At 60.9% G+C, this 56,270-nt stretch carries 55 protein-coding genes and 1 pseudogene (1 of these 56 running past the window's edge); 24 read left to right on the top strand and 32 right to left on the bottom strand.

Going from position 1 to position 56,270, the window contains the following annotated elements; translation table 11 throughout:
- Positions 1–85: 85 nt before the first annotated feature.
- Positions 86–1,282, bottom strand: coding sequence for a winged helix-turn-helix domain-containing protein (locus N5D22_RS25540; protein ID WP_279658938.1), 1,197 nt, complete (start codon positions 1,280–1,282; stop codon positions 86–88).
- Between the two features lie 114 nt (positions 1,283–1,396).
- On the opposite strand from N5D22_RS25540, the gene N5D22_RS25545 reads away from it, so the two are divergent.
- The 7 genes from N5D22_RS25545 (at position 1,397) to dxs (ending at position 7,734) form a co-directional block, all read left to right on the top strand.
- Entirely contained in the window at positions 1,397–2,077 is a 681-nt protein-coding gene (locus N5D22_RS25545) for an ABC transporter ATP-binding protein (RefSeq protein WP_279658937.1), read from the top strand.
- Complete coding sequence (locus N5D22_RS25550) at positions 2,074–2,679, top strand: energy-coupling factor transporter transmembrane protein EcfT (protein WP_279658936.1); 606 nt, start codon at positions 2,074–2,076, stop codon at positions 2,677–2,679. Before N5D22_RS25545 ends, N5D22_RS25550 begins: the two co-directional genes overlap by 4 nt.
- 31 nt (positions 2,680–2,710) lie before the next feature.
- Positions 2,711–3,274 carry a biotin transporter BioY gene (locus tag N5D22_RS25555; RefSeq protein WP_020010590.1) on the top strand — a complete coding sequence of 188 codons (564 nt, stop codon included), beginning with the start codon at positions 2,711–2,713 and terminating at the stop codon, positions 3,272–3,274.
- Positions 3,275–3,299: 25 nt separating this feature from the next.
- A complete protein-coding gene (locus tag N5D22_RS25560) occupies positions 3,300–4,235 on the top strand; it encodes a histone deacetylase family protein (protein ID WP_080852568.1) in 936 nt (311 codons plus the stop codon).
- Between the two features lie 2 nt (positions 4,236–4,237).
- A complete protein-coding gene (locus N5D22_RS25565) occupies positions 4,238–4,492 on the top strand; it encodes an exodeoxyribonuclease VII small subunit (protein WP_003503059.1) in 255 nt (84 codons plus the stop codon).
- A 299-nt stretch (positions 4,493–4,791) separates the two neighbouring features.
- The gene (locus N5D22_RS25570) at positions 4,792–5,715 is read left to right on the top strand and encodes a pirin family protein (RefSeq protein WP_279658935.1); all 924 of its coding nucleotides are present in this window, start codon (positions 4,792–4,794) and stop codon (positions 5,713–5,715) included.
- Between the two features lie 99 nt (positions 5,716–5,814).
- Positions 5,815–7,734, top strand: a complete 1,920-nt coding sequence (dxs, locus tag N5D22_RS25575) for a 1-deoxy-D-xylulose-5-phosphate synthase (protein ID WP_279658934.1) — start codon at positions 5,815–5,817, stop codon at positions 7,732–7,734.
- 42 nt (positions 7,735–7,776) lie between these two features.
- Here dxs and N5D22_RS25580 read toward each other — a convergent pair whose 3' ends face one another.
- Positions 7,777–8,139, bottom strand: coding sequence for a nuclear transport factor 2 family protein (locus N5D22_RS25580; RefSeq protein ID WP_080852571.1), 363 nt, complete (start codon positions 8,137–8,139; stop codon positions 7,777–7,779).
- A 106-nt stretch (positions 8,140–8,245) separates the two neighbouring features.
- Here N5D22_RS25580 and N5D22_RS25585 point away from each other — a divergent pair, with 106 nt between their 5' ends.
- Positions 8,246–9,040 (top strand): helix-turn-helix transcriptional regulator, encoded by a 795-nt coding sequence (locus N5D22_RS25585; RefSeq protein WP_279658933.1) that lies wholly within the window; start codon positions 8,246–8,248, stop codon positions 9,038–9,040.
- A gap of 5 nt (positions 9,041–9,045) precedes the next feature.
- A complete protein-coding gene (locus N5D22_RS25590) occupies positions 9,046–9,354 on the top strand; it encodes a putative quinol monooxygenase (RefSeq protein ID WP_080833665.1) in 309 nt (102 codons plus the stop codon).
- Between the two features lie 44 nt (positions 9,355–9,398).
- Here the strand turns inward: N5D22_RS25590 and N5D22_RS25595 are convergent, their stop codons facing one another.
- The 3 genes from N5D22_RS25595 to N5D22_RS25605 all read right to left on the bottom strand — a co-directional run bounded on the left by N5D22_RS25595 (position 9,399) and on the right by N5D22_RS25605 (position 12,370).
- Positions 9,399–9,770 carry a nuclear transport factor 2 family protein gene (locus N5D22_RS25595; RefSeq protein WP_279658932.1) on the bottom strand — a complete coding sequence of 124 codons (372 nt, stop codon included), beginning with the start codon at positions 9,768–9,770 and terminating at the stop codon, positions 9,399–9,401.
- Between the two features lie 29 nt (positions 9,771–9,799).
- On the bottom strand, positions 9,800–10,195 hold the full coding sequence (locus tag N5D22_RS25600) for an ACT domain-containing protein (RefSeq protein WP_279658931.1): 396 nt from the start codon (positions 10,193–10,195) through the stop codon (positions 9,800–9,802).
- A 153-nt stretch (positions 10,196–10,348) separates the two neighbouring features.
- Positions 10,349–12,370 carry a methyl-accepting chemotaxis protein gene (locus N5D22_RS25605; protein WP_279658930.1) on the bottom strand — a complete coding sequence of 674 codons (2,022 nt, stop codon included), beginning with the start codon at positions 12,368–12,370 and terminating at the stop codon, positions 10,349–10,351.
- A gap of 271 nt (positions 12,371–12,641) precedes the next feature.
- Between N5D22_RS25605 and N5D22_RS25610 the strand changes: the two genes are divergently transcribed.
- Together N5D22_RS25610 and N5D22_RS25615 are read left to right on the top strand one after the other, a co-directional pair.
- A complete protein-coding gene (locus tag N5D22_RS25610) occupies positions 12,642–13,394 on the top strand; it encodes a TlyA family RNA methyltransferase (RefSeq protein WP_279658929.1) in 753 nt (250 codons plus the stop codon).
- Positions 13,391–14,641: a class I SAM-dependent RNA methyltransferase gene (locus N5D22_RS25615; protein ID WP_279658928.1), complete on the top strand. Its 1,251-nt coding sequence runs from the start codon at positions 13,391–13,393 to the stop codon at positions 14,639–14,641. The genes N5D22_RS25610 and N5D22_RS25615 overlap by 4 nt, the downstream gene beginning before the upstream one ends.
- On the opposite strand, the gene N5D22_RS25620 is transcribed toward N5D22_RS25615, so the two are convergent.
- The 3 genes from N5D22_RS25620 to N5D22_RS25630 form a co-directional block, all read right to left on the bottom strand.
- Positions 14,642–14,965, bottom strand: coding sequence for a hypothetical protein (locus tag N5D22_RS25620; protein ID WP_279658927.1), 324 nt, complete (start codon positions 14,963–14,965; stop codon positions 14,642–14,644).
- 274 nt (positions 14,966–15,239) lie between these two features.
- Positions 15,240–15,998 carry a crotonase/enoyl-CoA hydratase family protein gene (locus N5D22_RS25625; protein WP_279658926.1) on the bottom strand — a complete coding sequence of 253 codons (759 nt, stop codon included), beginning with the start codon at positions 15,996–15,998 and terminating at the stop codon, positions 15,240–15,242.
- 10 nt (positions 15,999–16,008) lie between these two features.
- Positions 16,009–17,793 carry an acyl-CoA dehydrogenase gene (locus tag N5D22_RS25630; protein WP_279658925.1) on the bottom strand — a complete coding sequence of 595 codons (1,785 nt, stop codon included), beginning with the start codon at positions 17,791–17,793 and terminating at the stop codon, positions 16,009–16,011.
- Positions 17,794–18,013: 220 nt separating this feature from the next.
- Here N5D22_RS25630 and N5D22_RS25635 point away from each other — a divergent pair, with 220 nt between their 5' ends.
- Positions 18,014–19,009, top strand: a complete 996-nt coding sequence (locus N5D22_RS25635) for a transporter (protein ID WP_279658924.1) — start codon at positions 18,014–18,016, stop codon at positions 19,007–19,009.
- Positions 19,010–19,227: 218 nt separating this feature from the next.
- Here the strand turns inward: N5D22_RS25635 and N5D22_RS25640 are convergent, their stop codons facing one another.
- The 4 genes from N5D22_RS25640 to N5D22_RS25655 form a co-directional block, all read right to left on the bottom strand.
- Positions 19,228–19,743: a BA14K family protein gene (locus N5D22_RS25640; RefSeq protein WP_279658923.1), complete on the bottom strand. Its 516-nt coding sequence runs from the start codon at positions 19,741–19,743 to the stop codon at positions 19,228–19,230.
- 224 nt (positions 19,744–19,967) lie between these two features.
- A complete protein-coding gene (locus N5D22_RS25645) occupies positions 19,968–20,432 on the bottom strand; it encodes a BA14K family protein (protein WP_279658922.1) in 465 nt (154 codons plus the stop codon).
- A 186-nt stretch (positions 20,433–20,618) separates the two neighbouring features.
- On the bottom strand, positions 20,619–21,701 hold the full coding sequence (locus N5D22_RS25650) for a hybrid-cluster NAD(P)-dependent oxidoreductase (protein ID WP_020808792.1): 1,083 nt from the start codon (positions 21,699–21,701) through the stop codon (positions 20,619–20,621).
- 7 nt (positions 21,702–21,708) lie between these two features.
- Complete coding sequence (locus N5D22_RS25655) at positions 21,709–22,953, bottom strand: aromatic ring-hydroxylating dioxygenase subunit alpha (protein WP_059760874.1); 1,245 nt, start codon at positions 22,951–22,953, stop codon at positions 21,709–21,711.
- Positions 22,954–23,285: 332 nt separating this feature from the next.
- Between N5D22_RS25655 and N5D22_RS25660 the strand changes: the two genes are divergently transcribed.
- The 3 genes from N5D22_RS25660 to N5D22_RS25670 all read left to right on the top strand — a co-directional run bounded on the left by N5D22_RS25660 (position 23,286) and on the right by N5D22_RS25670 (position 26,468).
- Complete coding sequence (locus N5D22_RS25660) at positions 23,286–23,894, top strand: DUF6656 family protein (RefSeq protein WP_279658921.1); 609 nt, start codon at positions 23,286–23,288, stop codon at positions 23,892–23,894.
- A 112-nt stretch (positions 23,895–24,006) separates the two neighbouring features.
- Positions 24,007–24,984: an L-threonylcarbamoyladenylate synthase gene (locus N5D22_RS25665; RefSeq protein WP_279658920.1), complete on the top strand. Its 978-nt coding sequence runs from the start codon at positions 24,007–24,009 to the stop codon at positions 24,982–24,984.
- A gap of 50 nt (positions 24,985–25,034) precedes the next feature.
- Entirely contained in the window at positions 25,035–26,468 is a 1,434-nt protein-coding gene (locus tag N5D22_RS25670; protein WP_279658919.1) for an FAD-binding oxidoreductase, read from the top strand.
- 14 nt (positions 26,469–26,482) lie between these two features.
- On the opposite strand, the gene N5D22_RS25675 is transcribed toward N5D22_RS25670, so the two are convergent.
- A complete protein-coding gene (locus N5D22_RS25675) occupies positions 26,483–27,001 on the bottom strand; it encodes a hypothetical protein (RefSeq protein ID WP_003521054.1) in 519 nt (172 codons plus the stop codon).
- A 288-nt stretch (positions 27,002–27,289) separates the two neighbouring features.
- Between N5D22_RS25675 and N5D22_RS25680 the strand changes: the two genes are divergently transcribed.
- From N5D22_RS25680 to N5D22_RS25690, 3 genes are all read left to right on the top strand, one after another.
- The gene (locus N5D22_RS25680) at positions 27,290–28,447 is read left to right on the top strand and encodes a PA0069 family radical SAM protein (protein WP_020810756.1); all 1,158 of its coding nucleotides are present in this window, start codon (positions 27,290–27,292) and stop codon (positions 28,445–28,447) included.
- Between the two features lie 450 nt (positions 28,448–28,897).
- A complete protein-coding gene (locus tag N5D22_RS25685; RefSeq protein ID WP_279658917.1) occupies positions 28,898–29,551 on the top strand; it encodes a ribonuclease HII in 654 nt (217 codons plus the stop codon).
- Positions 29,552–29,709: 158 nt separating this feature from the next.
- Positions 29,710–31,080, top strand: a complete 1,371-nt coding sequence (locus N5D22_RS25690) for a hypothetical protein (RefSeq protein WP_279658916.1) — start codon at positions 29,710–29,712, stop codon at positions 31,078–31,080.
- 273 nt (positions 31,081–31,353) lie between these two features.
- On the opposite strand, the gene N5D22_RS25695 is transcribed toward N5D22_RS25690, so the two are convergent.
- The 12 genes and pseudogenes from N5D22_RS25695 to N5D22_RS25750 form a co-directional block, all read right to left on the bottom strand.
- On the bottom strand, positions 31,354–31,839 hold the full coding sequence (locus tag N5D22_RS25695; RefSeq protein ID WP_279658915.1) for a F0F1 ATP synthase subunit B: 486 nt from the start codon (positions 31,837–31,839) through the stop codon (positions 31,354–31,356).
- A gap of 1 nt (position 31,840) precedes the next feature.
- Complete coding sequence (locus N5D22_RS25700; RefSeq protein WP_279658914.1) at positions 31,841–32,479, bottom strand: F0F1 ATP synthase subunit B; 639 nt, start codon at positions 32,477–32,479, stop codon at positions 31,841–31,843.
- 80 nt (positions 32,480–32,559) lie between these two features.
- Positions 32,560–32,787, bottom strand: coding sequence for a F0F1 ATP synthase subunit C (locus N5D22_RS25705; protein ID WP_003494147.1), 228 nt, complete (start codon positions 32,785–32,787; stop codon positions 32,560–32,562).
- 72 nt (positions 32,788–32,859) lie between these two features.
- Complete coding sequence (locus N5D22_RS25710) at positions 32,860–33,609, bottom strand: F0F1 ATP synthase subunit A (RefSeq protein ID WP_004440258.1); 750 nt, start codon at positions 33,607–33,609, stop codon at positions 32,860–32,862.
- Positions 33,610–33,669: 60 nt separating this feature from the next.
- The gene (locus N5D22_RS25715; protein WP_279658913.1) at positions 33,670–34,035 is read right to left on the bottom strand and encodes an AtpZ/AtpI family protein; all 366 of its coding nucleotides are present in this window, start codon (positions 34,033–34,035) and stop codon (positions 33,670–33,672) included.
- A gap of 270 nt (positions 34,036–34,305) precedes the next feature.
- The gene (locus N5D22_RS25720; RefSeq protein ID WP_279658912.1) at positions 34,306–35,472 is read right to left on the bottom strand and encodes a cell wall hydrolase; all 1,167 of its coding nucleotides are present in this window, start codon (positions 35,470–35,472) and stop codon (positions 34,306–34,308) included.
- A gap of 146 nt (positions 35,473–35,618) precedes the next feature.
- Positions 35,619–37,454, bottom strand: a pseudogene (locus N5D22_RS25725) (potassium transporter Kup); the annotation flags it as partial.
- A 99-nt stretch (positions 37,455–37,553) separates the two neighbouring features.
- Complete coding sequence (locus N5D22_RS25730; protein ID WP_279658910.1) at positions 37,554–38,531, bottom strand: magnesium transporter CorA family protein; 978 nt, start codon at positions 38,529–38,531, stop codon at positions 37,554–37,556.
- A gap of 337 nt (positions 38,532–38,868) precedes the next feature.
- The gene (locus N5D22_RS25735; protein WP_279658909.1) at positions 38,869–39,999 is read right to left on the bottom strand and encodes an Mrp/NBP35 family ATP-binding protein; all 1,131 of its coding nucleotides are present in this window, start codon (positions 39,997–39,999) and stop codon (positions 38,869–38,871) included.
- A gap of 127 nt (positions 40,000–40,126) precedes the next feature.
- Entirely contained in the window at positions 40,127–41,350 is a 1,224-nt protein-coding gene (locus tag N5D22_RS25740; protein WP_279658908.1) for a CmpA/NrtA family ABC transporter substrate-binding protein, read from the bottom strand.
- Positions 41,351–41,428: 78 nt separating this feature from the next.
- Positions 41,429–42,169: an autoinducer binding domain-containing protein gene (locus N5D22_RS25745; protein WP_279658907.1), complete on the bottom strand. Its 741-nt coding sequence runs from the start codon at positions 42,167–42,169 to the stop codon at positions 41,429–41,431.
- A 213-nt stretch (positions 42,170–42,382) separates the two neighbouring features.
- Positions 42,383–43,252, bottom strand: coding sequence for an IclR family transcriptional regulator (locus N5D22_RS25750; RefSeq protein ID WP_279658906.1), 870 nt, complete (start codon positions 43,250–43,252; stop codon positions 42,383–42,385).
- A 71-nt stretch (positions 43,253–43,323) separates the two neighbouring features.
- On the opposite strand from N5D22_RS25750, the gene N5D22_RS25755 reads away from it, so the two are divergent.
- Genes N5D22_RS25755 through N5D22_RS25770 form a run of 4 tightly spaced genes read left to right on the top strand, consistent with a single transcriptional unit; the run spans position 43,324 to position 46,557 of the window.
- Entirely contained in the window at positions 43,324–44,106 is a 783-nt protein-coding gene (locus tag N5D22_RS25755) for an SDR family NAD(P)-dependent oxidoreductase (RefSeq protein WP_279658905.1), read from the top strand.
- Positions 44,106–45,020, top strand: a complete 915-nt coding sequence (locus N5D22_RS25760; protein ID WP_279658904.1) for a 2-dehydro-3-deoxygalactonokinase — start codon at positions 44,106–44,108, stop codon at positions 45,018–45,020. Before N5D22_RS25755 ends, N5D22_RS25760 begins: the two co-directional genes overlap by 1 nt.
- 15 nt (positions 45,021–45,035) lie before the next feature.
- Positions 45,036–45,665 carry a 2-dehydro-3-deoxy-6-phosphogalactonate aldolase gene (locus N5D22_RS25765; RefSeq protein WP_262534866.1) on the top strand — a complete coding sequence of 210 codons (630 nt, stop codon included), beginning with the start codon at positions 45,036–45,038 and terminating at the stop codon, positions 45,663–45,665.
- Positions 45,666–45,669: 4 nt separating this feature from the next.
- The gene (locus N5D22_RS25770; RefSeq protein WP_279658903.1) at positions 45,670–46,557 is read left to right on the top strand and encodes an SMP-30/gluconolactonase/LRE family protein; all 888 of its coding nucleotides are present in this window, start codon (positions 45,670–45,672) and stop codon (positions 46,555–46,557) included.
- An 80-nt stretch (positions 46,558–46,637) separates the two neighbouring features.
- Here the strand turns inward: N5D22_RS25770 and N5D22_RS25775 are convergent, their stop codons facing one another.
- Together N5D22_RS25775 and N5D22_RS25780 are read right to left on the bottom strand one after the other, a co-directional pair.
- Positions 46,638–47,990 (bottom strand): EAL domain-containing protein, encoded by a 1,353-nt coding sequence (locus N5D22_RS25775; protein ID WP_279658902.1) that lies wholly within the window; start codon positions 47,988–47,990, stop codon positions 46,638–46,640.
- Positions 47,991–48,076: 86 nt separating this feature from the next.
- On the bottom strand, positions 48,077–49,696 hold the full coding sequence (locus tag N5D22_RS25780; RefSeq protein ID WP_347881163.1) for a response regulator: 1,620 nt from the start codon (positions 49,694–49,696) through the stop codon (positions 48,077–48,079).
- A 410-nt stretch (positions 49,697–50,106) separates the two neighbouring features.
- On the opposite strand from N5D22_RS25780, the gene mutL reads away from it, so the two are divergent.
- Both mutL and N5D22_RS25790 read left to right on the top strand, forming a co-directional pair.
- Entirely contained in the window at positions 50,107–51,939 is a 1,833-nt protein-coding gene (gene mutL / locus N5D22_RS25785; protein ID WP_279658918.1) for a DNA mismatch repair endonuclease MutL, read from the top strand.
- Between the two features lie 139 nt (positions 51,940–52,078).
- Positions 52,079–52,300, top strand: a complete 222-nt coding sequence (locus N5D22_RS25790; RefSeq protein WP_279658900.1) for a DUF2093 domain-containing protein — start codon at positions 52,079–52,081, stop codon at positions 52,298–52,300.
- A 192-nt stretch (positions 52,301–52,492) separates the two neighbouring features.
- Here N5D22_RS25790 and lpxK read toward each other — a convergent pair whose 3' ends face one another.
- From lpxK to N5D22_RS25815, 5 genes are all read right to left on the bottom strand, one after another.
- Complete coding sequence (gene lpxK, locus N5D22_RS25795; protein ID WP_279658899.1) at positions 52,493–53,539, bottom strand: tetraacyldisaccharide 4'-kinase; 1,047 nt, start codon at positions 53,537–53,539, stop codon at positions 52,493–52,495.
- A 149-nt stretch (positions 53,540–53,688) separates the two neighbouring features.
- Positions 53,689–54,426 (bottom strand): HAD family hydrolase, encoded by a 738-nt coding sequence (locus tag N5D22_RS25800; RefSeq protein ID WP_279658898.1) that lies wholly within the window; start codon positions 54,424–54,426, stop codon positions 53,689–53,691.
- The gene (waaA, locus tag N5D22_RS25805; protein WP_279658897.1) at positions 54,420–55,742 is read right to left on the bottom strand and encodes a lipid IV(A) 3-deoxy-D-manno-octulosonic acid transferase; all 1,323 of its coding nucleotides are present in this window, start codon (positions 55,740–55,742) and stop codon (positions 54,420–54,422) included. The genes N5D22_RS25800 and waaA overlap by 7 nt, the downstream gene beginning before the upstream one ends.
- Positions 55,743–55,958: 216 nt before the next feature.
- On the bottom strand, positions 55,959–56,198 hold the full coding sequence (locus N5D22_RS25810) for a DUF4170 domain-containing protein (RefSeq protein ID WP_279658896.1): 240 nt from the start codon (positions 56,196–56,198) through the stop codon (positions 55,959–55,961).
- A 61-nt stretch (positions 56,199–56,259) separates the two neighbouring features.
- Positions 56,260–56,270, bottom strand: the final stretch of a protein-coding gene (locus N5D22_RS25815) for a 3'(2'),5'-bisphosphate nucleotidase CysQ (protein ID WP_279658895.1). The gene runs 796 nt beyond the window's last position; only the last 11 of its 807 coding nucleotides appear in the window; the start codon falls outside the window, past its right edge; the stop codon is at positions 56,260–56,262.

The raw sequence follows: 56,270 nt of genomic DNA on the forward strand, positions 1-56,270 counted from the left end.
TGGGTGGCGACGCCGTGCTACCTCAGAGGCGAAGATGGCGTCGCGTGGTGGGATGTCACTCTCACTGTGTCCCGAGCGAAAAACCTCAGTTTTCCTCCCGCCAGCCCTCCAGATAATTCACGCTCTCAACACCCGTAAATTTCGCAAGCCGCACCAGTTCCGCGTCGAGCTTCTCCAGCCGACCGGCCGAAGCACGCACGCCCGGCTCCAGCCACAGGCGGCGCACATCCAGCGTGCTGCGCTTGCGATCCGCCTTCATGTCGATGCGGCCGATCAGCCTGTCGCCCTCCAGAAGCGGGAAGACGTAATAGCCATATTGCCGTTTCGGCTCGGGCACGAAGACCTCGATGCGATAATAGAAGCCAAACAGCCGCTCCGTGCGGTTTCGGTCACGCAACAGCGGGTCGAAGGGGCTGAGGACGCGGACGCGGGTGGAGGGCTCCGGCACGTCGGTCAGGTCGGCGGTGAAATCGGCAAAGGCATAGGACGGACGGGCAGTGTCGCCATCGCTTGCAAGAAGCGAAACCTCGCAGAGTTCATCGCGATGGCTTTTGACCCAGTCCCTCGCCTCCTGCGGGGTGACGAGATCGAAAAAGGCGGCGATTTCGCCATGGGTGGCGAAACCAAGCCGTTTCAGCGCTTCGCGGCAGGCCCAGTCGACAAATTCGGCGTGCTCCACCTCGGTTTCGTGATGTTCGCCGGGAATGACCCGTTCGGCGAGATCATAGACCTTCTGGAAATTCACGCGGCCGGCAATCGCCAGCTTGCCGGTGTGCCAGAGATATTCGAGCGCGGTCTTGGAGGGATGCCAGTTCCACCAGCCGCCGGACTGGTGCCCCTCCTCCTTCAGCTCCCGCGCCAGAACCGGCCCGGTGGCGGCAATCCGCTCCAGCGTTTCACCGAAGGCGGCATCGAAGCCCTCGCCGTGCCATTTGCGCCAGCGCTCCTGAATGATCGGCTCGCGGCGGCGAAAACGGTGCTTCCAATAAGGATAAAATTCCGTCGGCAGGATGGAGGCGTCATGTGTCCAGTGCTCAAACAACGCCCGGTCCTTTTCCAGCAACGTGGTCAGATGATCACGCCTGTAGGTCTGGTTGCGGGAGAAAATAATCTGGTGGTGGGCGCGCTCCACCGTGCCAATGCTGTCCACCTGCACAAAACCGATATCGGTGATGAGCTGCAGCAGGTCGCTCTTGGAAAGCGCCTTGCCGGGCGGAGAGGAAAGCCCCTGCCGCGCCAAAAAAATCCGCCTTGCCGCTTCGTTTGAAACCTTGATCACCATGCAGCAGAAGGTATGACGGCTTTTTCAGGATTGCAATGTTCTTTTTTTGTTCCTTGTTTCACTTCTGTTGATGACGGGGTATAGAACCGGAAAAAGAGCGCGAGGATGTAAAGCTTGGAAATCCGTTTTAACGCCGCCGGTGTTGCTTTCGAGGGCCGGCAGGCCCTGCAGCCGCTGTCTGTGACATTGACGGAACGGCGCATCGGCGTGATCGGCCTCAATGGTTCCGGCAAGACCACCTTTGCCCGGCTGATCAACGGGCTGAACAAACCGAGCGAAGGCAAGGTTTCGGTGAACGGCCTCGACACGGTGAGCGACGCCAAGGCGGTGTTGCAGGCGGTCGGCTTCATTTTCCAGAATCCGCAGAACCAGATCATCCTGCCGATCGTGCGCGACGATGTTGCCTTCGGTCTCAAGCGGCTCGGTCTCGGCAAGGCGGAAATCGACGCCAGAGTCAAAGCCGTCCTTGCCCGGCTCGGCATCGCTCACCTGGAAGAGCGACGCGCGCACGAAATCTCGGGCGGCGAATTACAGCTTGCGGCGCTGGCGGCGCTTCTGGTCACCGAACCGCAAATCCTTATTCTCGATGAGCCGACCAACCAGCTCGATCTCAAAAACCGCGCCATCGTGGAAAAAACCATGGCGGCGCTGTCGCAGGCGCTTGTTGTCATCACCCACGATCTGCCGCTGGTTGCGGGTTTCGACCGGGTGCTGGTTTTCCATGAAGGCGCGCTGGTGGCCGACGCCGCACCCGAAGAAGCGGTGGCGCGCTATCTGGAGGTGGCATCGCGATGAAATCGCTGCATGTCGAAGGCACCGGCTGGCTCTATCGCGTCTCGCCGCGCCTCAAACTCCTGACGCTCATGGGTTTCAGCATCGCATTGTTCCTCACCCGCGATTTGCTGGTTCTCGCAGGCGCGACGGTTCTGGCCGCCCTTATTCTGGGCGCCACGCGGCTACCCTTCAAGGACATCGGCCTGCGGCTGCGGCCGGTGATGCTGACCATCTTCCTCGTAGCCGCCTTCAGCTATCTCCTGCTTCCGACCCATGATGCAACAGTCAATCTTTTACGGCTGACGGCGCTGGCGCTGTTTGCCACCGCCGTCACCATCACCGTCAGCATCTCGCAATTCATTGATGAGATCACGCTTGCCGCCGCCCCTCTCGAAAGGCTGGGGCTGGTCAAGGCTGCCGATATCGGGCTTGCGGTCGGGCTCGTCGTGCGTTTCGTGCCTGAAATCGTCAACCGGTATCATGCGGTGCGCGATGCCCACAGGGCGCGTGGCCTGCCCGTGCGCATGGCGACCATTATCGTGCCGCTCGTCATTATGACGTTGAAGGATGCCGATGCCATTGCCGACGCCATTGACGCGCGCGGTTTCAGAGGCCAAAGCTGACGGCCAGATAACCATCCGGAGTTTCCGAGCCATGACGACCCGCGACCTTGTGCTGATTTCGCTGTTTTCCGCCATCATCATCGCACTCGGGCTTCTGCCGCCGATCACGCTCGGTTTCATTCCCGTGCCTATCACCGCGCAGTCGCTCGGCGTCATGCTGGCCGGTGTCGTGCTGGGCGCAAAGCGCGGTACGCTCGCGGTTCTCCTGACGATCCTGATTGCCGCCATCGGCCTGCCGGTCCTGTCGGGCGGACGCGGTGGCCTTTCCATATTCACCACGCCGACCACGGGCTTCCTGATCGGCTGGATCGCGGCGGTTTTCGTCACCGGCACGCTCTCGGAAAAACTCGTCAATCGCGGCCAGTCCGCTCTGACACAGGGCATCGGTTTCTTCGTCGCCAGCCTGATCGGCGGCGTGGTGGTGCTTTATGCTTTCGGCATCACCTATCTGGCGCTGGTCGTCGGGCTCGGTTTCGAAAAGGCCTTCATGGGTTCGCTCGCCTTCATTCCGGGCGATGCGCTGAAGGCCGTGCTTGCCGCTCTTGCCGGCCGCGCCGTGATGGCCGGTTATCCGCTTCTGCCGCAGCGCGCCTGAACAGACTTTCTTCGGGAGGAAAAGCATGGCGACGCGTTTATACGAACACCCGATCTTCCTGGAGCATATCACGCCATCCGGCCACCCCGAGCGGCCGGACCGCCTGCGGTCGCTGAACATCGCGCTCGAACATCCGAATTTCGAGCGGCTGGAACGGAAGGAAGCCCCGCAGGCGAATGAGGATGCGGTGCTGCTGGCGCATCCGGAGGAGCATCTGCTTGCCATCATGCGGCAGATCCCCGAAGAGGATGGCGAGATCAACCGCGTCGAGGCCGACACCTACGTTTCGCCGAAAAGTCTGCAGGCGGCGCTGACCGGCATCGGTGCTGCCATGGCGGCGGTGGACGACGTGTTTACCGGCGCTGCCGACAACGTCTTCGTCGCCGCCCGCCCGCCCGGTCACCATGCGGAAACCGCAAAGGCCATGGGCTTCTGTCTTTTCAACAATGTGGCGATTGCCGCCCGCCATGCCCAGAAGGCGCACGGCGCGGAGCGCGTCGCCATCATCGACTGGGACGTGCATCACGGCAACGGCACGCAGGATATCTTCTGGAACGACACGTCCGTGCTGTTCTGTTCCACCCACCAGATGCCGCTTTACCCGTGGAGCGGCGACAAAAACGAAACCGGCGTGAAGAACAATATCGTCAACGCCCCGCTTTCGCCCAACACCGGCAGCGAATATTTCCGGGAAGCCTTCAAATCGCGGGTGCTGCCGGCCATTGCCGATTTTTCGCCCGACCTCATCCTCATCTCCGCCGGTTTCGACGCGCATCACCGCGATCCGCTGGCGCAGATCAATCTGGTGGGTGAGGATTTCGACTGGGCAACGGGCCGGCTTCTGGAAATGGCCGATAAATACACGTCGAATCGGGTCGTCAGCCTGCTGGAAGGCGGTTATGATCTGGAAGGGCTGGCGGAATCGGCAGCCATGCATATTTTGAGAATGATGAAGGGTTGAACATGACGGAAAATGCCAACACAGCCGATGTCAGCGGTTATTCCTTCGAAAAAGCCGTCGCCGAGCTGGAAAGCATTGTCGCACGCCTGGAACGCGGAGACGTGGCGCTGGACGAATCCATCGCCATTTATGAGCGCGGCGAAGCCCTGAAGAAGCATTGCGAGACGCTGTTGAACGCCGCCGAAAAGCGAATCGAGAAGATTCGCCTCGACCGTGCGGGCAAGCCGCAGGGTGTGGAGCCGCTGGACGGGGAGTGACTGCGTTTAGCGGGAGCGTTTGGACGTGATAAGATAAGGTAGCCACCTCCCGATTCAAACACTCGACGTCATCCTCGGGCTTGTCCCGAGGATCTGCAATGCATTGATTTTCTTGACGTTTTTAGACCATCGGGACAAGCCCGAGGATGACGGAGGAGAGGTTTGAAAACTTTCCCCGGTCGTAAGGTGTTCTCACAATGTCGTGTTAACAAGGATCGTTGACGCTGCGTTCGATATCGCGATGCTCCCCTCTCGCTCGGTTATGCTAAACTCCCGCCAGACGATACGAGGAGCTTGCGATGTCCTTCTTTCCCGGTAACGATCCCGTCGCGGGTGATGCTTTTGCCTGCGACGCCATCGAGAACCTCATCATTCCCCGCACCAGCGATATTGGCGGCTTTGCCGTGCGCCGCGCCCTTCCCACCCGGCAGCGGCGTCTCGTCGGCCCCTTCATCTTCTTTGACCGCATGGGACCGGCGATCCTGAAGGCCGGTGAGGCGCTGGACGTCAAACCACATCCGCATATCGGGCTTTCCACCGTCACCTATCTGTTCGACGGCGAAATCAAGCATCGCGACAGTCTCGGCACCGAGCTCGTCATCCGCCCCGGCGACATCAACCTGATGACGGCCGGGCGCGGCATCGTGCATTCGGAACGCACGCCGGAAAATCTGCGTGGCCATCCGCTTTCCATGTCCGGCCTGCAGACATGGCTTGCCCTGCCAGACCATATGGAAGAAATCGCCCCCGCCTTTGCCCATACGGCGAAAGAAGACATGCCGCTGATCGACCTCAAGGGCGCGACCGGCCGGGTGGTGATCGGCGAATTCGAGGGTCTCACCTCCCCCGTTTCGGCCTTTACTGATACGCTTTATGTCGACCTGACGCTGGAGCCGGGGGTGAAATTTCCCTTCTCCGCCGATCACGAGGAGCGGGCGATCTATATTCTGTCCGGTTCTCTGGATGTGGCGGGCGATATCTTCGCCGCCGACCAGCTGCTCGTCTTCCGGCCCGGCGACGACATCACGCTTCAGGCCGGCAGCAATGGCTGTCACATCATGATCTTCGGCGGCGCGGCGCTCAATCAGCGCCGCTACATCTGGTGGAACTTCGTTTCGTCATCAAAAGAACGCATAGAGCAGGCCAAACAGGAGTGGAGAACCGGACGCTTCGACATCGTTCCCGGCGACGAAGAAGAGTTTGTCCCTTTGCCGGAAGGTTGAAATTCTATAGAAGTGTACGACATGCAGGAATGGACCGTCGGCTTTCACCATGAAAGCCGCTCCGGTGCCCCCTGCTGACCACGAGAAAAGGCCGAACGATTGACCGGAATGCCCCAGACCCCACTGCTCGACCGGGTGAATTTCCCCTCCGATCTCAAGGAGATCGACGATCGCGACCTGCCGGAACTGGCACGGGAACTGCGCGACGAGATGATTGACGCGGTGTCGAAGACCGGTGGCCATCTGGGTGCAGGCCTCGGTGTGGTGGAATTGACGATTGCCATTCACAAGGTTTTCAACACGCCCGAAGACCGGCTGATCTTCGATGTCGGCCACCAATGTTATCCGCATAAAATCCTCACCGGCCGTCGCGAGCGCATTCGCACGCTGCGGCAGGAAGGCGGGCTTTCCGGTTTCACGCGTCGTGCGGAAAGCGACTATGACGATTTCGGCGCCGGCCATTCCTCCACCTCCATTTCCGCCGGTCTCGGCATGGCGGTGGCGGCGGGGCTGGATCAGAGCGACCGCAAGGTGATCGCCGTCATCGGCGACGGCTCGATGTCTGCCGGCATGGCGTTTGAGGCGCTGAACAATGCCGGCGCGCTCGATGCGCGGCTGATCGTCATTCTCAACGATAACGACATGTCGATTGCGCCGCCGACGGGCGCGATGAGCGCCTATCTGGCGCGTCTTGCCTCCGGCCGCACCTATATGGGGTTCCGCGATTTCGGCAAGAAACTGACAGCCTATCTCGGCAAGACCATCGACCGCGCCATTACCCGCGCCGTGACCCATGCGCGCGGTTACGTGACCGGCGGCACGCTGTTCGAGGAGCTTGGCTTTTATCACATCGGCCCGATTGACGGTCATTCCTTCGATCACCTGCTGCCGGTGCTGCGCAATGTGCGCGACAACCAGAAAGGCCCTGTCCTCATCCATGTGGTGACGCAGAAGGGCAAGGGTTACGCGCCGGCGGAAGCGGCGGCGGACAAATATCACGGCGTCAACAAGTTCGACGTCATCACCGGCGCGCAGGCGAAAGCCAAGCCGAATGCGCCGAGCTATACCAGCGTCTTTGCCGAAGCCCTGATTCAGGAAGCCACCCTCGACGACAAGATCATCGGCGTCACCGCCGCTATGCCGAATGGCACCGGCCTCGACAAGATGGCCGAGCTTTTCCCGACCCGCACCTTCGATGTCGGCATTGCTGAACAGCATGCCGTCACCTTCGCGGCCGGGCTTGCGGCTGATGGTTACAAGCCGTTCTGCGCGCTTTATTCCACCTTCCTGCAACGCGGTTACGACCAGCTGGTGCATGATGTGGCGATCCAGAGCCTGCCGGTGCGTTTCCCCATCGACCGCGCCGGTTTTGTCGGCGCGGATGGGCCGACCCATGCCGGCTCCTTCGACACGACGTTCCTCGCCACCCTGCCCGGCATGGTGGTGATGGCGGCGGCCGATGAGGCTGAGCTGAAACATATGGTGCGCACGGCTGCGGCCTATGATGAAGGCCCGATTTCCTTCCGTTACCCGCGCGGTGAAGGCGTGGGCGTCGAGATGCCCGCGCGTGGTGAGATTCTTGAGATCGGCAAGGGCCGCATCATCAAGGAGGGCACCAAGGTTGCGCTGCTCTCCTTCGGCACCCGGCTGGCGGAATGCCTTGCCGCCGCCGAAGACCTCGATGCGGCCGGCCTTTCCACGACGGTTGCCGATGCGCGCTTCGCCAAGCCGCTCGATCTCGATCTCATCCGCCAGCTTGTGGCCCATCACGAGGTGCTGGTGACCATCGAAGAAGGCTCCGTCGGCGGTTTCGGCGCGCATGTGTTGCATTTCATGGCGAGCGCCGGCCTGCTCGACCACGGCCCCAAGGTCCGGACGCTGACCCTGCCCGACCAGTGGGTGGAGCAGGCCAAGCCAGAGACCATGTATGCCAATGCCGGCCTCGACCGGGCCGGCATCGTTTCCACCGTGTTCAATGCGCTCGGCCAGCGTCAGGCCGGCGTCGGTTTCGCCGGCTGACACGATTGCCGGGACAGGAGGCGGGACGATCCCGCCTCTTTCTCAGGATGCCGCGCCATCGAGAAAACCGACGACATTTTCGATCCGTCCCTCGGCATTCAGGCTGACGACATCGGTTCCGCCAGCGACATCGTCCCCCTCGGGCGAAATCAGACGCCATGAGAAACGGGTGAAATTGCCGTGTCCATCAGGCGTGCCTGTGAGCACGAAACGATATCCCGGAAATTTCTGCCGCGCCGCCTCGATCATTGCGGCAATCCCCTGCTGCCCCTCGCCCTGCATCAGCGGATCGACATAGCGCGTGTTTTCTGACCATGCCTGACCGACGAGATGCCTGCGGCGTTCATTGTCCTCCTCGTTCCAGGCTGCGAGATAGGTTTCGGCGATTGCGAGATGCTGCGTCATGATTGCGCTCCTTCTGGTTGACGGCCCAAACATGCCGGGGGGCGGGAAGCGGAACAATTACCTTAGAGGTAATCGCATTGGCGCTCTCTTCTGCTAGGTTGCGGGCATGACACATCATCGAGAACATGTCGGCCAGGTGCTGAAGGAATGGCGTGCGCGCCGCAGGTTAAGCCAGCTCGATCTGGCGATGGAGGCGGATATATCCGCGCGCCATCTGAGCTTTGTGGAAAGCGGGCGATCATCCCCCAGCCGCGAGATGCTCGTGAAACTGGCCGAGCAGCTTTCGATGCCCGCCCGCGCCGCCAACCGGCTGATGCTGGCGGCGGGTTATGCGCCTGTTCATTCAGAACGGCCGATGGATGCGCCCGATATGGCGGCGGCCCGGCAGGCCGTCGAAACCGTGGTGCACGGACATATGCCCTTCCCCGCCCTTGCCGTTGACCGGCACTGGAACGTCGTTCTCGCCAATGGCGCGATCACGTCGCTTCTGGCCGGCGTTTCCGAAGAGCTGCTTCGCCCGCCGCTCAACGCCTTGAGGCTGAGTCTGCATCCGCAGGGCCTGAGTTCGCGCATCGTCAATCTTGCCGAATGGCGGCATCACCTGCTGGAGCGCCTGCGTCGTCAGGTCGAAGAGACGGGAGACGAGGTGCTTTCCCGGCTGCATGCGGAGCTTGCAGCCTATCCCGCGCCAAACGCCTCGCCCCATGCCGCCGGGGCCGACCCTCTGGCCATACCGCTCCAGCTTCGCGATCCGTCATCGGGCGCAGTCCTGAGCTTCATTTCAACCACCACGGTTTTCGGAACGGCCACAGACGTCACGCTGTCTGAACTGGTGCTGGAGTGTTTTTATCCCGCCGATGCGGCAACCCGCGAAGCACTGATGCAAGGCACCAAGGAGTAAGACCCGTGCACACCACCTATCTCATCGGCTTTCAGGTCCGCCCCGGCCAGCGCGACCGCTTTCTAGAATTGCTGAATGCGCTGCTCGACGCCATGCGGCACGAAAAGACCTTCGTGAACGCAACCCTGCACCGGGACGGTGAAAACGAGAACCGCTTCCTGCTGCATGAGACCTGGAGCGACCATCAGGACGTCATCGACGTTCAAATCCACCGCCCCTATCGGCAGGCATGGCACGATGCCCTGCCCGAGCTTCTCGACGCCCCGCGCGATATTTCCGTCTGGCACCCCATGCGGGCGGATCACGCCGCATAGCGACATGGACGATGGGAAAGCCGCGCGCGCACCCTTTGCGCGCACTAGGATTTTCGCGACAATATCCGCAGTTCGCCGATTTTGAACCAGGCCTTGGCGATCCTGCCGTTTTCAACTTCATAGATGCAGGCAACGTCGACCTCTCCCTTTCCTTCCGGAAAGTTTCGGGTGACCGTTTCATGGTCGATGACGACATTGCCAACGACAATGCGCGTCAGCAGTTTTCCATGTAAATCCGGCTCCTTGAAACGCTCGATGTGACGCTTTCGAATCTCTGCCGCGCTTCCTGCCAGAAGCGTCGCCGGGAAAGCGTAATACTGACAATCATCAGCCCACCAGAGCATGAAGGCATCGATGTCACGGGCATTGTAGGCCTCAAGCTGTTTTTGTACCGGCAGTTCGATTTCACTATTCAAAACACACCTCTGCAGAAATGCCGTCGTGGTTAAATTGATTCTTTGATGAGCGAATGTCCCGCATTTGCAAGCAAACCGAAGGCTTTTTCCAGATCGCCGGTTTTCAAAAGCAGGTGGTCGCCATCGAAAGTCGAAACCACAAATATTCCTATATCATTGGTGGATAGGGGCGCGATGACGGACAGGACGATGCCCGTTTCATCAAAGGCAAATGGCCCCTGAAACTTAAAACACGACCAGCCCGCATCAAACTGGACATCCCGCGGGATGCGGTCTTTCCGGCAGACGATGGAAAGTTCGTCATCGGTCCGGCTGATGCTGACGAACCCGCCACCATCGGCCCATGCGGGGATGGCTTCAGATGCTGGAAGCCGGGCCACCCCATACTCGCCCTCCAAAACCCGTAACCTGACGCGCGCTGCCATCTGGAAATTACCTTTCTCGAAATACGAAGGCTTGGCCTACCAGCTGCCGATACGTGCAGTTGAGTGCCAGCCCTTATTTGACGCGAAAACCTACCAACAAAAAGGGGGCCTTACCGGCCCCCAATTCTCACTACACAACCATGACCGGCCTGCTCAGAACTCCGTCCAGTCCTGATCCTTGGCAGCCGGTGCTTCGGCTGCGCCACCGAAGGCGCGGGCGAGGCTCTGGCCAAGCGCGCGAGCCGGCGAGGCGACAGGTCTTGCGGTTGCAGAGGCCGATTTTACCGGAGCCTTGCGGGCCGGTGCGGCCGGCGCGGGCTGGAAGGCGGGTCTGGCGGAAGACTGGCGCGGCGCGGAATATCCGCCGGCACCGGCGACAGCAGCACGCGCGCCACCCATCCTGAACTGGCCGAGCAGGCTGTTCAGCGCTTCCGCTTCGCGGGCCAGCGAATGGCTGGCGGCTGTCTGCTGCTCCACCATGGCGGCGTTCTGCTGCGTGCCCTGGTCCATGGTGTTTACGGCCGTGTTGATTTCCTGCAGGCCGGTCGCCTGTTCGCGGGAAGCGACGACGATGGCGCTGACATGGGCGTTGATCTCCTCGACTTCCGCCACGATGAGTTCCAGCGCCTTGCCGGTCTCGTCGACAAGATTGACGCCGTTTTCCACCTGCTGGCTGGAAGCGCCGATCAGCGTCTTGATTTCCTTGGCGGCATTGGCGGAACGCTGGGCGAGTTCGCGGACTTCCTGTGCGACGACGGCAAAACCCTTGCCGGCATCACCGGCGCGGGCGGCTTCGACGCCTGCATTCAGTGCAAGCAGATTGGTCTGGAAGGCAATATCGTCGATGACACCGATGATGTTACCGATTTCGCCCGAGGACTTCTCGATTTCGCGCATGGCGGCGACCGCCTTGCGGACGACAACACCGGACTTTTCCGCACCGGCGCGGGCGCGCTGGACCAGATTACCGGCGTCTTCCGCGCCGCGGGCGCTGTCGCGCACCGTGGTGGTGACCTCTTCCAGCGCTGCGGCGGTTTCCTCGATGGAGGCCGCCTGCTGTTCGGTGCGGCGCGACAGGTCGTCGGCGGCGGAGAGCATTTCCGAAGCACCGGCATTGATGGCGGCGGCGTTTTCACCGACTGTCTGCAGCGCCTGCTGCAGCTTGTCGACAGCGCCGTTGAAGTTGAGACGGACCGGATCGATGGCGGGCGCAAAAGGCGTTTCGATGCGATAGGAAAGATCACCATCCGCAAGAGCGGCAAGGCCCTTGCCAAGCTCGGCGCTGGCGAAGGCGCTGGCGGCGTCGTCCCGCGCCTTTTCTTCCTCGTTGCGGCGACGTTCGGTCTCGGTGGCGGAACGCATGCGCTCGGTCTCGCCGGCGAGGCGGGATTTTTCGAGACCGGCTTCCTTGAAGACCAGAACGGCCTTCGCCATCTTGCCGACTTCATCTCCACGATCCGTGGCGGGCACTTCCGTCGTCAGATCGCCATCGGCGAGCCGGCTCATCGCCGCGGTCATGCCGACGATGGGCGTAACGATGGAGCGCGACAGCGCCCAGATGAGGACAACGGCGAGAAGACCGGCAACCGCGCCGCCGCCCAGAAGCGCATATTTAAGGTTCAGCGCTGCGGCCTGCTGTTCTGCCGCATAAGCGGTGGACAGGCCGTTCAGCTGTTCCTTGATCTTGGCGGCGGAGGCGCGGAAGCCATCAAGCTGGCCCTTGGCCTGATTGCGGCCGATCTCGATGATTTCGGAAATCGGCGCTTCCGTCGTCTTGCGCGCGGCAATCTGCGGCTCCGCCAGTTCCTTGAAGAACACGGTGGCGGATTTTTCCATGTCGTCGATGGATTTCAGGATGTCCGGCCGGTCGGCGGCCAGCCCACGGGCGTCATTCAGCTTCTTCAGCATCAGCTCGCGCTGGGCGAAGACATCGTTGTAGGTGCTGTCGCTGCGAAACAGCAGGAAGCCGCGCTGGTTGACGGCCTGTTCCAGCATGGCGGCCGTCGCACCGTCTACCGCCTGGATGATATCCTTGGTGCGGTTGTTGTCGATCGTGACGCGCTCGCTTCCCAGCGTCTGCCAGAACACGACCGCGGAAGCGAGCAGACAGACGCTCATCAACGCACAGAAGGTGACTATGAGCTTTATGTTGATGGGGAAGTTTTTCAGCGACATCGCAAACTCTCTCGGCGACCCGATGCCTCGGAGCAAGCGTCTGCGTTGCAACGGTCGCAATTTTGTGGATTGGAGGAGATGCCGTCATGGCAGGTTCCGGTGGCCGCACGGGCCTTGCGCACAAAGTGCAATACAAGCCTTTATATTGGATTAATCGAACATTCTGACTTTGCGGTGCAATACAACCCTGCCCGGCGACAGCGGTATTCCAGGTCATGTCAGCGATAAATCGCTTGCATCGGCGGGGTTTGACGGTCATTGACACGGGACCATGTCCAAAACATCTGAAAATGAACGGCTTGACCAGCTTCTAGTATCGCTCGGCCACTTTGCCAGCCGCTCGCGTGCGCGCGACGCGATTGCGCGCGGCACCGTGAGCGTCAACGGCAAGACCGTCACCAAACCGAGCCAGACCGTTGCCGGCGACGCCGAGATCGCCATCAGCGATCCGGCGCAGGCCTATGTTTCCCGCGCAGCGCTGAAGCTCGTGGCGGCGCTCGATCATTTCCGCCTCGATCCATCGGGCCATGAATGCCTCGATGTCGGCGCTTCCACCGGCGGTTTTACCGAGGTGCTGCTGGAGCGTGGCGCCAAACACGTCACCGCCATCGATGTCGGCCACGGGCAGATGCATGCCAGGATTGAGAACGATCCGCGCGTGACCAATCTGGAAGGGCTGAATGCGCGTTTCCTGAGCGGGGAAGATATCGATGACCGGCCCATCGGCTTCATCGTTTCCGACGTGTCCTTCATTTCGCTGAAGCTCGCGCTTGCGCCGGCACTCGAGCTTGCGGAAGTGGGCGCTCTCGCGGTTCTGCTGGTGAAACCGCAATTCGAGGCGGGGCGCGACGCCATCAGCAAGGCCGGGCTGCTGAAAGAGCCGGAAACAGCGCCTGCCGTGGCCGCCGAGCTGGAACGCTGGCTGACCGAGGACATGGGCTGGAAAAGCCTAGGCCTCATTCCCTCGCCGATTTCCGGCGGCGACGGCAACATCGAATTTCTTCTCGGAGGCGAAAAGCCATGAGCACACAGACCGTCACCATCAAGAGCCTCGGCGCGCAGGGCGACGGCATCGCCCACTGTCCCGACGGCCCGGTCTATGTGCCCTTTGCGCTGCCCGGCGAAACGGTCGCGATTGCGAAGGTGAAAGATCACGGCACCGTCATGTCGATAACGGAAGCCTCGGCGGAGCGCCGTGAACCGGCCTGCCGCCATTTCGGCCCCGATGGCAAGAACGGCACCTGCGGCGGCTGTTCGCTGCAGCATTTGGCCGATCAGCCCTACCATGCCTACAAGCGGGAGCTGGTGGTTTCGGCGCTGAAATCGAAGGGCCTGACGCCTGATGTGGACGATCTCGTCATCTGTCGCCCCGGCGAGCGCCGCCGCGCGGTGTTCGCCGCCCGCAGGACGGAAAAGGGCCTGCTGCTCGGTTTCAGCCAGGCGAACAGCCACCACATCGTCGCCATCGAGGAATGTCCCGTCACCTCGCCCGGCATCGTCTCGCGGCTGGACGCCATCCGCGCCATCGGCCTTTCCATGGTGGCGAATGCCGAACCGTTCCGCATCACCGTTCTCGAGACGCTCTCGGGCCTCGATATTTCGGTCGAGGGCATCAAGTCGGTCAGCGACAAGCAGCGGCGCACGCTCACGGAAACGGTGCTTGCCATGCGCGGCATCGCCCGTGTTTCGCTATCGGGTGAAATCCTGATCGAACCGCAGAAGCCGATCATCGAATTCGGCGGCGTTGCGGTTTCACCGCCGGCCGGCAGTTTCACGCAGGCGACGAAACAGGCGGAAGACGCCATGGCCGAGCTGGTGCTTGCCCATATCGGCAAATCCAAGCGCATTGCCGATCTCTTTTGCGGTTCCGGCACCTTCGCGCTGAGGCTCGCACGCATCGGCAAGGTGCATGCGGTGGAAGCCGAAGACAAGCCGCTGAAGGCGCTGGACTTCGCCGCCCGCAACACACAGGGCCTGAAGCCTGTCAGCGTCGAGAAACGCGATCTCTTCCGCCGGCCGCTGATGACAAGCGAACTGAAGAATTACGATGCTGTCGTCTTCGACCCGCCGCGCGCGGGTGCGGAATTCCAGTGCAAGGAACTGGCCCGCAGCACGGTGAAGAAGATCGTTGCGGTGAGCTGCAATCCGCTGACGCTTGCGCGCGATCTTACCATCCTCACGGAAGGCGGCTATCGCATCACCCGCGTCACACCGGTCGACCAGTTTCTATGGTCGCCGCATGTGGAAGCGGTGGCGACGCTGGAAAAATAATCACCAGGCCGTATCGACGGTGCCGTTACCGACCACGCCCGAGCAACGGCAGGCGCCGCCCACACGGCCGCGTTCCAGCGGACAGACATAGGGCCGGCGGCGATTGGCGCTGTCCGGCGGGGTGATGACGCAGATGAAACGGGCGCGGCGCTGGCGGTCGCGATTGCGGCCGGAATAATAGTCCGAGCCATCATCTTCGGTAATGATGGATTGCGCCAGAATGACATTGCCGGCGGAAGCGACCGGAGGGCGCGTTATCGCCGCCGCTTCGGTGACAGTGGCGACGCAGAGGAAGACGGACAGGACGAAAACGACGTGACGCATGCGGGTGGCCTTCGGGCGTAGAGCTTGTATGATCCGGTCTTGGTCGGACCGATTTGGTCGACCATACATAATCCGCCTTCGCAAGCACAGTGGCTTCAAACTTCCGACTATGCCGCCGGCTTCTTCTCCCCGCCGGGGAGAAGGTGGCCCGAAGGGGCGGATGAGGGGGCTACGTTGCCGAATATCTTTACCCTCGCCCCCTCATCCCGCTGCCGCGGACTTCTCCCCGGCGGGGAGAAGAAACAAGCAGCGGGCTTCCCGATTCCCGCGGCACTCAGCGACGCATGAATGCCTCGAAGGCGGCCCGCGCTTCGGCGCTTTGCAGCTGTGCGATGAAATGACGGCCTTCCTCTTCGATGCGGGCGAGAAGATCGTCCGGGTTGCCGCGAACCAGATCGCGGGCGATCTTCAGCGCCTGCTGCGGTTTGGCTGCAAGCCGGGTTGCGAGTGCCAGCGTTTCGCTCTCCACATGTTCGGGGGCGACGACTTTCCAGATCATTCCTGCCTGCAGCGCCTGCTCGGCGGAAAAACCCTCGCCCATGGCAAGCAGCGCAAAGGCGCGCTGGTGCCCCATGAGCTTCGGCACGAGCAGGCTGGAGGCCGCTTCCGGCACCAGAGCGAGATCCACGAATGGGGTCTTGAACAGGCTGCGGCTGGAGGCGACAGTCAGGTCGCAATGCAGGTTCAGTGTCGTGCCGATGCCGATGGCGAGCCCGTCGACGCCGGATACCAGCGGTTTGTCGAAAGCAACGAGCGCTTTCAGAAGCTCGAGTGCGGCGAGCTTGCCCTTGCCGCCGGACATGGCGAAAGCGAGAAAATCGGCCATGTCGTTACCGGCGGAGAAGCAGCCTTCCGTGCCAAGAAAGGCGACGACGCGAATTTCCGGGTCCGCATTGGCGGCATGCAGGGCGTCTGCCATGCGCAGATACATGGCATCGGTGATGGCGTTTTTCTTGTCCGGCCGGTTGAAGCGGATGGTCATGACATCAGGCGCATGGCCGACGCGCTCGACGAGAATGTGTTCGTCCGACATCTGAGCCTCCTCAAGCCAATACGGTGCGGGCGGCGGCAAGGCTTGCCGCACCTGATGTGACGCGATCCTTCAGCGCCGCCGTTTCCGCCAGCAGGTTTTCCGCCGCAAAACGGCAAAGTGCGGCGCGGTGCCCGCCCCTGCCGTCATCGACGGTGGCCAATGCACCCTTGGCGAGATAGGCGCCGGTCAGCGCCAGACCGAAGAGGCGCTGATACGGCGTCGCGCCGGCGAGCGCGGTTTCGGTTTCGCCTGCCTTGATGCGGTCCAGCAGCCAGTCGGTCGCCGTTTCCAGATCGTTGAGGCTTGCTTCGAGATAACGGGCGGTCTCGCCGAGATCATCGCGGTTCGAGGCGGCTATGCGGGCGGCGATCTCGCGCAGTTCGGCGATGAAACCGCGCACCTGCGCGCCCTCGGAAAGCGGCAGCTTGCGCAGCACCAGATCGATGGCCTGAATGCCGTTGGTGCCTTCGTAGATCGGCGCGATGCGGGCGTCACGTAGATAACGCGCCGCGCCGGTTTCCTCGATGAAGCCCATGCCGCCATGCACCTGAATGCCCATGGAGGCCACATCCACACCGGCATCGGTGGAGAAGGATTTGGCGATCGGGGTCAGAAGGGCAGCGCGCTCCTGCCAGTGAGAACGCTGCCGGGCGTCTTCAGTCGCATGCGCCATATCGATGGCATGGGCGCAGCTGAAGGAAATCGCCCGCGATCCTTGTGTCAGCGCCTTCATCGTCAGAAGCGTTCTGGCGATGTCGGGATGTTCGATGATCGGGCTCATGCCGGAGCCCTGCCAGCCGGGCGCCTTGCCCTGCGTGCGCTCCCTGGCGTATTCGATGGCCTTCTGGGTCGCCGCTTCGCAGATCGCCACACCCTGCATGCCGACGGCAAGGCGGGCGTTGTTCATCATGGTGAACATGCAGGCGAGACCCTTGTTCTCCTCACCGACCAGCCAGCCGAGAGCACCCTTTTCGTCCCCGAATTTGCCGTCGCCGAAGATCATCGTGCAGGTGGGCGAACCATGGATGCCGAGCTTGTGCTCCAGCGAATGGCAGAAAAGATCGTTGCGGCTGCCCGGTGCGCCGTTATCATCGGGCAGGAATTTCGGCACGAGGAACAGCGAGATGCCGCGCGTGCCGGCCGGCGCATCCGGCAGGCGGGCGAGAACCAGGTGGATGATATTATCAGCCGCGTCGTGTTCGCCCCAGGTGATGAAAATCTTCTGGCCGAAGATGCGGTAGGTGCCGTCGCCATTGCGCTCCGCCCGGGTCTTCAGGACGCCGAGATCCGATCCCGCATGCGGCTCGGTGAGGTTCATGGTGCCGGTCCATTCGCCGGAGACGAGTTTCGGCAGATAGGTGCGCTTGAGGTCATCGCTGCCGTGGGCGACAAGGGCTTCCACCGCGCCCATGGTCAGCGTCGGGGCCAGCGCAAAGGCCATGGAGCCGGAATTCCACATTTCGAGAGCGGCGACATTCAGCATATGCGGCAGGTTCTGGCCGCCGAATTCTTCCGGCGCCGTCAGGCTGTTCCAGCCCGCTTCCGCCCAGCGGCGGTAAAGATCGGCCCAGCCATCCGGTGTCGTCACCTTGCCGTCGGCGAGCTTCGCGCCCTGGCGGTCGCCGATCTCGGCGAGCGGCGCGACCTCTGCGGTGGCGAAACGGCCGGCTTCGTGCAGAATGGCATCGACCAGATCTTCCCCAAGGTCTCCCAGCGCACCCGTCGACAGCGCGTCTTCAAGACCCGCTACATGTTTGAGTGTAAAGGCGATATCGTCCACCGGCGCGCTATACATGCTGCCTCCTCCCGAAGCTTTGGCATCTTGCTACTGCCTTCGGGCTAAATGATTTTTACGTAAACGTCAATTTGAAAATTCCCGTCATTTCGGCGGGATTGTTATAAAACTGTCATATGAATTTGCTCAGCATGCGCTGAAAGGCGCCTCGCCGCCGCCGCTCCCACACCGGAACGACGGACGCCTCCCTCCTCCCATCCAGCCGGTCAGGACTGCCACGATGGATCTCGTAACACCCGTTATTCCCGGCCTTGTCTGGGCCTATCAATTTCATCCCGGTACAGCCCCGTGCCGGCGGCTCGCGCCCGATGCCGGCTTTCACGAAATGGCAGAGTGCGAAGGGTTCTTCTGGCTGCATCTCAACCTCGCCGATCAGCGTGTGGCGGGTTTTCTCGAGACCATCGACGGTCTCGATCCGGCGGCGCGGGCAAGCCTCACCACCCATGAGACGCATCCGTCCATCGTGGTCGATGAAAAATCGCTCTATGGCACATTGGTCGATTTCCAGCGGGAATTCGACAAGGAAACGCGCGATTTCGGCTGGCTGCATTTTGCGGTGAGCGACCGTTTCATCATCACGACCCGCCTGCAGCCGCTGCATTCGGTGGACCGGCTGAAGGCGGCGGTCGACAAGAATTCCAACCGCTACCTCACGCCATCACATGTGTTCGAGGGGCTGGTGGCGGAGTTCCAGCGCTCGCTCATCAATCTGGTGATGGAGACCACGGAAGAGCTGAACGCCATCGAGGATATGGTCTATGACAGCGAGAACCGTGACGAGCGGCGGCGTCTTGCCCCGCTGCGCCGCACCGTGGTTCGCCTGCACCGGCATCTGCGCACCGTGCTGACCCTGATGCGCCGCGCTTCCGCCGCCGATCATGACGAGATGCCTGACGGTTTCGAGGATGTCGCCTCACGCCTGATGAGCCGTCTGGAGGCCGTCGACCACGACGTCTATGCCCTGCAGGAGCGCGCAAGGCTGCTGCATGAAGAAATCGATTCCAAACTTTCCTCCGAAACCAACCGGCACCTCTATATCCTCTCGCTGATGACGGCGTTCCTGCTGCCGCCATCGCTGGTGACCGGCTTCTTCGGCATGAATACGGACGAGCTGCCGTTTACGGTCGGCACCGGCGGCACGCTGTCGGCCAGCATCTTCATCGTGATTTCGGTGGCGCTGGCCTGGTTCGTTCTGAAGCGGGCGCGGATTTTGTGACTATCAACAGAGGTCAACCGACTTCTTAGCGGGGTGGTGTCGACAGTCCCACTCAGCGTCATCCTCGGGCTTGACCCGAGGATCCACAACCACTGGCGACAATGGATCCTCGGGTCAAGCCCGAGGATGACGAAGGCTGATGTTACGAGGCCTATAAAAAGCTAGAGCCGCCCGGTATTCCTCCGGGCGGCTCCATCGATTTCGGCTCGTCCAATCTATCAGCTGTAAGGCGAATAGCAGGGCTGGCGCGGGCCGTGATACGGCTGGTACGTGTTGCTGTAGGCATCGTAGGAACGATAGCGGCCATAGCACCAGTTCACATGCGCCTGGCTCATACCGCCACGGCGGACCGGACGGTATTCGCGATAGACCGGGCGCGGACGATATTCGGGAACCGGACGGTAGATTTCACGCGGCTGCGACAGGGCGCCGCCGATGATCGCACCCGTCGCAAAGGCTGCGAGCGGGAACCAGTAACCGTCATGGTGACGATAGCCCGGGCGGTAATCACGATAACCGCGATGGCCGCGATACCAGCCACGGCGGTCGCCCCAGCCGTCCCGGTCACGCCAATATTGCACGTTGACGATATTCTTGCCGGCATCATTGCCTGCGGCCTCAATGCTCTTCGGCGCTGCAGGCAAGGGCATTGCCGCTTCCGCCGGAACAATCGCTCCTGCAACCACGATCGCAGAAAGACCGACAGCCAGGATGTTCTTCACATAGCTTTTCATCTGACTTCCTCCATTCACGACGGTCGACAGGCCGTTCTACGTGAATTCTTCGTTTTTTCTTTCCATACCGCCTCCATGCGGGGCAGTCTTGCTTACCTTTGCAGCCTAGGGGCGTGTGGCTGAACCCACGATTAACGGAACGATCACGCTTCGTTTATCAAAAACCATGCATTTCCCGAGGAAGGCAAAAGCCCGGATGGGACCGGGCTTCTGCATTTATGCAATTAACGGCTGTAGGGCGACACGCAGATGCGGCGCGGACCGTTGCTCGGCTGATAGGTATTGTCGTAAGCGCGATACGAGCGCCAGCGGTTCTGACACCAGGAAACGTGGCTGCCGCCATAGGTCGGACGCGGCTGCTGCATGGCGCCGCCGATGATCGCGCCTGCGGCAAAGGCTGCCAGCGGGAACCAGTAACCATTGTGATAACGGTAACCCGGACGACGATCGCGATAGCCGCGGTGACCATTGTACCAGCCGTCACGCGGCGGGCGTGGGCGATACATGCGGTCGCCGTGCCTGCGGTCGTATCGGCGGTCCCATTCACGGTACTGCACCGGCACGACATTGTCGGTCGAAACCGCCGGTTTGGGCATCGGCACAGGGACCTGGAACGCCTGCGACGGCGTAAAGCTGGTGAGGAACACGATCATCGCCGTGGCGACGCTCGTTGTCCGGAAATTCATCATGATCTTCCTCCGTTTGCTTCAGCGCGTTGGACCCGCGCCTTTTCACCCACTCGCTCTTGTCGGAGATATGGGACAGCCCCGTTTCATGCCCGAAAAGAATTCGATGACGTGCAAACGAGTTTAGAGAAATTTGGTTCCAAGACAACCATCCGGCGAAAGACGTATGAAATGAAACGCCTGCTCGTGTCAGGCTTCCACCTTTACATCGGTCAACGGGCGTGAGCAGCAGGCGAGAATATAGCCTTCCTCGATTTCCTCATCGAGAATGCCGCCATTGTGGTTCATCTCCACCTCACCGGAAAGCTTCAGTACCCGGCAGGTGCCGCAAATCCCCGATTCGCAGGCCGCCCCGATACGGACCCCGGCGGCGCGCGCCGTCATCAGAACCGTCTGGCCGGGCTGGCAGGGCATTTCTTTGCCGGAAAGGGTGAAGCCCACCATCGACAGCGCCTCGCCATCCGCACCGGTAAGCACGGCTTCACCAACAGTGACCGGCGCGGCCGGCGCGAAGCTTTCCTGATGATAGCGGCTCATGTCGAAGCCGGAGGCATCGAGCATCGAGCGGACGGCGGCCATGAACGGCTCCGGCCCGCAGCAGAAGACGGTGCGCTCCATGAAATCATGCGCGAGCAGCGCGATCTTGGCCTTGTCGACCATGCCCTTCAGGCCGGACCACAGATCGGTTCGGCCACATTTCTCGACAATGAAGCCGAGAGACAGGTTCGGCATGAAGCGCGCGAGATATTCCAGCTCGTGACGGAAGACGATATCGCCGGGGGTACGCGAACAATTGATGAAGGCAATATCGCTCTGCGGCGCACGGTCGCTCATGTCGCGCACCATCGACATCATCGGCGTAACACCGGAGCCTGCCGAGATGAACAGATATTTGTCGCCGGGATGCTTGACGTAGGAAAAGTCGCCGAGCGGCCCGAGCGCCCGGATTTTCATGCCGGGCTTCAGATTGTCGAACATCCAGCGCGTGCCGATGCTGTTGGCCTGCGCCTTGACCGTGACCGACAGCGCATAGGGCCGCGACGGGCTGGAGGACAATGTGTAGGTGCGGTAAAGCGGCTCCTTGCCCACCGGCAATTCCAAGGTGACGAACTGCCCCGGCAGATAACGGAACCAGTTCTGATCCTCCGAGCGGAACAGGAACGTCATCACATCGGGCGTCTCGGGCGTCACCGAGATGCACTCCAGAAGCTGGAGCTTGTCGCTCCATGGCTTCATCTCGTCAATATGCTTATAGGTCACAACCATATTCATCTTCGCATCACGCTACAGCCGAAAGCCGGGCCTTATCGCCGGAGAGCCGGTCGACCATGAAATCGGAGTACCAGTTGACGAACTGCATCACGCCGCCCTCGTCCTCCATGGAATAGGGGCCGGGCTCATAGGCCGGGGAACGAATGCCGAAGGCATTTTCCTCGACGATGCGGCGGTCCTGGTCGTTGGTCTCGTTCCAGACATGGGTGAGGTCCTCGAGATCGTAATCCACGCCTTCGACGGCATCCTTGTGCACGAGCCATTTGGTGGTGACCATGGTTTCCGTGGCGCTGAGCGGCAGCACCCGGAAGGAAATGGTGTGGTCGCCGAGGAAGTGGTTCCAGGTCGTCGGGTAATGGAACAGGAGCAGCGCGCCGATATGGCTGATGCTGACATCGTCAGACAGCGGCCGGCGCACGGCGCGCTTACCGGACATGGTGTAGCTTTCCGCCTCGCCGATCAGCGGCATGCGGGCGACGCGGAACTGGCCCTTGGGGTCGATCTTGAAACGGCTCGGCAGGCCGGCGGCCTCGCAGCGCGCCCAGTGGCCGCCGATCTCGGGATCGCTCGCACCGCCGTCCGTTCCCGTCACGCTCGGGTTTTCGGGATAGGTGCGGCAAAGTTCCGGATGGTTGGCAGCGCAATGGTAGCACTCGCGGTTATTTTCCCAGACGAGCTTCCAGTTGCCCTTTTCGATGATCGTGCTCTCATGCGCGACCTTAGCTTCCCAGATGCGGTGCGGCGCCATGTAACTTTCGACTTCCTTGCGCATGGGCTCGAAATCGGCCGGCTGATCGGCAAGGCAGATGAAGACGTAACCGGCGACGGTTTCGCAGGCGACCGGCTTCAGGCCGAAATCGCCCTTGTCGAACTCTTCTCCCATGTGACGTGCAAACAGCAGCTTACCATCGAGATCGTAGGTCCACTGGTGATAGGGACAGACGAGGCGGGCGGACTGGCCCTTCTGCGTGGTGCAGACGCGCGAGCCGCGATGGCGGCAGGAATTGTGGAAGGCGCGGATCTGCCCGTCGCGGCCGCGAACGATGACCACGGAATAGGCGCCGACCTGCACGGTGAAATAGCTGCCGGATTTCGACACTTCGCAATCATGACCGACGAACAGCCAGTCGCGATACCAGATGGTTTCCATATCCAGCTTGAAATAATCCGGGTCCGTGTAGAAGGGCTGTTCCAGGCTGAAGCCTTCGCGGCGGTTTTTCAGCTGGCGCAATACGGTATCACGCAATTCCATGGCCAAATCCTCGATCAAACCGCCCTGCCCGACACCATTTGCGGGGTTGCGGAAGCATGTACTCATCTAAACACCGGCGCTCATTTGCGGCAGCACAAACAGCGACATTACCTTCCGCATTGGCGACAAATTGCGACATGCGCCGACAGCCGCGACAGGCCATTCCGCTGGGAAATCCGACAGCTATTCGGCAGGCGAAACCACGTCGCAATAAGACGCATGATGTGGCGCGCTTCACGCCCCACCCGTTAAAAAACGGGGGGTGAGCCGCAACGGAGTATTAACATACACTAAACTATCTTTGCTGATCGAGAGCAACCGGAGCGTTCCTGGTGGAGAAGGCAACACGCATACGCTATTTCGATGCGAGCAGGCATTCGGTCACGCCGATACGATCCAAGACCGCGCATTCCGACTTTCTGCGAACGGGTCGTATCAGCCGTTATGAAGAGCGCTGGCTGCCGAGGGAGCGCGTCTATTACAGCCATGACGACGTGGCTGCGCTGACCGGACGCAAGCTGGAGGCGGCCGCCGACGCCACCCATAGCCGCCTCAACACCTTTCACCAGTCCATCCGCTTCCCGAAGATGGTTTTTCACCATCTGCTCAATGACCGGCCGCATCTCGGTTACTGTCACGTGACAGCCGCGCGGACCAGCTTCGATGCCGAACGCCATGTGCTCTGGTCCTTCTATTTCGCAAATTTCTTCGCAGAACTGAGCGGGGCCGAAAACTTCTTCGAAAACATCGATGCGCGCTATTCGAGGATGTATTTCGCCGTCGCCATCAACGCGCTTCCCGATCAGGCGGCCGCCATCGACACATCCTTCCACCGCAGCGGCCTGCTGTTCCAGACCCACGATCCGCGCGTGGCGCTGAAAAACGTGCTCATGCTCGGTGCGCGTTCGGAAGAGATGCGCAAGATCATCAAGGCGATATAAACGCGACAAAGCGCCTCTGGGCCTAAAACCGCGGGGCACTTCGAGGCGATATGCATTAGCGCTTCCCACTCCGCCCTGAAATACGCTATTGACGGCCGTGAAAGGCAGCACTATGGCGCGTCACATCAACATCGACAATGAGCGGGAAACAGCCCTGCAGACGGCCGCAGCCGAGCTTGCCGCCGGCCAGCCCATCGCCCTGCCGACAGAAACGGTTTACGGCCTTGCCGCCGACGCCACCAATCCGGCGGCGATTACCCGCATTTACGAGACCAAGGGCCGGCCGCAGTTCAACCCGCTGATCTGCCATATGGCCGATATCGCCATGGCCGAACGTTACGCCGTCTTCGATCCCATATCTCGGAAACTTGCCGAGGCCTTCTGGCCCGGCCCGCTGACGCTGGTGCTGCCGCTGAAACCGGCAAGCGACATTCATTCGCTGGCGACGGCGGGGCTCGATACGGTCGGCATCCGCGTGCCGCAGGGCTTTGCCGGCGATCTGATCCGTCGCTTCGGCAGGCCGCTCGCTGCCCCCAGCGCCAATAGTTCCGGCAAGATCAGCCCGACAAGTGCGGCCCATGTAGAGGCGGATCTCGGCCAGAAGATCAATCTCATTCTCGATGGCGGCGCGGCCTCCGTCGGTGTGGAATCCACCATCGTCAAGGTGGAAGAGGATGGCCGGGTGCGGCTGCTTCGCCCCGGCGGCATCGTCACCGCGGACATAGAACGCATTGCCGGCAAACGGCTCGAACGGCCGAAAAAAGCTTCCGCCGCCATTGAGGCGCCGGGAATGCTGGCCTCGCATTACGCGCCGGGCGCCGCCGTGCGGCTCGGCGCCACATCGGTTTCCTCCGGCGAAGCGCTGATCCGGTTCGGCGGCATCGCCGTTTCGGGCGAGGAGACGGCGCGGACCGTTCTCGATCTCAGCCCTTCCGGCGATCTTGCCGAGGCCGCCGCCAATCTGTTCGATTATCTGAAAGCCGCCGATGCAAGCGGTGCGGGCACAATCGCCATCACCGCAATTCCCAGCCATGGTCTCGGAGAGGCGATCAACGATCGCCTTTCCCGCGCCGCCGCGCCGCGAGGCTGACGGCACCCAACCCTTTCGCCCATGTTTCAAAAGACAGCGAGACGACGCCCATGACGACCACCGCCATCCCCTCCTCCGACATCCTCGACCGCTTTGCCGCCATTGTCGGTGAAAAGAATGCGGTGCGCGACCCGGCGGAAATGGCGCCGCGCCTCGTGGAAAATCGCGGCCTTTATCGCGGCGTCTCGCCGCTGCTGCTGAAACCCGGCTCGGTCGAAGAGGTTGCCGCCATCCTGAAGCTCGCCAGCGAGACCGGCACGCCCATCGTGCCGCAGACCGGCAATACCGGCCTTGTGGGCGGGCAGACGCCGCGCGCCGAAGGAACGGACATCATCCTGTCGCTGGAGCGCATGAACCGTGTTCGCGATATCGATCCGGTCGCCAATATCATCGTCGCCGATGCCGGCTGCATTCTCGACGACATTCACAAGGCCGCCGAGACGGTGGAACGGATGTTCCCGCTATCGTTGGGGTCGCAGGGTTCCTGCCGCATCGGCGGCAATCTCGCCACCAATGCCGGCGGCACGGCGGTGCTTGCCTATGGCAATATGCGCCAGCTTTGCCTCGGGCTGGAAGTGGTGCTGCCAACAGGCGAAATCTGGAACGGGCTGCGCCAGCTGAAAAAGGACAATACGGGTTACGATCTGCGCGATCTGTTCATCGGCTCCGAAGGCACGCTTGGCGTCATCACCGGAGCTGTGCTGAAGCTCTTTCCGAAACCGCTCGGCCACCAGGTGGCCTTTGCCGGGCTCACCTCCACCGAGGATGCGCTGAAACTGTTCGAGATGGCTTCCAATCTCTGCGGCACGGCGCTGACCGGTTTCGAACTCATGCCGCGAATCGGCGTCGAATTCACCGCAAGGCACATTCCCGGCGTGCGCGATCCCCTGGAACAGCCGCATGACTGGTACGCGCTCATCGATATTTCCACCTCCGATTCGGCCGAAACAGCGGATAACATGATGCAATCGCTGCTGGAGCGCGGTTTTGAGGCCGGGCTGGTTCAGGATGCGGTGATCGCCGCATCGGAAGCGCAGCGACAGGCGCTCTGGCACATGCGCGAAAGCATGTCGGAGGCGCAGAAGCCCGAAGGCGGCTCGATCAAGCACGATGTGTCCGTTCCGGTATCGAAAATACCGGAATTCATGGCGACGGCGGAAAAGGCGGTTCTCGCCGCCATCCCCGGCGCCCGCATCTGCGCCTTCGGGCATCTGGGCGACGGCAATATTCATTACAATATTTCCCAGCCGGTGGGTGCCGACAAGGCCGAATTCATTGGCCGCTGGCGGGACATGAACGAGATCGTGCACGGCATCGTGCTGTCGCTCGGCGGTTCCATTTCGGCCGAACACGGCATCGGGCAATTAAAGCGCGACGAACTGGCCGCCATCCGCCCCGGCATCGAGATGGAGCTGATGCGGCGCATCAAACACGCTTTCGACCCCGCCGGCATCATGAACCCCGGCAAGGTTCTGGCCGGGTAAAGCGGCCCCCGAGGTTAGGCCGAAGCCCGCAGCGCCCAAGCGGGCACCATTTCCGCATTCAGCCGGCGCGGCTTCTGCGCGCCGACAAATTGCGTCAGGCTCATGCCCGATTTCGCAATCGACACGGCATGTTTCTTTGGCAGAAGATACCCGTGTTCCAATGGCGGAATACGCCGCAGCATACGGCTGAAGACATTGCGCCGGTGATAGCGCGAGGGCGAGAAACGGGCCGGCTGCGCGCAGATCGCCACATATTCGAGAATCTCGTCGATCCAGCCCGCCTGCGGTCGCGCGCCGGGTTCGATCAGAAGCAGCCAGCCGCCGCGTGCGGACTTCACGACGTCTTCAATGTCCCACTGCCCATAAAAACGGCAGCCGGCGGCATCGGCAACACGCGACGATCCATCGCGCGAACCGTGATCGAGAATCACAACATCGCTTACAAGCCCTTCCACGGCCCCGGTGACAAGCGCAGACAAGGTATGCGCCAGCTCCGGCTCGTGATCCCGGCATTCCATTATGACTGTCAACATCTGCATAGCTCTAACGCATCGCACAATAAATTGCCACTGTGCTCATCGTGGTAAAATCTGCGGCTGTCAATGCCGATGCCCGCATAATCTGCGCGCGTGGCCGTGGCTGTCGTGGCGACGCATCCATCTCTGGAGAACAACTGAATTCACAATTTTGTTCTTGTATTGTTCTCATTCCTGATGTAGGAATTTAATCATTCGGAAGGCGGTTGAAAGCCTGCCCGGATGGAAACGGTTTAGGGCGTTGAGCTTGCCTCGAGAGGCGTGCGGCGCCCTGGGAGCATCCAGATGAGAAACCATACGCTTTCGGGGCAGGCTGCCTTCCAGCCGAGCCATATGCCTGATATTGCCAATGCGCTTGCCGATGCATCCGGCCTGCGCATCGAGATTGACCGCCGTCGCGGCCGTGGCGCCGGACTGAACCCGGATGGACGCTTCGAGACCCTGCAGCACGAGGTTTTCGACGATGGCTGGCAGACGCTCGAGGACATGCCGGAATTCCGCACCGAGGTGCAGGTGGAAAAGCCGCGCAGCATCATCACCCGCAATGAATCGCCCGATATCCCCTTCGACCGTTCCATCAATCCCTATCGCGGCTGCGAACATGGCTGCATCTATTGTTTTGCCCGTCCCACGCACAGCTATATGGGGCTTTCCGCCGGGCTGGATTTCGAAGCCAAGCTCTTCGCCAAGCCGGATGCGGCGAAGCTGCTGGAACGGGAACTGGCGAAGCCGGGCTACAAGCCGCGGGTGATCGCCATCGGCACCAATACCGATCCCTATCAGCCGATCGAGCGCGAATGGCGCATCATGCGGCAGATACTGGAAGTGCTGGCCAAGGCCGATCATCCCGTCGCCATCGTCACCAAATCGGCGCTGATCAAGCGGGATATCGATATTCTGGCGCCCATGGCCAAAAAGGGGCTCGCCAAGGTCGGTATTTCCGTGACCACGCTGGACCGGAAGCTCGCGCGCAACATGGAGCCCCGCGCCGCCACGCCGGAGAAGCGGCTGGAAGCGGTCAAGGCGCTGACCGAGGCCGGCATTCCCGTGGCCGTGATGATGGCGCCTGTCATCCCTGCCCTCAACGATCATGAGATCGAACGTATTCTCGAGGCCGGCAAGGCTGCCGGTGCGACGGAGGCGTCCTATGTGCTTTTGCGCCTGCCGCTGGAGGTGAGCCCGCTGTTCCGTGACTGGCTGCTGCGCAACTATCCGGACCGCTACCGTCATGTCATGTCGCTGGTGCGCTCGATGCGCGACGGCAAGGATTACGACGCAGAATTCGGAAAACGCATGAAGGGCGCCGGCCCCTATGCCTGGCAGATCGGCAGGCGTTTCGAAATGGCGACCAAGCGGCTCGGCCTCATCCGCCGCGGCATCCACCTTCGCGACGATCTCTTCGTGCCGCCGGGCGGTGCAGGCGTGCAATTGTCGCTGCTTTGAGAAGCAAACGCTGAAAGTGACTGAGGGTGATGAATGCCCGAACTGAACTCGACGTCATCCTCGGGCTTGACCCGAGGATCTAAACCGAGCGCGATAATGGATCCTCGGGTCAAGCCCGAGGATGACGTCGAGCATGAAGGATAACTCGCCGACAATCGGAGGCTCTGTGAGCCTATAATAAACGGAATTCAAAACGATAAGGAGCAACCTTCTCATCTTGTTGCTCTCGACGAAATGCCCGACGGGTTTTCCCTGGCCCGCCGGTCATCGCCCCCGGAACCGCCGCCTCGCGTGTGATCGTTTTTCCTCCGCCGCCCCGTTGGAGGATCAAAGGTCATGATGACCTTCGGGGCACGGTGAGCCACGCCCCTTGACCCCGGCTCACCGCGCCTGTCATCGCCCGCTTCCGGGGGCTTGCAGGAGATCGGGTGTGTATGCCAGTTTCGCCGCATGAAACGCACGGCCACACCCGATTCTCCTGCTCTTTTTGATCTTGCCGATACCGGCCCCGATTTTTCCTTCGAACTGGAAGCGAAAAAGAAGGGCCTCTGGCCCGTGGCCGGCACGGATGAGGCAGGACGGGGACCTCTGGCCGGACCGGTGGTTGCGGCAGCCGTCATTCTCGATCCGGACAATATTCCCAAGGGGATGGACGATTCCAAGAAGCTGACGAAGCAGAAGCGGGAAAGCCTGTTCTTACAGATCATGGAAACCTCGATCGTGTCCGTCGCCTCTTCCGGCCCCGGCCTGATCGACAGCATGAATATCCTGCGCGCCAGCCTCGACGCCATGCGCCGCGCCGTGCTCGGTCTCGAAATCTCCCCTGCCCTCGTGCTGGCCGACGGCCGCGACCGCCCGCCCGGCATCGCCTGCGAGGCCAAAGCCGTCATCAAGGGCGATTCCCGCTCCCTCTCCATCGCCGCCGCCTCGATCATCGCCAAGGTGACACGCGACCGGATGATGGAACGCGCGGGTGTGGTGCATTCGTCCTACGGCTTTGAAGGCCATGCCGGTTACGGCACGCCGGCCCATCTACGCGCCATCGAAAGCCACGGGCCCTGCCCGCTGCACCGGATGAGCTTCAGGCCGTTGAAGCAGGGCTGACCACGCGGGGTAATGGAGTTTTGGCCATAACTTCAGTTATTGGTACGAGGCTGCCATTGCAGGCCGTTGACGATGCCGGAGATGGGCGGGAGGCCGACTTTCAGCTTTTGCGTGTAAATGGTTACATAGCCGACCGTTAGCGGCGAATAGGAGTTATCGTGAACGCGCAGATCGATCTAATAAAAGATATCATCCGCGAACTTACACGACTTGAATCCGTGCCGATAGCGGAGCGGGCGGGTGACGACGATTTCTCGTTACCACGCATGATCGATGCCGGAAATGGAGAATCTCTTATCGTCTCACGTGAGCTGGATGAGGGAATCGTACGGTTCGCAAAGCGGCTGATGGATGACGATCCATTCCTAAAGCCGAAATTTACGCATGCCGAATGGCAGGCAATTGTAAGACGCGCATTTGGCCCGGCTCTAGTATCTATTGACCTAGATGACAATCTTGAAGCAAACGCATCGAACGTCCTTGAGCGTGTTAAAAAGAACGCAATTCAAGGCACGATAGGCAAGAGCATTCGAGAATATGCATTTGGGTGCTCGTTGTTTAGCGGCAAAGATTTCAATCCATTTAACATCGGCCCAGTCTTATTTGAGCCCCGGGGCGTTTGGCTCGAACGTAAGCACAAGGATGGCGGGATCTCAACACTATCCCAGCGGCGGATTGAGCGTGCTTGGCAAGGTGGTAAACTCCGAAAGCGCAAACCTTCGTTCGAGAGTTTCGCCGAAATGGACGTGATCGACGCCATTGGATCGTGCCAATTCGTATGCAGCGTCACCATCAATGATCTCGGCTCAGAGGCCGGACGAGAACAGACCCTCATGGCCGCACGGCTTGCGACAACGGCCATAGCGCTAACGTGGCAGACCCCCTCTAGAGCCCTTAACGGCATCAATCTAACATTTGATCGTCAACCTCACCGCCGCAAAACTCTAACCTTCATCGCTGGAAAAGAACTATTCTCAACGTCGAGCTGGTCGCACCTCCCGCATGGGCCATATATTAAGTCTGACGAGTGGCAAACCGTTTTGAAAGAGAAGGCCGATATATTTGCAGTGGTGGGAGAAATGCTGGGCTACGTCATTAGCCCCAGCGGGAGCACTGTCCGCCCTAAGATGATGTCAACGCTCTTCCATGCGTTCTTGTGGTTTCACGAAGCGTGCCGCGAACCTTTTTCTCACATTGCAGTTGCCAAAATGGCCGCATCTCTCGACGCCTTGGCATGCGGAAAAAAATCGGGCGGCATACTCGCACTCATCAATGCTCGTCTGAAGATGGAGGACAATAGACCTATTCGTTCTGGTGGTCCGACCCTCAAGAACACAATCGAACGCATATATAACCAAGGCCGCAGCCGACTTATCCACGGAAACAACGAAGAATTGCGCAGTGACTGGTCTGACACGAAAGCCCTTGCGGAACAGTTCGGCAGGCTTTGTTTATTGCTTTGTCTTGACTGGATCGCCAACAACCCGAATTGCGACGATCCAAATCAGCTTCGCCTAAATAGAAACTGAGACCCCGCTCAGCCTAAGTTACTATCATTGGGTTCAGATGAACACTCTCGGGATTTGCATATTTAGCTCCCAACGTCCCACGATTGGATCGAAAATAATACAAAGTATCCCGATATACAGCCCGCTCTGGCAGGTAATCCGCTACTGAGAAAACGAAAGCCAAAGGGCTCCAATCCCCTCCCCGTTGGACCTCACCTACCAGCTTCACCAACTCAAACAAAAAACCCCTCACGGCTCGCGCCGGAGGGGCTTTGAACAATACCGAGATAAATCTCAGTTCAGCTTCGACTTCACTTCGCCGATGGTGGCGGTGAAAAGCTTGGCCTTTGCGGCGGCGGTGGTCTTTTCGGCAATGAGCTTCTCGGAAGCAGCAATGGCGATATCCACGGCGGCGGCGCGGACGGCGCCGATGGCGTCGTCTTCGGCCTGCTTGATCTTCTGTTCCGAAAGGGCCGTGCGGCGGGCGACGAATTCTTCCGTCTTCTGCTTGGCTTCTTCCGTCAGGGCTGCGGCCTCGCGCTCGGCGGCGGCAACGATACCTGCGGCTTCCGCCTCGGCTTCCTTGCGCTTGCGCTGATATTCGGCCAGCAGGTGCTGGGCCTCTTCGCGCAGGCGCTTGGCTTCGGCCAGCTCGTCCTGGATGTTCTGGGCGCGCTCGTCCAAGGACTTGGAGAGCATGCCCGGAACCTTGAGATAGGCGATCAGAACGAAGAAGAGGACGAGACCGACGAGAGCGAAAAATGATGCATCAAATGCCATATCAGGCTCCCTTCACGTTCGAAGCGGCGGCAATCGCTGCCTTGACGTCCGTGTCCTTGACCTTTGCGCCAACCAGCTGGTCGACGATTGCGGTCGCGGTTTCCTCGGCAATGGCGCCGACATCGGCGAATGCCTGTTCCTTGATGCCGGCAATGCGCTTTTCGGCGGCGGCAAGATTTTCGGCGAGACCGGCTTCGATAGCGGCGCGGTCGGCATCGGCCTTCACCTTGGCGGCGTCACGGGCGGCAGAACCGATGGAGCTTGCCTTGGCGCGGGCTGCCGCGAGTTCTTTTTCATAGGTTTCGACGGCTGCGTCGGCTTCGCTTTTCAGCCGAGCCGCTTCGTCGAGATCCTGTGCGATGCGTCCATGACGGTTTTCGAGAATGCCGCCAACGCGCGGAACGATGACCTTCTGCATGAGCAGATAAAAAAGGCCGAACGTGATCGCCAGCCACAGGACCTGCGATGCATAAGTAGACTGGTCGAACGGCGGGAATACGCCGGAAGCACCTTCGGAACCATGTGCTACACCGGTTTCCGTGTGCGTGGCCTCCGGTTGCGGCTGGCCGACGGCCGGAGTTTCCGTATGCGTTTCACCTACGGTCGGTGCTGACTGGGCATAAGCCTCGGTCACGAACATGCTCACCTCCAGGGGGACTGCAAATGCGAAGGATCACGGCACGCTCTGTTGCGGGCCGTGATCCAGACCTGATGCTGATATTAAACAGCGAACAGGAGAAGGAGAGCAACGAGCAGCGAGAAGATGCCCAGAGCTTCCGTAACGGCGAAGCCGAATACCAGACGGCCGAACTGGCTGTCGGCAGCAGAGGGGTTGCGCAGTGCGCCGGACAGGTAATCACCGAAGATACGGCCGAGTGCGAGGGACGTACCAGCCATGCCGAGGCATGCGAGACCTGCGCCGATGTACTTTGCTGCTTCCGCTTCCATGTGAGACTCCTTGAGATATTGGTTGTTGCGGCTGTTTTTGACGCCCGTTGCCGGGGCCAGCGACTTTACTTCTCAGTGACCACCATGCACGGCGTCGTTCAGGTACATGCAAGTCAGTACCGCGAAGACATAAGCCTGCAGGAAGGCAACGAGAAATTCGAGAGCGGTCATCGCGACCGTCATGATGAGAGGCAGGACAGCGCCGCCGACACCGAGCGCGCCGAGCGCGCTCATGGAGGCGACGAAGCCTGCGAAAACCTTGAGTGTGATGTGGCCGGCCAGCATGTTCGCGAAAAGACGAACCGAAAGGCTGATCGGGCGCGACAGGAACGAGATCATTTCAATTGACGCGACAAGCGGCAAAAGCGCCTTGGGAACGCCCGAGGGGGCGAAGATGCCGAAGAAATGCAGGCCGTGCTTGTAAAAACCGTAAACGACGACCGTGCCAATAACGAGGCAGGCGAGCGCGAAGGTGACGATGATCTGGCTGGTGACCGTGAAGAAATACGGGAACATGCCGAGAAGGTTGGCCGTCAGCACGAACATGAACAGCGAGAAGACGAATGGGAAGAACACCATGCCCTTCTTGCCGGCGCCTTCGCGCAGCATGGAGGCGATGAATTCATAGGACATTTCAGCAACGGACTGCATGCGGGTCGGGATCAGGCCGCGGTTCGACGTTGCGAAATAAAGGAAACCGGAAGCGGCGGCCACGGTCGCGACCATGAAGAGCGACGCATTGGTGAAGGAAAAATCGACGCCGCCAATTTCGATCGGAATGATCGGCTGCACCAAGAACTGATGGGTCGGATCGTTTGCCACCGGCTGCCCTCTTTACCTGTCGCCGCATTCCGCGGCATCTCATTTGCAAGAAAAAACAGCCTAGATGCCGCCTTTTCCACCCTCGTCTCGCCTGTCCGCCTTTTCCAGCAGCGGCGGCTTGGCCACCGCGCCGGTCGAGCGCAACACATTCAATACGCCTGCGCAGAAACCGAGAAGAAGAAGAACGATCATCCCCCACGGCGTCGTGCCGGCAAAATAGTCCAGAAGATAACCCAGCATAGCGCCGACCACGATGGCCGAAATGAACTCCGATGAGAGCTTTACCGCCATCGCAAAGCCTTTCCGGCTTTCCGCGGCATTCGTCTCCGCCCTCACTTCCGCCTCATCCTCCGCCTTCACCTTCGCCAACTCGTCAGCTAGGCGCTTGCGGCGCTCGTCCAGACTATCGTCACGGTTGCCAGTCATCTTAAAATCCCACCCATTTTCTCCGTTCCAGCCATGCCAGAACCCTTTGGAGTTGTAAACGGTGACGGATTAAGCCTGTTCCAGCCCGCTCTGAAGTCGCGCGCAACATAGTTTTAGGGGCTTCTCTAGTCAAGGCACTGGCGATGGTTGTTACAGCACAAATTAATCACGCAAAAACAACAGCTTGACCTCAAGCCGCCGTTTGACCGCGATGTTTCGCAAAGGAATCGGCATTTTTGACACGCAAAATGCGACAAATCGGCGGTGGTATCAGCTCCAGCCGCCACCATAGGTACGGTAAAAGACGTGCAATCCGATTCTGCCGACCTTCTTCATCGTGCGGCCCCAGGCGGGACGCACGTAGACGGCGTGATAATGGGTTGCCGAACCCACTTCCTTCAGCCAGATCTTGCCGGCGGTGGTGGCCATGGCCACTTCGCGCGCCATTTTCCAGTGGCGTTCGGAATTCACCCGGTCCTTGATATTGTCGCAGGCGAAGGAAAACTGGCAGCGGTTGCGCCAGTCCTTGTTCTGATAAACGACGCCGCAGATGGTTTTCGGATAGGCGGGATTGCGCACGCGGTTGAGGATGACCTGCGCCACGGCCGCCTGTCCCTTCACCGATTCTCCGCGCGCCTCGAAATAGATGCCGGATGCCAGGCATTGCTGCTCGGCTGCGGAAAACACCTCGGCCGGCAGCGGGGTCGCGGCCCATGCGTGGTCCTCGGCGCCGATCTGCGGCACGAAACGGCCTGCCTCCGGCTTTTTGAGAATGGCGTCGAACGGCGATTCACGGGCGAAATCCGGTGCGGCCGGTGCGTAAGCCGTCGCAAGAATATCCGGCGTGCGGTTGGTGACGAGCTCGGCCAGCATCGGCGAGACGCTCTTGTCCGCCTTCTTTTCGTCGCGGCGGAAATAGAAGGAGGCAAGTTCCACGTCGTTGCTGCCGCGTTTCGGCTTGACGAAAGCGGTGCGGTCCCTGCGTTTCAGCGGCTCGATATCCAGCATGCTGGTGCGCTGCAGGACGGAACCGGCGGTGAAGGCCTTCGGCGGCTGCATGATTTCGGTTGCGACGATGCGGCCCTTCTTGGCTGCGCGGTTCACGCGCTCGCTGTCCGGCGTCGTCGGCTCACCCTTCTTGTTGGTGACAAAGGCGACCCGGCTGCCATCCGGCAGGGTCATGCCGCCGCCATGCAATGCGGCCTCCCCTGCGGGGTCATCGAAAGCCAGCGAGGCATTGTGAACGGAGCCAGCGGGAGAGGCCGTCAGCACCATGCGCCATTGCTCGCCGCCATTGTCCAGACCGGCCAGAAGCGAGGCCAGATCCGCACGCGCGGTAAGAGAGGGAAAGACGAGCCAGGCGGCGAGGCCGAAGACGACGGGCGAGGTCCATTTTGACGCCCACCCCTGAAAGGACACGGGGGACCGAGGACGCATTACTCTTTTCGAACGCAAAACCAGCACTCCGAACACCGACAACCATATTTGCTACAGGTGTTCGAGAATCTCTTATTAACCTTGATGCTTGGTTAACGCCGCGCGCGGACGCGGTTTCACGTTAATGTGTAACCATCTTCCAATAGTCAGACGACGACGTGCGAACCCAATTCCACCACGCGGTTGGCCGGCAGGCGGAAATAATCCGACGGATCGGCCGCCGTTTCGGCGAGCGCGATGAACAGGCGGTTCTGCCAGCCCGGCATGCCCGATTTCGGATCCGGCACCAGCTTGCGCCGGCCGAGATAGAACGAGGTCGACATGATGTCGAACTTGTAGCCGGTGCGCCTCAGATAGCCCAGCGCCTGGGTGACGTTCTGGGTTTCCATGAAGCCGAAATGCAGTTCGACCACGACAAAACGGTCGCTCATCTTCGTCAGCGTATAGCGGTCTCCCGGATGCACACGCGGCTGGTCCTCGGTGCGGATGGTCAGGATGACGTTCTTGTCGTGCAGGACGTGGTTATGCTTGAGATTGTGCAGCAGCGCCGCCGGCACGGCCTCCGGATCGCCGGTCAGGAAGATCGCCGTACCGGGCACACGCACCGGCGCGTGGGCGCTTTCCTTTTCCACCGAGGCGATGAAGGCCTTCAGCGGCACATCGATACGGCGGGTCTTGGCGAAGAGGATCTTCGAGCCGCGCTGCCAGGTGGTCATGATGATGGTGAAGGCGATCGCCAGCATCACCGGCACGTAGCCGCCATCATGAATCTTGAGCAGGTTGGCGCCGAGGAACACCAGTTCCAAAAGCAGCAGCGGCGCCAGCACGGCAAGAGCCAGCCAGACCGACCATTGCCAGCGCTTGCGCACGAATTCGAAGAACATCAGGCTGGTGACGACCATCGCACCGGTGACGGAGATGCCATAGGCAGTGGCCAGCGCGTCCGAACTCTTGAAGGTGAGGACGAGCGCGACGACACCGAACAGCAGGATGGTGTTGACGGCGGGAAGGTAGATCTGCCCCGTATTGGTTTCCGAGGTGAAGAGGATTTCCATGCGCGGCAGGTAACCGAGATGGATCGCCTGACGCACCAGCGAAAACGCGCCTGTTATGACCGCCTGGCTGGCGATGATGGTGGCGGCGGTGGCCAGAATGACGGCCGGCAGGATCGCCCATTGCGGGAACATCAGGTAGAACGGATTGGCCATCGCCGTCGGGTCTTTCAGAACCAGCGCGCCCTGCCCGAGATAGTTCAGCGTCAGCGCCGGGAAAACCAGACAGAACCACGCCCACTGGATGGGACGGCGGCCGAAATGGCCAAGATCGGCATAAAGCGCCTCTGCGCCGGTGATCGTCAGGAACACCGCGCCGAGAACGACAATGCCGTAAAAACCCTCATTCGACAGAAATTCAACGGCATGCCACGGATTGAAGGCATAAAGGATGCTGAAATCGTCGGCGATGTGGAAAAGCCCGGCAAGGCCCATGACGATGAACCAGACGGCCGTAATCGGCCCGAAAAATTTCGCCACCGTTCCCGTGCCGTGGGACTGGATGGCGAAGAGGCCGATGAGAATGCCGACTGAAATCGGGATGACGAAATCATCCATCGCCGGCGTGACCAGTTTCAGGCCCTCCACCGCCGACAGCACCGACAGCGCCGGCGTGATCATGGCGTCGCCCAGGAACAGCGCCGCGCCGATGAGGCCGAGCACGATGAGAACACCGCGATGGGTGCCCGCCGTTTTCATCAGCAGCGCCAGCAGCGACAGCGTGCCGCCCTCGCCGTCATTGTCGGCGCGCAGAAGAAGCGTGATATATTTAAACGTCACGATGATCGTCAAAGACCAGATCATCAGGGAGATCAGGCCGATGACCTCGTTTTCGGTGACGCCGTCATAGGCGATAGGCCGCAGGGCCTCGCGGAAGGCATAAAGCGGGCTGGTGCCGATATCGCCGTAAACGACGCCAATGGAACCAAGGATCCCGGCGTAAAGCCCCTTGTTCTTGTGCGCGTCATCCGCATCCGGCTTCTCGGCAAGATCCTTGTCAGCAATCTGGGACATGATGATCCTGGCTCCTCAGAGCCAGCCCTTCCAACGAAAAAAGAGAAACGGGATGATTGCGGACATCAGCATGACGACCAGCGCAAGAGGATACCCAAATGTCCAGTTCAACTCCGGCATGAGCTGAAAGTTCATTCCATAAATCGAGGCCACCAGGGTCGGCGGCAAAAACACCACCGAGGCAATGGAGAAAATCTTGATGATGCCGTTCTGCTCGATGTTGATGATACCGAGCGAGGCGTCCAGCAGGAAGGTCAGATTGCCGGAAACGAAAGAGGCGTGCTCCGTCAGGGACTGGATATCGCGGGAAATCGACTTGCCCTGTTCACGTGCGCCCTTGTCCTCGCGAACCTGGTCGCTGGTGGACAGGAAGGTCTGCAGGCGCGCCAGCGAGGCGAGGCTGTCGCGAACCTTCGAGATCAGGCGGTGGTAGCCGGCGATATTGGTCAGGCGGTCGTCGAGATAACGCGGCGCCTTGCGCTTGGCCCGCGACTGGCTGCCGAGAATATCGGCGGCGAGATTGTCGATACCGGCAACCGAGTTTTCGAGAATTTCCGCCGTGCGGTCGACGATGGTTTCGAGCAGCTTCAGCAGAAGCGCCGCGCCGCTGCGCATGTCGTGCGGCACGCGGGTGATGGCGGCAATGAAAAGATGGAAGGATTTCGGCTCGGCATAACGGATCGTCACCAGACGCTTGCCGGCCAGGATGAAGGCGACATCGGTCAGGCGCGGATCGTCCGAATCCGCCTTCCACACCAGGGAGGCGGTCATGAAGACATTACCGTCTTCCATATAAAGCCGGCTGGAAGGCTCGATATCCTTCAGGTCCTCTCGGGTGGGCAGATCGAGCCCCAGCAGCATTTCCACATGCTGCTCTTCCGCCCTGTCAGGATTGACGAGATCGATCCAGACGATGTCGTCGGGAATCGGTCCGGAGCCGTCGTCACACGACAGGCTGATCGCCTCGCAATTGGCGCGATAGGCATTTATCAATCCGTTTCTCCGCTCCACATTGCAGGCTTCAGCCGCAATGCTGCTTAACATATCCTGTTTGCGGTCGGCAAACCTTTGGATGACACTTCAGGGAATACCGCAGCCGGCGGGATCTCATATCCCGACAGCCCGATGGACCAAGAGCCAAACGGCGCAGGCGTATGCGCCCAAAGAGAGATGCAATCAAGCAATATTTTTTCGCGACAGCATTGCAGGCGAAGCATTTCTGGAGTTCACCCCCGGAAAAACCGCCCGATACTGGCGATTAATCTTCTGTTTTCAAAGGACTATTCGAGGCCTGACGCCGCCCGTCCGGGTTTTGGCCGAGGCCGGGGCGCTATTCGAAAACGATTCTCGGCGCGGCCTTTCTCTCGCCTGCGCCGATCCGCGCCCAGACCTTTCCGGCGATATCGCGATAGATCGCGGCCTGCGGGCCATCAGGTTCGGCCACGACGACGGGCGTTCCGGCATCCGAATATTCACGGATGGAGATGGTGAGCGGCACCTCGCCGAGGAACGGCACGCCGATCCTTTCAGCTTCCGCCTTCGCACCGCCGTGACCGAAAATATCGTAGCGCGCGCCGGTATCGGGCGCGATGAAATAGCTCATATTTTCGATGACGCCGAGCAGCGGCACTTCCACCTTGCGGAACATGGTGATGCCCTTGCGCGCATCGAGCAACGCCAGATCCTGCGGCGTGGAGACGATGACGGCGCCGGCAAGCGGCACCTGCTGGGCGATGGTGAGCTGCGCATCGCCCGTGCCGGGCGGCATGTCCAGCACCAGCACATCCAGCTCGCCCCAGGCTACTTCGCGCAGCATCTGCATCAGCGCGGACTGCACCATCGGTCCGCGCCAGATCATCGCGGCTTCCTCATCCACAAGAAAACCCATGGACATCACCTTCAGCCCGTAATTTTCCATGGGGAGGATGATGCGGTCTTCCTGCTGTTTCGGACGGCCGGAAATTTTCAGCAGTCGCGGCAGCGAGGGACCGTAAATATCGGCATCGAGCATGCCGACCCTGAGGCCGAGCGCCTGAAGGCCGAGCGCCAGATTGACTGCGGTCGTCGACTTGCCGACCCCGCCCTTGCCCGAGGCCACGGCGATGATGGCGCCGACACCCGGAACACCCACCTTCGCCGAGCGCGGCTGCGCGGCCGGGCGACCGGTTGCGGCGGCGGGACGCGCCGGTGCGGGCTGCTGCTGGCCGGGCTTGCGGTCGGCCGTCAGCGCAACGACCGCGCCGGCAATGCCTTCCACGCTTTTGGCCGCCCGTTCGGCCGCAAGCCTCAAGGGTTCCATTTCCGACGCCTTGTCGGCCGGCACCGTAATCGAGAAATAGGCTTTCGCCTCGGCGATGAAGATTTCCGAAACCATGCCGAGCGCGACGATGTTTTGGCCGCTGCCCGGATAGATGACGGTTTCCAACGCCTTTTCGACCTGGTTCCTGCTGACCTCTGCCATATTTCCACTCCGCTCTATCGTCCGGCCGGGTAAGGGCTATATTCCGGCCATCCATAGACAAGCCGAAGCGCTTCGCCAATGCCAAAGCGCGAACGTGACGCATTCGCGACGATTTAACGCTGCAGCTTCAGATTTCGTCGTCCATCTCGAGCGTTTCCGGATCGAAAACATGGCCGTCGAAAAAACAGTCGGGACCGAGCACGAGGCCCGTACGGGATGCGCCGACATGAACCGGCTCACGCAACGTGCCCTCCAGCTTCAGATTGGCGCCCGGCACCGGCACAAAAAGCGGCTTCATGGCCTTGCGGAAAATATCCGGCCGATAGGCGTTGCGTGCGGCCTCCACCAGGGCCGCATTGAACCGCTGATCGGCGGAAACCTCACCCCAGCGCAACATCTGGCTGAAGAACCACAGGGCCTGGCTCTGCCACGGGAAATTGGCGGCCTTGGCGCTCGTTACGAAAAACTCCTGAAAACGCTGCATGTCCTTCTGCGAGGTGGAGATATAGCCCGTCAGCGCCGGCAGCAGGTGCTCGCCGTTCTCATCCATATATTGCGGGGCGGCAAGGATACCGGCCAGCTCCTCGATATTGGCGGCATTGGCGCACCATTCGCCGGCGCGGTAAAGCGCACGCAGCAAACCCTCCAGCGGGGCGGCATTCTCCTCCGCCCAGCCTCTTTTCACGGCCAGCATCTTTTCCGGCGCATTGTGCCAGATCAGCGCCCCGGTGGTGACGATCCGTCCCGCCCCACCAAGCACCACGGCGCTGCCGGCCGGTTCGGCGGTACAGAGCGCATCGACCTTGCCGCTTTCCAGGAGCGCCGGCATCGCCTTCGGCAGGGCTTCGACGATTTCCATATCCCGGCCAAGCAGCACGCCGCAGCTTCCGAGCAGATAACGCAGCGCATAAAAGGGCGTGGAGACAATATCCTCGACGGCAAAGACCGGCGGATTCTCGCCCGCAGCCCGGCGTGCGGCGCAGACACGGGCCATCGCCCGTCCGAAAGCCGCCGGATCCGGCAGCTTCAGCCCTTCGCGATAAAGTTCGTCATAAAATCCGTGCGAAACGGTCGTTGCCGATCCGCCAAGGGAGAGCGTGAAAACGCCGACAATATCGGCCGGGAGATCGTCGAGGCCGACCGCGGAACCGACGGGGATCGGGGCCGGCAGATGCGCGGCATGGACGCCACCCTCGCCGAGCGCCGCAAGCACGGCGCGCGCGGACTGTTTTCGGAAAAGTTCCAGTTCTATGCCTTCATCGGCAGCAAAGCCTTTTTCGGCAGCGGCTATCAGCACGGCGCAGTCGATAGTCGGAGAAAATCCTGCTTTTACCTTATGCCGTTCCGGCAAACGATTTCTCCTTTCCGGTGATTCGAAGGAAGGATCGCCCAGGAAGCGGTTTATCACAATGATAAAATTAGGATTTCGCTATTTTATCAGCCCCACTCGCAACGCTTTTGCGACAGCCTGGGTGCGGTTGACCGTATCGAGTTTTTTCGTCGCGCGGTTCAGGTAATGATTGATGGTATGTTCCGACAGCATCATGATCTCAGCGATTTCGGCGCTGGTCTTGCCGGCGGCGGTCCAGTTCAGACAGTCGATCTCCCGCTCGCTCAATGTTTCGGGAACCCTGAAATCGAGACGGCGTATTTCAGACAGCCGGGCAAAGACATGGCTGGAAATGTAAAAAAGCTCCGCTAGCCGGCTGGCGGACAGCGCGGTCTTGTTGCCGGAAAAGGATACCGCTCCCCGTCGCATGGTGATGTCGTGAACGGGAAACCACACCGAATTGATCATCTCGAACCGTTCGAAGAGGTTGATCACGGTTTTCTTGGCGGTTTCTCCGTCGCCTCCGGCCAGAAAATCCACGGAGACGGAAAAGGGTACGGTGGTTTTTTTCAACTGCGCCATTACCAGGCTGGTCTGCAACAGGCCCTCTTCATCGTAACGCTGCAGAAGCTCGGCCGGCCAGCTCGTGATGATCGTGTATTGCGATAGTTCGCTCGCCACTTCCGAAGACAGGTCGAGCACCATGAAGGCCCTGAATTCCCAGGCCTCCGTCAGCCGTTTCAGAAACCGGAATATATCGAATTGGGTGTTGAGATCGGCGATCTCGCGAACGCAATCAACACCAATCGACTGAACGGCGGCCGTCTCTGTTTTCTGCATCAAAGCTGTTCTTCGAGAATGAGAAAATGCCGCCGCAAAGACCCGCCTTTGCCCGGAAATCGTGGCGGATGTTACTCACCAAAACGATTCATGCAAACAAAAGTTGAAAACTTAATTCAGAATAGTCGAAAATAATGTTGGAGGCATTGGAATGGGTGCATGCAGGGCAGTTCCACCCGCGGAAATCCACGGGGCCGCGCCCCGTTTTTTTCCTCAACCATCCGCAACCGGGGATAATCTGCAGGCAAGATCGTCGGAAATCCTGTCGGCGGTCTCGCGCACCAGGGGGGCCCATTTGCGGAGCTGCTCGACATCCACGCGATAGGCTGGGCCGGTGACGGAAATCGCCGCCCGAAAATTGCGGCCGGGCGCCCGGACCGGTGCGGCGACACAGTGAATTCCGATCTCGTGTTCCTGAAGGTCGAAACCGTAGCCATTGTCGCTGATGGCCACCACATCGGCCATCAGCGCTTCCGGCGTGGTGATCGTATTTTCCGTGAAGCGATGGAAGTCCAGCCCTGCGGCGAGTTCCACCAGATCATCGGCTGACAGCAGCGACAGCGCCGCCTTGCCCACCCCGGTGCAATAGGCTGGCGAGGTTTTGCCGACCTGCGAATGCATGCGCAACGTGTGCTGCCCCTCCATCTTGTCCAGATAGGTCACCTGTCTACCGTTCAGCACGGCGAGATGCACCGATTCCTGCGTCACCTCCTGCAAGGCCGCCAGGTGGGGGGCCGCGACGCTGCGCAGGTCGTTGCCGCTCCAGGCTTTCGCGGCCAGTTGCAGCAACCTCAGCCCCACGGCATAGGTCTGATCGGCAGCGTGATCGACAAGGCCTTCGGCGACAAGATGGGCGAGCTGGCGGTGAACCGTGCCGCGCGGCTGGCCGCAGGCTTCGACCACATCGGTAAAACGCATCGGCTTTTCGGCAAAGGCGATCAACTCCAGCAGCGAGACGGCCTTGCCGAGCGTGCCCGTCTCAACTCCGGCCTTCCGCTGCACCGCCGGAACCGTTTCAGGCTTTTGCTCATTGGGCTTTTTATTATCGGGCATGGCAACATCCACCATCATCTGCCTTGACATAAGCGTGACGCCAAGAGAATAATTCCATTTAGTAAAATCTAGTTCCAAATAATGGAACAATCAAGCCTTTCATGGACGAGATGACGCCGATGACGCAAGCCCAATTTCCGGACCTCAAGGATGCGGGCGTGCTCGTCACCGGCGGCGGTTCCGGCATCGGGGCATCACTGGTGGAAGCCTTTGCGATGCAGGGCGCGAAGGTTTCGTTCATCGATATCGCCGAAGAGCCGAGCCTTGCGCTCGTCAAGCGGCTTGCAACGACGACGCCGCATCCGGTCCACTTCTTCAAGACCGACCTTCGCGATATTGCGGCGATCGGAAAGACGGTGGAGGCCGCGGCCTCCGCCACCGGCGGCATAAAGGTGCTGGTCAACAACGCCGCCTGGGACGACCGCCACGACATAAACACGGTGACGGAAGCCTATTGGGACGCCAATCAGGCGGTCAATCTCAAGCAGATGTTCTTCACGGTTCAGGCAGCCCTGCCCTATCTGCGGCAGGCGAAGGACGCCTCCATCGTCAATTTCTCGTCCATCTCGTTTCTGCTCAACATGGGCGAGCTGCCCTCCTATGCGGCGGCCAAGGCCGGCATCATCGGGCTGACGAAAAGCCTCGCCGGACGGCTGGGGCCGGAAAATATCCGCGTCAACACGCTGCTGCCCGGCATGATCGTGACGGAACGGCAGAAGGAACTATGGCTGACGGATGAGGGCATTGCCGCCACCACCGCGCGGCAATGTCTGAAACGCACGCTCGTCGCCGCCGATCTGGCGGGCCCGTGCCTGTTTCTCGCATCATCGGCATCGGGCGCCATCACGGCGCAATCCATAATCGTAGACGGAGGCCTTCTATAATGTCCGAACCCGCTTTCATCGCCGTCGACTGGGGCACGACCAGTTTCCGGCTCTGGCTCATGAGCCGATCGGGCGCGGTGCTGGCGGAGCGCAGAAGCACGGAAGGCATGACTACTGCCATGCGGACCGGTTTTGCCGATGTGCTGCAATCGCATCTCGACGCCATCGGCGCGCCGGAAGGTTTGCCGGTTCTCGTCTGCGGCATGGCAGGCGCGCGGCAGGGCTGGGTCGAGGCGGGTTATATCGACGTGCCGGCACCGCTTTCGGCGGTTCTCGACGGCGCGGTTCGCGTGCCGGGCCAGGCGCGGGATGTGCGGATTCTGCCGGGGCTGGCGCAACGGGACAAAAACGCGCCCGACGTCATGCGCGGCGAGGAAACGCAGTTGCTCGGCGCTCTCGCTTCCTCGGGCGCCGGTGAAAAGCTCGTCTGCATGCCCGGCACCCATTCCAAATGGGTGACCGTCAAGGATGGCGGCGTGACGGGTTTCGCCACGTTCATGACCGGCGAACTCTTCGAAGTCGTCTCGAAACAGACGATCCTTTCCCATGCGGTGGCCGAGGCCGAAGCCTTTACCGGCAAGCATGCGGCCTTCACGGCGGCGGTGCGCGACATCTATGCCAATCCGCAGCTTGCGACCAATCGCTTTTTCACCCTTCGCTCCGGCCAGTTGCTGCACGGCCTTACCGCCACCGACGCCAAGGCCAAGCTTTCCGGCATCATGATCGGGCTGGAAATCGCCGGCGCGCATTCGACAGCGCGGCGCGAGACGCCGGTGGTGCTGATCGGTTCCGGTGCGCTCGGCGCGCTTTATGAGGGCGCCTTCACCGCCCTTGATATCCACTATACGGTCATTGACGCCGACGAAGCCGTGCGGCGCGGATTGCTGGCCGCTGCAAACGCCATCTGGCCATAAGAAGAAAGATCGACCATGCGTATTCCCTTCCCTTCCATCAAATATCCGCTGATCGCCATCCTGCGCGGTCTGAAACCCGAGGAAACCGAAGGCGTCGTTGGCGCGCTCATCGAAACCGGCTTCCGGGCGATTGAAATCCCGCTCAATTCACCCGATCCGTTCCGCTCGATCGAGATCGCCGCGAAGATGGCGCCCGCCGATTGCCTGATCGGTGCTGGCACCGTTCTCAGCGTGGAAGACGTGGCCTCGCTGGACGCGGCCGGCGGCAAACTGATGGTGAGCCCCAATGCCGATGCCGATGTGATCGTTGCCGCGCGCGTCAAGGGCATGGTGACGATGCCGGGTGTTCTCACCCCTACCGAGGCGCTGGTGGCCGCAAAGGCCGGCGCGACCGGGCTGAAATTTTTCCCCGCCAGCATCATCGGCCCCGCCGGCATCAATGCCATCAGGACGATCCTGCCGAAGGATCTGGTCATTGCCGCCGTCGGCGGCGTCTCGGACAGGAATTTTGCCGAATATACCTCGGCCGGCATCGTGGCTTTCGGGCTTGGCACCAGCCTTTACAAACCGGGCATGACGGCAGCGGAGGTGCGCGAACGCGCCACTGTCACACTTTCAGCCTATGATGCAGCCATCGGAGGATAAGAGCTTGGCGACTGTTTTTCCCTTTGCCGGACGCGTTCTGGACGAGACTCCGATGTTGCTCGGCGAAGGCCCGACCTTCGACCCTGCGACCGGCACCGCCTGGTGGTTCAATATTCTCGAACGGGAACTGCATGAGCTGCATCTTTCCTCCGGCCGCAAGACCGTGCACGCCCTGCCCTTCATGGGCAGTGCGCTCGCCAGGGTCAGCGACAGCAGGCAGCTGATCGCCTCCGATGACGGGCTTTTCCTGCGTGACACCGCAACCGGCTTGTTGACGCTGCATGCCGAGCTGGAAATGGACCTGCCCGGCAACCGCTCCAATGACGGACGCATGCACCCCTCCGGCGCGCTGTGGATCGGCACCATGGGCCGCAAGGCGGAAACCGGTGCGGGCAGCATCTATCATGTCGCGAAAGGCGTCGTGACCAAGCTGTTTGCCGAGATCAGCATTCCGAATTCGATCTGCTTCTCGCCCGATGGCGCGACGGGATATTACGTCGATACCAAGGTGAACAGGCTGATGCGGGTACCGCTCGATGCCGAGACCGGTCTTCCCGCAGGCAAGGCAGAGGTGTTCATCGATTCCACCGGCATCAAGGGCGGCATCGACGGGTCGGTCTGCGATGCCGAAGGGCATATCTGGAACGCCCGCTGGGGCGTGGGTGCGGTGGATCGCTACGATATGGACGGCAACCACATCGCCCGATATGAGGTGCCCGCAGGACAGACGACCTGCCCGGCCTTCATCGGCCCCGACGCTTCGCGCCTTCTCGTCACCTCGGCGCGCGAACATCTCGATGACGACGCCCTTGCCGCCAATCCACAGCATGGGCTGACGTTCGAGCTGGGGGTTGAGGTGAAGGGGCGGTTCGAGCCGCTTTACAGGCTCTAAGGCGCAGGTTCGGAAAAACAGCACCTGGAACGCTCAATGTAATGGCGTTCCAGAGCCCCACGTTCATGGTCACCCGGTTTTCAGGAAATATCCGACAATATCTCGCGGTAATTCTCGTGCAGATACCGCTGGGTCGCGGCGGCATCGGCGGGGCGGCCGTAGAAATAGCCCTGGCCCATGGCGCAGCCGAGCGCGCGCAGCTTTTCTTCTTCCGCCCGTTCTTCGATCCCTTCGGCAACGACTTCGAGATCGAGCCCTTCGCACATGGCGACGATGGCCTTGATGATATGTTCGGAAGGGCGGTCGCTGCTGATGCGCGAGACGAAGGCGCGGTCGATCTTCACCTTGTCGAAGGTGAAATCGCGCAGGCGGCCGAGGCTCGACTGGCCGGTGCCGAAATCGTCAAGAGAAATGCGAACGCCGGCGCTCTGCAATTCGCTGATGATGCGCTGGGCGGTATCGGCGGATGTCATCACAGCCGTTTCGGTGATTTCAAGCTCCAGCCGGTGCGGGTCGAGGCCGACACGCGAGAGAATGGAGAGAATATTGTCCGCCGTGCTGGGGTCCATCAATTGCGCCGACGAAAGATTGAAGGACAAGAAGAGTTCACGTGGCCAGAACAGCGCCGCTTCCGCCGCCTTTCTGAGCAGGGCTTCCGACAGCGCATCGATAAAACCGCGCTCTTCAGCCAGCGGCACGAAAACGGCGGGCGATACGAAACCGAGGTCCGGATCGTTCCAGCGGGCCAGCGCCTCGAAACCGATGACCTTCGCCTCTTCGAGCCTGACGATGGGCTGGAAATGCACGTCGATGGCGTCGGTAATGATGGCGTTTCTGAGCGCCTGTTCCAGCTGCGTGGCGCGCTTCATTTCCTGCGCGATCTCGCGCGAATAGACCGTGATCTGGCCGCGGCCACGCCTCTTGGAGCGATAGAGCGCCGTCTCGGCGCTTTTCAGCAAATCCTCGAATTCATCGCCGGCGAAGGGATAGATGGCAAAACCGAAGGAGGAGGACAGGCGCACATTGCGGTCGCCGAGATCGTAAGGGGCCGAAAGCACGTCCTTGATCATGTTGCCGATGCGCTCGGCGCCGGTGCGTTCGAAGACCAGCGGCAGCACGAAGGCGAATTCGTCGCCGTCATGGCGCGTCACAATCGCGCCATCGGGAATACAGGCCTTCAGCCGATGCGCGACCTGGCAGAGGATTTCATCGCCCGCCTGCACGCCGAAAAGATCGTTGATGGGTTTGAAGCCGTCTATATTGGCGATGCCGACCGTAAAGGGTGCTGGATCGCTGGAGCGCTCGCTGGCAAGCATACGAATCTTGTCCCGCAGACGGTAGCGATTGCCGAGCCCCGTCAACGGATCGCTGTAGGCCATCGCCTGCAGCTCGTTCTGGCTGACCTGCAACGTTTGCGGTTCTGCCCGTTTCATTCCTGCATCTCGTGAATCCTGTGTCGACCGCGCTCACAATGCAGGGCAAGTATTAAAAAAGCCATAGCCTCCGCGCAAAGGACGCTTCAGGCCTGCAATCGCAACCCATCCTTGCCGAAAAGCCGCAGGAAAACCGCCTCGACCATATCCGGGCTGACAGGTTTCAACAGCATGTCGTCCATGCCTGATGCCAGGCATTTGTCGAGATCGCCCTCGAATGCGTGGGTGATGACGCCGACGATGGGAATGTGCTTTTCGCCGCCGAGGCTGCGCATGCGGCGCGCGACCTCGAAGCCGTCCATATCGCCAAGCGTGGTGTCGAGCAGGACGGCGGAGGGCGATTGTTCCGTAAAGAGACGCAAGGCTTCCTCACCCGAGGTGGCAAGCCGCCAGGACAGGCCCAGGCCTTCGAGTATCTGCGAAAAGACGATCTGGTTGACCCTGTTATCCTCGACAAGAAGTATCTCGCAGACGCCGCCGGTCTTGAGGATTTCGGGCAGGTCATCCGTCATGATTTCCCAATCCTCGTCGGCGGCTTTTTCCTTCGGTAAGGATTTTAGCCCGGCCGCGAGATGATGCAGCAGCGATGCGTCGATCTCCTCTTCCTCGATGATGACGACGGGCAGATCGTGCGCAGCGGCAATGTCGAGGCATGCGACGCTCATCTGGGCGTCGACGACGACGACATCGATCTTCACCCCGGCGGTGGCGGCGACATCGATGAATGCCCGTTGCTCGTCCTCGCTCGTCACGGCCGCATGGTCCATGCCGCCTGCGGCAAGCCGCCGGGCGGCAGCCTCCGCAAAACGCCCGCTGTCGGAAACGATCAGCACCGCCTTGCTCTTCAAAAGCCCGCCGCGGCTGTCCGGCTCCTCATCCTTGCCATAAACGGAAGCGACGAAGGGGACATGTTCGAGCGAGGGGATGACGGGCATGCCGTTGGCATCGATGGTGGCGAGCGCGGTCACGTCCTCCATCGTCGTCACCAGAAAATACCGGCCGGGCCTGCCCACGCGCTGCTTGCGGGTGATCGTCAGCACCTCTTCGCCATTCAGGCGTTTCACCCTTTCGGGGATGATGCTCGGCGTGCCGCTGTCCAGCACCATGCGATCGGCAGCATCGATGTGCCCGGCGACCTTGCGCGAATGCAGATCGAAAACGGTGCGGCCGAGAATGCTCTCGGGGCTGGTTTCGACCAGCGCGCAGGCGGATCTGTTGACGGCGGCATAGGCCAGGTTGCGATCCTTGACGAAGACCGGAAACGGCAGATTGTCGAGAATATCCTCAATGAGCTGCACCCGCTCAAGGTCGATGCGCCATTGCTCTTCACGTTTCTTCTGTTCGGAAATATCGGCCACCACGCTGATGCCGAGGCCGGACGGCAGGCGGTTCATGACGAAGCGCAGGAAGCGTTCTCCCTTCAGCCGCTCGGTTTTTTCCGATCTTTCCTTCCAGTGCAGCGCCAGCCGCTCGCCGATCCATTCTTCCCGGCCGAGCTGACGGGCGTTGGCGGAGAGGCTTTCCACCTCGAGCAGATAACAATCGTATAGCGCGCTCAGATAGTCGCGCAGCCGCGCGCCCGGGTCGATGACGGCCTCTTCCAGCGGGAAAAAGCTGAGGAGTTTCCGGCTCGCGAAAATAATGTGATCGTTACGGTCGTAAACGACGATCGCCGCGCCAAGCGCGTCGCAAAGGGCATCAAGCATCACCGTGTGAACGCCCGCGCCAGAGGACGCCAAATCACTCAACTGCAAACTCCCGCCTGTTTTTCAGGGGTCAGGCTTATGTTTCTATTGGAATCGCCCCAGGGCAAATGCCGGGATGAAACGAAAAATTCCGAAAAAGAGACATCAGGGTCTGCCACTTGAAGCAGTCTTGAGGGGAAGATGACGCTCACCCATAGTCGACGTCACACACCGCCCGGCGAAGGCGGCCCCGTTCCTGCGGTCATTTCAAGCCGTCCCACCATAATCAAGGCCGATTAAAGGCGGATTAACGCTTACCCGGATGTTGACGGAAACGATCAAATGCCCAACAGGCGGCAAAACATGTGCAAATGTCCGGCAGTTGAGTTTTTTGCTTTCGAAGCCCCGGCGAATCCGCGAAAATGACGATCATGGCCATCAAGCAGCTTTCAGAAACCCTCATCAACCAGATCGCCGCCGGCGAGGTCATCGAAAGACCCTCCAGCGCCACGAAGGAACTGGTGGAAAACGCCATCGACGCGGGCGCGACCCGGATCGAGATCGCCACGGCGGGCGGCGGCAAGGGGCTGGTGCGGATTACCGATAACGGCTCCGGCATGTCGCCCGCCGATCTGGAGCTTGCGGTCAGGCGTCATTGCACCTCGAAAATTTCCAATACACTTGACGATATCCGCACGCTCGGATTTCGCGGCGAGGCGCTGCCCTCCATCGGCTCGGTCGCCAAGCTGACGATTACCAGCCGCCAACAGGGCGCGGAACAGGGTTCGGTAATTTCCGTTACCGGCGGCAAGGTGTCCGATGTGCGGCCCGCCGCCTCGAATGCCGGCACCATCGTCGAGGTGCGCGACCTGTTTTTTGCCACGCCGGCGCGGCTGAAATTCCTGAAGACGGAACGCGCCGAGGCGGCCGCCATCACCGAAGTCGTCAAACGGATGGCGATCGCCTTTCCGCATATCCGTTTCGTGCTTTCCGGCACCGACCGTTCGACGCTCGAAATCCCTTCGACCGGCGACGATCATCTGGCCCGCATGGCGCAGATTCTCGGTGCCGAGTTCAAGGACAACGCCATCGAGATCGACGCCGGGCGCGAGGATGTAACGCTGACCGGTTTTGCCGGTGTTCCGACCTTCAATCGCGGCAACTCGGCGCATCAATATGTCTTCGTCAATGGTCGCCCGGTGCAGGACAAGCTGCTTTTATCCGCCATTCGCGGCGCCTATGCCGAAACCGTGCCGCATGGGCGATATCCGGTCGCGGTGCTGTCCATCACGCTCGATCCCGCCTTTGTGGATGTGAATGTGCATCCGGCAAAATCCGACGTGCGTTTTCGCGATCCCGGCCTCATTCGCGGGCTGATCGTCGGTGCTATCAGGCAGGCGCTGACGCGTGACGGCGACAGGGCCGCGACGACGGGTGCGAGCCAGATGATGAACGCCTTCCGCCCCGGCTACAGCCCGTCCGGCCTCCGGCCCTCGTCTTCCATGGCAGCCCCCGCGCCATGGTCCGCCGCCACCTCGCCCTCTCGCCCGCTTGCGGTTTCAGGCGGGACACAATTTGCAGAGGCCGTGCAGTCACGCTTTTCCGACATTACCATGCCGACGGCGCGGGCCGAGCCGCGGGAGACTTACGAGGCCGCCACAAGCTCCTCGCCGGAACCGGTGCTTTATCCGCTGGGTGCGGCGCGGGCGCAGCTGCATGAGAACTACATCATCGCACAGACGGAAAACGGCCTCGTCATCGTCGATCAGCATGCCGCGCATGAGCGGCTGGTATTCGAGGAAATGCGCAACGCGCTGCATTCCCGGCGTCCGCCGTCGCAGGTGCTGCTCATTCCAGAGATCATCGACCTGCCGGAAGAGGATTGCGACCGGCTGATGGATCATGCCGCCGGTTTTGATGCGCTGGGCCTCGTCATCGAGCGTTTCGGGCCGGGCGCGGTCGCCGTCCGGGAAACGCCCGCCATGCTGGGCGAAGTCAATGTACAGGGGCTGGTGCGCCAGCTTGCCGACGAGATTGCCGAATGGGACGCCGCCTCCACGCTTGCCAACAAGCTGGAATATGTTGCCGCCACCATGGCCTGCCACGGTTCCGTGCGCTCCGGCCGGCGGATGCGGCCGGAGGAGATGAATGCGCTTCTGCGGCAAATGGAAAACACGCCGGGCTCCGGCCAGTGCAACCACGGCCGGCCGACCTATATCGAACTGAAACTTTCCGATATAGAACGGCTCTTCGGCCGTAGCTGACGCCGCAAGCAGGCGGGGCTGGCCTTGCGCCGCGCCGGGCTATATAAATTTGAGATACTGGAGCACCCAATTGTTCAGGAAAACGCTGCGCCGTTTCGGACTGGGTGCCCTGACGGGACAGAGCAGGAGACGAAAACGGATGAACAGATTTGAAGGAGGCGGCAACCGCCTCGCCGTCATCGAATATCTCGACGGGGACTTCCGCATCGTCCAGACCGGCTCGCACGTCATCTGCGCCATGACAGGCAAAAGCATCCCGCTCGATGAGCTGCGCTACTGGAGCGTAGCGCGGCAGGAGGCCTATGTGGATGCGGCGGCTTCGCTGGAGGCCGAAAAGAAGGCTGGCAATTTGCCGGCGTGAGTTGGGAAGCGGCGCGTTGAGTATAGCGCGTGTGCCTCCCCTCATCCCTGTGCTTGTCACAGGGATCCAGCCAGCCCAAGTCCTTGGGCTGATAGGACTCTTTCCGCTACGCAGACGCGCTCCGACTGGATTCCTGCGACAAGCACAGGAATGAGGAGAAGTGGGTGCACGGTGGTTTATTTTCTCGGTGCTCTAGAGCGACGTCCGCGCATTCTCCCGAAGCAGGCGCGCGCGGCAGTTCCCCACCGCCGTATCGATAATCGTCGCGGCCGCGTTGGGGTCGTCGAACACCATGTCGATTTCGATCACCAGGCTGTTCCACAACAATTCTTCCGCCCGGCCGTGGTGCCCGTTGAGCCGCACGGCATCCTTGGCCGTCGTCACCAGTTGCAGGTTCTCTTTATCGGCGTCCTGCAGTAGGTCGGCGATCTCATCGTCGCTGAAATGGTGATGATCCGGGAAAGAGCGCTGCAGCACGATGTCGCCGCCGAGCGCCTCGACGGTTCGATAAAACTTGGCCGGGTCGGCGATACCAGCATAGGCCAGCACGCGTCTTCCCCTGAAATCCTGCGGCTCCTGCGGCGTGATCGCCGCCACGAAAACGGGTTTGGCGGCCTTCGCCGCCTGCCGGACCAGGGCATCGGCCGCATGGCCGTTGCCGACCTTCAGGAGCCCGGTCATGTGCCGCATCTGCTCGGAAAGCGGCGCTCTTACCGGACCGCCCGGCACGAGATGGCCATTGCCGATGCCGCGCGTCGTATCGATGACGACGAGCGCATAATCCAGCGTCAGGCGTGCGCTCTGGAAGCCGTCATCCATGATGATGAGATCGACGCCCTCCTTCACCAGCCGGTGTGCGCCTTCCACCCGCTTGCGGGAAATGACCGTAACCGCCTCTCGCGCCAGAAGCAGCGGCTCATCGCCGACATCGGCCGAGCGGTGCTGCCCGGGATCGACAAGCGTGGTGACGTCGAGCGTGCCGCCGTAACCGCGGCTGAGAAATCCGGGTTTCAGGCCTTTTGCAACGGCGGCTCTCGCAATTGCCATCGCCGTCGGTGTCTTGCCGGCGCCGCCCACGGTGAAATTGCCGATGCAGATAACCGGAACGGCAACGCTTGCCCTCTTCGCCGTTCGCATCCGCCGGCCGGCTATCTTGCCGTAAAGAAGCGAGAAAGGAGACAGGAGCCACGCCTGCCAGCCCGCTTTCTGCCACCAGAACGGCGGCGCTTCAGAAACCATCTATTCCCGCTCCCGGCCGCGTCGCCCACGGCATTCCGTTCGCCCGTCACATGTCAGGAGGTTGTTTGCCAGAAAAAACCGTAAATTGCAAAAATCGAACAGAGGGGTTTGATGGAACCGCACCCGGCCCGGCGGAAATCCCACCGGGTTCAGAGAGGCCGTTCCGGCAAAAGCGCTTCAAGCCCCGTGATGTCATCGAAACAATAATCGGCATCGGCGCCAAGGCTTTCGAGCGAGCCTGTTCCGGTCAAAACGGCGATGCGCAGACCGGCACCGGCATTCTTCGCCATGTGCAGATCGTGATTATTGTCGCCGACAACAGCCACACGTTCCGGCGGAAAGCCTATTGCCTCGCAGAAACCGAGAACCATGCCGGGCTGCGGCTTGGTGCCGTAACCGCTGTCATATCCCGCGACAAAATCGACGTCCTTTTCGAAACCGAAGCGGATGGCCGTCTGGCGGATGGAGTTTTCATTGTCGCTGGAGGCAATGCCGAGCTTGTAGCCGCGCGCCTTCAGCCTTGCGAAAAACGCCTTGAGATCGGTCACCGGCACGGATTTATCCGCCGCCTCGGTGAACAACCGGTCAAGGCGCGCCGTCAGTTCCCCGACATCGCAGGGCGAGCCGGCGGCAACCAGACCGGCGGCGATTTCCGCCGTATTGCCGGCGGCCAGAAGGCTGTCCGGCACGACATGGCCGGTGACCGGGTCCATGCCGCAGGCGGAAAGAAGCCGGTCGGCGAGAACGGCATCGCCCATCGCCGCAATAGCCGCCAGCTCGCGGTTCACCGGACCCCAGCTGGCGTCATAACCGAGAAGCGTACCGTCCTTGTCGAAAAGGACCGCGACGATCGATTGCGCCGTGTTGAGTTCGATATCCGCTACCATGAACCGATGGCGCTCCGCGGTTGCAGCTTGGCGGAAACGGTGAGCGGATTGATATAGGGTTCCAGCGCCTTGACGGTGGAGGACAGCGCGCCGCGCATATCCTGAATGACCCGGTTGCCCGCATCGATCATCTTGTAACGCTCATTGTCGTTGACCAGCAGATAATGCACCGCCTTGGCCAGCATCTCGACATCGCGGATGATGCGACCGCCGCCGGCGCGGATCAGCTTCTGATAGGCCTCGCGGAAATTCTGCACATGCGCACCAGACAGGACCGCGCAGCCGAGCATTGCCGGCTCCAGCGGGTTCTGCCCGCCCTCGGCAGTCAAGGAGCGGCCGACGAAGGCAAGCTCGGTCAGCCGCAGGTAAAGTCCCATCTCACCGATGGAATCGCCGAGGAAAATATCGGTTTCCGGGGTGATCACGTCATTGCGGCTGCGGCGGGCGACGGTCAGCCCCATGCCCTTCAGCATCGCCTCGACATCATCGCCGCGCTCGGGATGGCGCGGCACGATGATGGTCAGTTGGCCGTTGCGCGACTTGATCGCCGCATGCACGGTGGCGGCAGCCTTCTCCTCGCCGTCGAAAGTGGAGATGGCGGCCCATGTCTTGCGATTGCCGACCTGCTTGCGATAGCTCTCCAGAAGCGCCTCGTCGCAGGGCGGCGGGTCGGTATCACCCTTGAGATTGCCCGAAATCACAACCGGCCAGGAGCCGAGATCACGGAAGCGCTCGGCATCGAGATCGGACTGCGCAACCACCAGCGCCAGCTTGGAAAACAGCGATTCTGCAATGTCGTGCCGGGCTTTCCAGCGGTCGAAAGAACGGTCTGAGAGACGCGCATTGACGCGGATCTGCGGAATGTGCCGGCGTTCCAGCTCCATCATCGTCACCGGCCAGATTTCCGATTCAGCGGTGATGGCGGCATCCGGCGCCCAGTAGGCCAGAAAACGGTTGACCGCGATCTTGATATCGAGCGGCACATATTGATGGATCACATCGTCGCCGAGCCTCGTGCGGGTCAGTTCGGCCGAGGTGACGGTGCCGGTGGTCAAAAGCACGAAGATATCGCGCTTGCGGATTTCGCGGATCAGCGGAATAAGCGCCAGCGTTTCGCCCACGCTTGCGGCATGGAACCAGACCAGCGGCCCGCGCGGGCGCTCGGCGCTGGCATAACCGAAGCGTTCGAGCCTTCGGCGCTTGTCTTCCTTGCCCTTCGCCGCCCGATAGGAAAGATAGGGCTTGGCGAACGGGTAAGCGGCGATACCGGCAATGCGGTAACCGGAAAGAGCGAAACGTGCGATACGGCTGCTCATGACATTCTGCCCTTGATCATTCCGCGCAATGCCCTTCCCCTGTTTTTGGTTGTTATCGCCGCCTACTTCTTCTCAAATTGCGTCATTTTTTGTCATCGGAAACGAAAGCGCGATCACATTTTCTCGCCCCGGTATTCCCGGCCTGCGCCGCTCGCGCAGGAATCACGGAAAAACTCGCTTTCACCCGATAGTATTACAACGCAAGGGCAAAAGGACTCAAATTTTGTCGTCCGGATTGAGGAGACGGTGCATATGCACGATAAAATAACGCATATGGGCGTTATCGACAGTCATCTGCGCCTTGGACTTCCATGCGGTGAGCGCGGAAGCATAGTCCGGATAGATACCGACGATATCGAGCGCCTTCAAATCCCGGAACTGAACATCCTGAAGGTTTTCAAGTTCGCCGCCGAAGACGAGGTGCAGCAGCTGTTTCGGTTTGCCAGATTCCGTCATGTCTTTATCTCTTTCTTAAACTCTGAGAGAGGCCTTCATCTGCGGGATTTCCCGGCAAACGTCAACTGTCAG

It is taken from the genome of Agrobacterium sp. GD03872 (assembly GCF_029840625.1).
Classification (GTDB): Bacteria; Pseudomonadota; Alphaproteobacteria; order Rhizobiales; family Rhizobiaceae; genus Agrobacterium; species Agrobacterium fabrum_A.

What these genes read in the sequence shown, in the direction of transcription:
- N5D22_RS25540 (WP_279658938.1), bottom strand. Translation starts at nt 1,282, where the DNA reads ATGGTGATCAAGGTTTCAAACGAAGCGGCAAGGCGGATTTTTTTGGCG.
- N5D22_RS25550 (WP_279658936.1), top strand. Translation starts at nt 2,074, where the DNA reads ATGAAATCGCTGCATGTCGAAGGCACCGGCTGGCTCTATCGCGTCTCG.
- N5D22_RS25555 (WP_020010590.1), top strand. Translation starts at nt 2,711, where the DNA reads ATGACGACCCGCGACCTTGTGCTGATTTCGCTGTTTTCCGCCATCATC.
- N5D22_RS25560 (WP_080852568.1), top strand. Translation starts at nt 3,300, where the DNA reads ATGGCGACGCGTTTATACGAACACCCGATCTTCCTGGAGCATATCACG.
- N5D22_RS25565 (WP_003503059.1), top strand. Translation starts at nt 4,238, where the DNA reads ATGACGGAAAATGCCAACACAGCCGATGTCAGCGGTTATTCCTTCGAA.
- N5D22_RS25570 (WP_279658935.1), top strand. Translation starts at nt 4,792, where the DNA reads ATGTCCTTCTTTCCCGGTAACGATCCCGTCGCGGGTGATGCTTTTGCC.
- N5D22_RS25580 (WP_080852571.1), bottom strand. Translation starts at nt 8,139, where the DNA reads ATGACGCAGCATCTCGCAATCGCCGAAACCTATCTCGCAGCCTGGAAC.
- N5D22_RS25585 (WP_279658933.1), top strand. Translation starts at nt 8,246, where the DNA reads ATGACACATCATCGAGAACATGTCGGCCAGGTGCTGAAGGAATGGCGT.
- N5D22_RS25600 (WP_279658931.1), bottom strand. Translation starts at nt 10,195, where the DNA reads ATGGCAGCGCGCGTCAGGTTACGGGTTTTGGAGGGCGAGTATGGGGTG.
- N5D22_RS25605 (WP_279658930.1), bottom strand. Translation starts at nt 12,370, where the DNA reads ATGTCGCTGAAAAACTTCCCCATCAACATAAAGCTCATAGTCACCTTC.
- N5D22_RS25610 (WP_279658929.1), top strand. Translation starts at nt 12,642, where the DNA reads ATGTCCAAAACATCTGAAAATGAACGGCTTGACCAGCTTCTAGTATCG.
- N5D22_RS25615 (WP_279658928.1), top strand. Translation starts at nt 13,391, where the DNA reads ATGAGCACACAGACCGTCACCATCAAGAGCCTCGGCGCGCAGGGCGAC.
- N5D22_RS25620 (WP_279658927.1), bottom strand. Translation starts at nt 14,965, where the DNA reads ATGCGTCACGTCGTTTTCGTCCTGTCCGTCTTCCTCTGCGTCGCCACT.
- N5D22_RS25625 (WP_279658926.1), bottom strand. Translation starts at nt 15,998, where the DNA reads ATGTCGGACGAACACATTCTCGTCGAGCGCGTCGGCCATGCGCCTGAT.
- N5D22_RS25630 (WP_279658925.1), bottom strand. Translation starts at nt 17,793, where the DNA reads ATGTATAGCGCGCCGGTGGACGATATCGCCTTTACACTCAAACATGTA.
- N5D22_RS25635 (WP_279658924.1), top strand. Translation starts at nt 18,014, where the DNA reads ATGGATCTCGTAACACCCGTTATTCCCGGCCTTGTCTGGGCCTATCAA.
- N5D22_RS25640 (WP_279658923.1), bottom strand. Translation starts at nt 19,743, where the DNA reads ATGAAAAGCTATGTGAAGAACATCCTGGCTGTCGGTCTTTCTGCGATC.
- N5D22_RS25645 (WP_279658922.1), bottom strand. Translation starts at nt 20,432, where the DNA reads ATGATGAATTTCCGGACAACGAGCGTCGCCACGGCGATGATCGTGTTC.
- N5D22_RS25650 (WP_020808792.1), bottom strand. Translation starts at nt 21,701, where the DNA reads ATGAATATGGTTGTGACCTATAAGCATATTGACGAGATGAAGCCATGG.
- N5D22_RS25655 (WP_059760874.1), bottom strand. Translation starts at nt 22,953, where the DNA reads ATGGAATTGCGTGATACCGTATTGCGCCAGCTGAAAAACCGCCGCGAA.
- N5D22_RS25665 (WP_279658920.1), top strand. Translation starts at nt 24,007, where the DNA reads ATGGCGCGTCACATCAACATCGACAATGAGCGGGAAACAGCCCTGCAG.
- N5D22_RS25670 (WP_279658919.1), top strand. Translation starts at nt 25,035, where the DNA reads ATGACGACCACCGCCATCCCCTCCTCCGACATCCTCGACCGCTTTGCC.
- N5D22_RS25675 (WP_003521054.1), bottom strand. Translation starts at nt 27,001, where the DNA reads ATGTTGACAGTCATAATGGAATGCCGGGATCACGAGCCGGAGCTGGCG.
- N5D22_RS25680 (WP_020810756.1), top strand. Translation starts at nt 27,290, where the DNA reads ATGAGAAACCATACGCTTTCGGGGCAGGCTGCCTTCCAGCCGAGCCAT.
- N5D22_RS25685 (WP_279658917.1), top strand. Translation starts at nt 28,898, where the DNA reads ATGAAACGCACGGCCACACCCGATTCTCCTGCTCTTTTTGATCTTGCC.
- N5D22_RS25695 (WP_279658915.1), bottom strand. Translation starts at nt 31,839, where the DNA reads ATGGCATTTGATGCATCATTTTTCGCTCTCGTCGGTCTCGTCCTCTTC.
- N5D22_RS25700 (WP_279658914.1), bottom strand. Translation starts at nt 32,479, where the DNA reads ATGTTCGTGACCGAGGCTTATGCCCAGTCAGCACCGACCGTAGGTGAA.
- N5D22_RS25705 (WP_003494147.1), bottom strand. Translation starts at nt 32,787, where the DNA reads ATGGAAGCGGAAGCAGCAAAGTACATCGGCGCAGGTCTCGCATGCCTC.
- N5D22_RS25715 (WP_279658913.1), bottom strand. Translation starts at nt 34,035, where the DNA reads ATGACTGGCAACCGTGACGATAGTCTGGACGAGCGCCGCAAGCGCCTA.
- N5D22_RS25720 (WP_279658912.1), bottom strand. Translation starts at nt 35,472, where the DNA reads ATGCGTCCTCGGTCCCCCGTGTCCTTTCAGGGGTGGGCGTCAAAATGG.
- N5D22_RS25735 (WP_279658909.1), bottom strand. Translation starts at nt 39,999, where the DNA reads ATGGCAGAGGTCAGCAGGAACCAGGTCGAAAAGGCGTTGGAAACCGTC.
- N5D22_RS25745 (WP_279658907.1), bottom strand. Translation starts at nt 42,169, where the DNA reads ATGCAGAAAACAGAGACGGCCGCCGTTCAGTCGATTGGTGTTGATTGC.
- N5D22_RS25750 (WP_279658906.1), bottom strand. Translation starts at nt 43,252, where the DNA reads ATGTCAAGGCAGATGATGGTGGATGTTGCCATGCCCGATAATAAAAAG.
- N5D22_RS25755 (WP_279658905.1), top strand. Translation starts at nt 43,324, where the DNA reads ATGGACGAGATGACGCCGATGACGCAAGCCCAATTTCCGGACCTCAAG.
- N5D22_RS25760 (WP_279658904.1), top strand. Translation starts at nt 44,106, where the DNA reads ATGTCCGAACCCGCTTTCATCGCCGTCGACTGGGGCACGACCAGTTTC.
- N5D22_RS25765 (WP_262534866.1), top strand. Translation starts at nt 45,036, where the DNA reads ATGCGTATTCCCTTCCCTTCCATCAAATATCCGCTGATCGCCATCCTG.
- N5D22_RS25775 (WP_279658902.1), bottom strand. Translation starts at nt 47,990, where the DNA reads ATGAAACGGGCAGAACCGCAAACGTTGCAGGTCAGCCAGAACGAGCTG.
- N5D22_RS25780 (WP_347881163.1), bottom strand. Translation starts at nt 49,696, where the DNA reads ATGCTTGATGCCCTTTGCGACGCGCTTGGCGCGGCGATCGTCGTTTAC.
- mutL (WP_279658918.1), top strand. Translation starts at nt 50,107, where the DNA reads ATGGCCATCAAGCAGCTTTCAGAAACCCTCATCAACCAGATCGCCGCC.
- N5D22_RS25790 (WP_279658900.1), top strand. Translation starts at nt 52,079, where the DNA reads ATGAACAGATTTGAAGGAGGCGGCAACCGCCTCGCCGTCATCGAATAT.
- lpxK (WP_279658899.1), bottom strand. Translation starts at nt 53,539, where the DNA reads ATGGTTTCTGAAGCGCCGCCGTTCTGGTGGCAGAAAGCGGGCTGGCAG.
- N5D22_RS25800 (WP_279658898.1), bottom strand. Translation starts at nt 54,426, where the DNA reads ATGGTAGCGGATATCGAACTCAACACGGCGCAATCGATCGTCGCGGTC.
- waaA (WP_279658897.1), bottom strand. Translation starts at nt 55,742, where the DNA reads ATGAGCAGCCGTATCGCACGTTTCGCTCTTTCCGGTTACCGCATTGCC.
- N5D22_RS25810 (WP_279658896.1), bottom strand. Translation starts at nt 56,198, where the DNA reads ATGACGGAATCTGGCAAACCGAAACAGCTGCTGCACCTCGTCTTCGGC.